The sequence below is a fragment of the Izhakiella australiensis genome (assembly GCF_002006995.1).
Classification (GTDB): Bacteria; Pseudomonadota; Gammaproteobacteria; order Enterobacterales; family Enterobacteriaceae; genus Izhakiella; species Izhakiella australiensis.
On sequence record NZ_MRUL01000002.1, the window covers coordinates 403,701 to 461,371 of the forward strand.

General features: G+C 56.4%; 50 protein-coding genes (1 of these 50 only partly in view). 21 read left to right on the forward strand and 29 right to left on the reverse strand.

Features of this window, described 5'->3' with window-relative positions; translation table 11 throughout:
• Nucleotides 1-523 carry the 5' portion of a proline racemase family protein gene (locus BTJ39_RS05215; protein WP_078001616.1) on the reverse strand. 533 nt of this gene lie to the left of the window's left edge, so only the first 523 of its 1,056 coding nucleotides appear in the window; its start codon is at nt 521-523; its stop codon lies off the left edge, out of view.
• A 74-nt stretch (nt 524-597) separates the two neighbouring features.
• Nucleotides 598-1,518, reverse strand: a complete 921-nt coding sequence (locus BTJ39_RS05220; protein WP_078001617.1) for a transporter substrate-binding domain-containing protein — start codon at nt 1,516-1,518, stop codon at nt 598-600.
• 164 nt (nt 1,519-1,682) lie between these two features.
• Between BTJ39_RS05220 and BTJ39_RS05225 the strand changes: the two genes are divergently transcribed.
• Complete coding sequence (locus BTJ39_RS05225; protein WP_078001752.1) at nt 1,683-2,396, forward strand: GntR family transcriptional regulator; 714 nt, start codon at nt 1,683-1,685, stop codon at nt 2,394-2,396.
• A gap of 1 nt (nt 2,397) precedes the next feature.
• Here BTJ39_RS05225 and BTJ39_RS05230 read toward each other — a convergent pair whose 3' ends face one another.
• Nucleotides 2,398-3,597, reverse strand: a complete 1,200-nt coding sequence (locus BTJ39_RS05230; protein WP_078001618.1) for an enolase C-terminal domain-like protein — start codon at nt 3,595-3,597, stop codon at nt 2,398-2,400.
• Nucleotides 3,598-3,892: 295 nt separating this feature from the next.
• On the opposite strand from BTJ39_RS05230, the gene BTJ39_RS05235 reads away from it, so the two are divergent.
• Complete coding sequence (locus tag BTJ39_RS05235) at nt 3,893-5,263, forward strand: PTS transporter subunit EIIC (RefSeq protein WP_078001619.1); 1,371 nt, start codon at nt 3,893-3,895, stop codon at nt 5,261-5,263.
• A gap of 121 nt (nt 5,264-5,384) precedes the next feature.
• On the opposite strand, the gene BTJ39_RS05240 is transcribed toward BTJ39_RS05235, so the two are convergent.
• Both BTJ39_RS05240 and BTJ39_RS05245 read right to left on the reverse strand, forming a co-directional pair.
• Nucleotides 5,385-6,692, reverse strand: coding sequence for an MFS transporter (locus BTJ39_RS05240; RefSeq protein ID WP_078001753.1), 1,308 nt, complete (start codon nt 6,690-6,692; stop codon nt 5,385-5,387).
• A 136-nt stretch (nt 6,693-6,828) separates the two neighbouring features.
• Nucleotides 6,829-7,980, reverse strand: coding sequence for an L-talarate/galactarate dehydratase (locus BTJ39_RS05245; RefSeq protein ID WP_422386010.1), 1,152 nt, complete (start codon nt 7,978-7,980; stop codon nt 6,829-6,831).
• 106 nt (nt 7,981-8,086) lie between these two features.
• On the opposite strand from BTJ39_RS05245, the gene BTJ39_RS05250 reads away from it, so the two are divergent.
• Nucleotides 8,087-9,019, forward strand: a complete 933-nt coding sequence (locus tag BTJ39_RS05250; RefSeq protein WP_078001621.1) for a LysR family transcriptional regulator — start codon at nt 8,087-8,089, stop codon at nt 9,017-9,019.
• Here BTJ39_RS05250 and BTJ39_RS05255 read toward each other — a convergent pair.
• The gene (locus BTJ39_RS05255; RefSeq protein WP_078001622.1) at nt 9,016-10,098 is read right to left on the reverse strand and encodes an NAD(P)H-dependent flavin oxidoreductase; all 1,083 of its coding nucleotides are present in this window, start codon (nt 10,096-10,098) and stop codon (nt 9,016-9,018) included. The genes BTJ39_RS05250 and BTJ39_RS05255 overlap by 4 nt on opposite strands.
• Nucleotides 10,099-10,190: 92 nt before the next feature.
• On the opposite strand from BTJ39_RS05255, the gene BTJ39_RS05260 reads away from it, so the two are divergent.
• Nucleotides 10,191-11,078: a LysR family transcriptional regulator gene (locus tag BTJ39_RS05260; RefSeq protein WP_078001623.1), complete on the forward strand. Its 888-nt coding sequence runs from the start codon at nt 10,191-10,193 to the stop codon at nt 11,076-11,078.
• A 90-nt stretch (nt 11,079-11,168) separates the two neighbouring features.
• Here the strand turns inward: BTJ39_RS05260 and BTJ39_RS05265 are convergent, their stop codons facing one another.
• The 4 genes from BTJ39_RS05265 to BTJ39_RS05280 all read right to left on the reverse strand — a co-directional run bounded on the left by BTJ39_RS05265 (nt 11,169) and on the right by BTJ39_RS05280 (nt 16,409).
• Nucleotides 11,169-11,969 carry an inositol monophosphatase family protein gene (locus BTJ39_RS05265; RefSeq protein ID WP_078001624.1) on the reverse strand — a complete coding sequence of 267 codons (801 nt, stop codon included), beginning with the start codon at nt 11,967-11,969 and terminating at the stop codon, nt 11,169-11,171.
• Nucleotides 11,970-11,987: 18 nt separating this feature from the next.
• Nucleotides 11,988-13,040 carry an ABC transporter ATP-binding protein gene (locus tag BTJ39_RS05270; protein ID WP_078001625.1) on the reverse strand — a complete coding sequence of 351 codons (1,053 nt, stop codon included), beginning with the start codon at nt 13,038-13,040 and terminating at the stop codon, nt 11,988-11,990.
• Nucleotides 13,037-15,268 (reverse strand): ABC transporter permease, encoded by a 2,232-nt coding sequence (locus tag BTJ39_RS05275; RefSeq protein ID WP_078001626.1) that lies wholly within the window; start codon nt 15,266-15,268, stop codon nt 13,037-13,039. Before BTJ39_RS05275 ends, BTJ39_RS05270 begins: the two co-directional genes overlap by 4 nt.
• Nucleotides 15,269-15,380: 112 nt before the next feature.
• Entirely contained in the window at nt 15,381-16,409 is a 1,029-nt protein-coding gene (locus BTJ39_RS05280) for an ABC transporter substrate-binding protein (protein WP_078001627.1), read from the reverse strand.
• 452 nt (nt 16,410-16,861) lie between these two features.
• On the opposite strand from BTJ39_RS05280, the gene BTJ39_RS05290 reads away from it, so the two are divergent.
• Nucleotides 16,862-17,890: a LacI family DNA-binding transcriptional regulator gene (locus BTJ39_RS05290; protein ID WP_078001629.1), complete on the forward strand. Its 1,029-nt coding sequence runs from the start codon at nt 16,862-16,864 to the stop codon at nt 17,888-17,890.
• Between the two features lie 1,324 nt (nt 17,891-19,214).
• Here BTJ39_RS05290 and BTJ39_RS05300 read toward each other — a convergent pair.
• From BTJ39_RS05300 to BTJ39_RS05310, 3 genes are read right to left on the reverse strand one after another with little or no spacing between them, the layout of a single operon-like run.
• Nucleotides 19,215-20,468: a cytochrome c gene (locus tag BTJ39_RS05300; protein WP_078001631.1), complete on the reverse strand. Its 1,254-nt coding sequence runs from the start codon at nt 20,466-20,468 to the stop codon at nt 19,215-19,217.
• Nucleotides 20,465-21,019, reverse strand: a complete 555-nt coding sequence (locus BTJ39_RS05305; protein ID WP_078001632.1) for a (2Fe-2S)-binding protein — start codon at nt 21,017-21,019, stop codon at nt 20,465-20,467. The genes BTJ39_RS05300 and BTJ39_RS05305 overlap by 4 nt, the downstream gene beginning before the upstream one ends.
• Nucleotides 21,016-23,805, reverse strand: a complete 2,790-nt coding sequence (locus tag BTJ39_RS05310; protein WP_078001633.1) for a xanthine dehydrogenase family protein molybdopterin-binding subunit — start codon at nt 23,803-23,805, stop codon at nt 21,016-21,018. Before BTJ39_RS05310 ends, BTJ39_RS05305 begins: the two co-directional genes overlap by 4 nt.
• Before the next feature lie 502 nt (nt 23,806-24,307).
• Here BTJ39_RS05310 and BTJ39_RS05315 point away from each other — a divergent pair.
• A complete protein-coding gene (locus BTJ39_RS05315; RefSeq protein ID WP_078001634.1) occupies nt 24,308-25,303 on the forward strand; it encodes an XdhC family protein in 996 nt (331 codons plus the stop codon).
• A gap of 504 nt (nt 25,304-25,807) precedes the next feature.
• Here BTJ39_RS05315 and BTJ39_RS05320 read toward each other — a convergent pair.
• Nucleotides 25,808-26,104 carry a hypothetical protein gene (locus BTJ39_RS05320; RefSeq protein WP_078001635.1) on the reverse strand — a complete coding sequence of 99 codons (297 nt, stop codon included), beginning with the start codon at nt 26,102-26,104 and terminating at the stop codon, nt 25,808-25,810.
• Nucleotides 26,105-26,267: 163 nt separating this feature from the next.
• Nucleotides 26,268-26,513: a regulatory protein YcgZ gene (gene ycgZ / locus BTJ39_RS05325; protein ID WP_078001636.1), complete on the reverse strand. Its 246-nt coding sequence runs from the start codon at nt 26,511-26,513 to the stop codon at nt 26,268-26,270.
• Nucleotides 26,514-27,047: 534 nt separating this feature from the next.
• Between ycgZ and BTJ39_RS05330 the strand changes: the two genes are divergently transcribed.
• Together BTJ39_RS05330 and dcuR are read left to right on the forward strand one after the other, a co-directional pair.
• Nucleotides 27,048-28,670 carry a sensor histidine kinase gene (locus BTJ39_RS05330; RefSeq protein ID WP_078001637.1) on the forward strand — a complete coding sequence of 541 codons (1,623 nt, stop codon included), beginning with the start codon at nt 27,048-27,050 and terminating at the stop codon, nt 28,668-28,670.
• The gene (gene dcuR / locus BTJ39_RS05335; RefSeq protein WP_078001638.1) at nt 28,667-29,383 is read left to right on the forward strand and encodes a two-component system response regulator DcuR; all 717 of its coding nucleotides are present in this window, start codon (nt 28,667-28,669) and stop codon (nt 29,381-29,383) included. The genes BTJ39_RS05330 and dcuR overlap by 4 nt, the downstream gene beginning before the upstream one ends.
• Here dcuR and BTJ39_RS05340 read toward each other — a convergent pair.
• Nucleotides 29,380-30,351, reverse strand: coding sequence for an FAD:protein FMN transferase (locus BTJ39_RS05340; protein WP_078001639.1), 972 nt, complete (start codon nt 30,349-30,351; stop codon nt 29,380-29,382). The two genes, dcuR and BTJ39_RS05340, sit on opposite strands and share 4 nt — an antisense overlap.
• Nucleotides 30,352-30,419: 68 nt before the next feature.
• The gene (locus BTJ39_RS05345) at nt 30,420-33,197 is read right to left on the reverse strand and encodes a flavocytochrome c (RefSeq protein ID WP_078001640.1); all 2,778 of its coding nucleotides are present in this window, start codon (nt 33,195-33,197) and stop codon (nt 30,420-30,422) included.
• Between the two features lie 603 nt (nt 33,198-33,800).
• Between BTJ39_RS05345 and BTJ39_RS05350 the strand changes: the two genes are divergently transcribed.
• Together BTJ39_RS05350 and fumA are read left to right on the forward strand one after the other, a co-directional pair.
• Nucleotides 33,801-35,312, forward strand: a complete 1,512-nt coding sequence (locus BTJ39_RS05350) for a DASS family sodium-coupled anion symporter (RefSeq protein ID WP_078001641.1) — start codon at nt 33,801-33,803, stop codon at nt 35,310-35,312.
• 154 nt (nt 35,313-35,466) lie between these two features.
• On the forward strand, nt 35,467-37,110 hold the full coding sequence (gene fumA, locus BTJ39_RS05355; RefSeq protein WP_078001642.1) for a class I fumarate hydratase FumA: 1,644 nt from the start codon (nt 35,467-35,469) through the stop codon (nt 37,108-37,110).
• A gap of 846 nt (nt 37,111-37,956) precedes the next feature.
• On the opposite strand, the gene BTJ39_RS24780 is transcribed toward fumA, so the two are convergent.
• Nucleotides 37,957-38,106 (reverse strand): hypothetical protein, encoded by a 150-nt coding sequence (locus BTJ39_RS24780; RefSeq protein ID WP_176110231.1) that lies wholly within the window; start codon nt 38,104-38,106, stop codon nt 37,957-37,959.
• A gap of 247 nt (nt 38,107-38,353) precedes the next feature.
• Nucleotides 38,354-39,103, reverse strand: coding sequence for an SDR family oxidoreductase (locus tag BTJ39_RS05360; RefSeq protein WP_078001643.1), 750 nt, complete (start codon nt 39,101-39,103; stop codon nt 38,354-38,356).
• Nucleotides 39,104-39,202: 99 nt separating this feature from the next.
• Here BTJ39_RS05360 and BTJ39_RS05365 point away from each other — a divergent pair, with 99 nt between their 5' ends.
• From BTJ39_RS05365 to BTJ39_RS05375, 3 genes are read left to right on the forward strand one after another with little or no spacing between them, the layout of a single operon-like run.
• Entirely contained in the window at nt 39,203-40,108 is a 906-nt protein-coding gene (locus BTJ39_RS05365; protein WP_078001644.1) for an AraC family transcriptional regulator, read from the forward strand.
• Between the two features lie 22 nt (nt 40,109-40,130).
• Nucleotides 40,131-41,072 carry a LysR family transcriptional regulator gene (locus tag BTJ39_RS05370; RefSeq protein WP_078001645.1) on the forward strand — a complete coding sequence of 314 codons (942 nt, stop codon included), beginning with the start codon at nt 40,131-40,133 and terminating at the stop codon, nt 41,070-41,072.
• Between the two features lie 48 nt (nt 41,073-41,120).
• Nucleotides 41,121-41,546 (forward strand): ASCH domain-containing protein, encoded by a 426-nt coding sequence (locus BTJ39_RS05375; RefSeq protein ID WP_078001646.1) that lies wholly within the window; start codon nt 41,121-41,123, stop codon nt 41,544-41,546.
• Nucleotides 41,547-41,614: 68 nt separating this feature from the next.
• Here the strand turns inward: BTJ39_RS05375 and BTJ39_RS05380 are convergent, their stop codons facing one another.
• Nucleotides 41,615-42,082, reverse strand: a complete 468-nt coding sequence (locus tag BTJ39_RS05380; protein ID WP_078001647.1) for a nucleoside deaminase — start codon at nt 42,080-42,082, stop codon at nt 41,615-41,617.
• A 130-nt stretch (nt 42,083-42,212) separates the two neighbouring features.
• Between BTJ39_RS05380 and cynR the strand changes: the two genes are divergently transcribed.
• Nucleotides 42,213-43,115 carry a transcriptional regulator CynR gene (gene cynR / locus BTJ39_RS05385; RefSeq protein ID WP_078001648.1) on the forward strand — a complete coding sequence of 301 codons (903 nt, stop codon included), beginning with the start codon at nt 42,213-42,215 and terminating at the stop codon, nt 43,113-43,115.
• Nucleotides 43,116-43,241: 126 nt separating this feature from the next.
• Nucleotides 43,242-44,927, forward strand: coding sequence for an alpha,alpha-trehalase TreA (gene treA / locus BTJ39_RS05390; protein WP_078001649.1), 1,686 nt, complete (start codon nt 43,242-43,244; stop codon nt 44,925-44,927).
• Nucleotides 44,928-44,968: 41 nt separating this feature from the next.
• On the opposite strand, the gene BTJ39_RS05395 is transcribed toward treA, so the two are convergent.
• The 9 genes from BTJ39_RS05395 to aspS form a co-directional block, all read right to left on the reverse strand.
• Nucleotides 44,969-45,520, reverse strand: a complete 552-nt coding sequence (locus tag BTJ39_RS05395; RefSeq protein ID WP_078001650.1) for a TorD/DmsD family molecular chaperone — start codon at nt 45,518-45,520, stop codon at nt 44,969-44,971.
• Nucleotides 45,521-45,533: 13 nt separating this feature from the next.
• Nucleotides 45,534-46,280 carry a phosphatase gene (locus BTJ39_RS05400; RefSeq protein ID WP_078001651.1) on the reverse strand — a complete coding sequence of 249 codons (747 nt, stop codon included), beginning with the start codon at nt 46,278-46,280 and terminating at the stop codon, nt 45,534-45,536.
• Between the two features lie 55 nt (nt 46,281-46,335).
• Nucleotides 46,336-47,277, reverse strand: coding sequence for a glyoxylate/hydroxypyruvate reductase GhrA (ghrA, locus tag BTJ39_RS05405; RefSeq protein WP_078001652.1), 942 nt, complete (start codon nt 47,275-47,277; stop codon nt 46,336-46,338).
• 215 nt (nt 47,278-47,492) lie between these two features.
• Nucleotides 47,493-48,497 (reverse strand): Holliday junction branch migration DNA helicase RuvB, encoded by a 1,005-nt coding sequence (gene ruvB, locus BTJ39_RS05410; protein ID WP_078001653.1) that lies wholly within the window; start codon nt 48,495-48,497, stop codon nt 47,493-47,495.
• Between the two features lie 7 nt (nt 48,498-48,504).
• Nucleotides 48,505-49,119 carry a Holliday junction branch migration protein RuvA gene (gene ruvA, locus BTJ39_RS05415; RefSeq protein ID WP_078001654.1) on the reverse strand — a complete coding sequence of 205 codons (615 nt, stop codon included), beginning with the start codon at nt 49,117-49,119 and terminating at the stop codon, nt 48,505-48,507.
• 75 nt (nt 49,120-49,194) lie between these two features.
• Nucleotides 49,195-49,719, reverse strand: a complete 525-nt coding sequence (gene ruvC / locus BTJ39_RS05420) for a crossover junction endodeoxyribonuclease RuvC (RefSeq protein ID WP_078001655.1) — start codon at nt 49,717-49,719, stop codon at nt 49,195-49,197.
• 37 nt (nt 49,720-49,756) lie between these two features.
• Nucleotides 49,757-50,500, reverse strand: coding sequence for a YebC/PmpR family DNA-binding transcriptional regulator (locus BTJ39_RS05425; RefSeq protein WP_078001656.1), 744 nt, complete (start codon nt 50,498-50,500; stop codon nt 49,757-49,759).
• Between the two features lie 46 nt (nt 50,501-50,546).
• A complete protein-coding gene (nudB, locus tag BTJ39_RS05430) occupies nt 50,547-50,978 on the reverse strand; it encodes a dihydroneopterin triphosphate diphosphatase (RefSeq protein WP_078001657.1) in 432 nt (143 codons plus the stop codon).
• Nucleotides 50,979-50,981: 3 nt separating this feature from the next.
• The gene (gene aspS, locus BTJ39_RS05435; protein WP_078001658.1) at nt 50,982-52,781 is read right to left on the reverse strand and encodes an aspartate--tRNA ligase; all 1,800 of its coding nucleotides are present in this window, start codon (nt 52,779-52,781) and stop codon (nt 50,982-50,984) included.
• A 294-nt stretch (nt 52,782-53,075) separates the two neighbouring features.
• Between aspS and BTJ39_RS05440 the strand changes: the two genes are divergently transcribed.
• The 6 genes from BTJ39_RS05440 (at nt 53,076) to cmoB (ending at nt 57,667) form a co-directional block, all read left to right on the forward strand.
• Entirely contained in the window at nt 53,076-53,642 is a 567-nt protein-coding gene (locus BTJ39_RS05440; protein WP_078001659.1) for a hydrolase, read from the forward strand.
• 69 nt (nt 53,643-53,711) lie between these two features.
• Nucleotides 53,712-54,059, forward strand: a complete 348-nt coding sequence (locus tag BTJ39_RS24510; protein ID WP_139356315.1) for a hypothetical protein — start codon at nt 53,712-53,714, stop codon at nt 54,057-54,059.
• A 518-nt stretch (nt 54,060-54,577) separates the two neighbouring features.
• Nucleotides 54,578-55,402: a DUF72 domain-containing protein gene (locus tag BTJ39_RS05445; protein WP_078001660.1), complete on the forward strand. Its 825-nt coding sequence runs from the start codon at nt 54,578-54,580 to the stop codon at nt 55,400-55,402.
• 88 nt (nt 55,403-55,490) lie between these two features.
• Nucleotides 55,491-55,886: an MAPEG family protein gene (locus BTJ39_RS05450; RefSeq protein ID WP_078001661.1), complete on the forward strand. Its 396-nt coding sequence runs from the start codon at nt 55,491-55,493 to the stop codon at nt 55,884-55,886.
• A gap of 72 nt (nt 55,887-55,958) precedes the next feature.
• Entirely contained in the window at nt 55,959-56,699 is a 741-nt protein-coding gene (cmoA, locus tag BTJ39_RS05455) for a carboxy-S-adenosyl-L-methionine synthase CmoA (RefSeq protein ID WP_078001662.1), read from the forward strand.
• Nucleotides 56,699-57,667, forward strand: a complete 969-nt coding sequence (gene cmoB, locus BTJ39_RS05460; protein WP_078001663.1) for a tRNA 5-methoxyuridine(34)/uridine 5-oxyacetic acid(34) synthase CmoB — start codon at nt 56,699-56,701, stop codon at nt 57,665-57,667. The genes cmoA and cmoB overlap by 1 nt, the downstream gene beginning before the upstream one ends.
• Nucleotides 57,668-57,671: the final 4 nt, after the last annotated feature.

The window sequence follows — 57,671 nt, forward strand, 5'->3', positions numbered from 1 at the left end:
AAAAATTACCGCCATAAGCGATGTCAACCTCAACGTCGCCGTACTGCGCCAGCTCAATGTGGTGATCTTTAACCGCCAACCATGAAGGAACGTTTTCAAGGGACACGCTCTGCACGCAGCCATCTCTGACTTCAATACAAGCGGTCACCAACCCGGCGGGCGTGTCGAACACAATCGACGTTTGAGGCTCGATAGCCGGGAACATTCCTGACTCCACCAGCGCCGTTGCCGCGCCGATGGTTCCGGCGCCGCACATGGTAAGCCAGCCGCCGCTTTCGATAAACAAAATGCCGACATCAGCACGCGGATCGCAAGGTTCGACGATCAAACTCCCGCTCATCTGGGCGCCACCGCGCGGCTCATACATCAAAAGCTTGCGCACATAATCGAAGTTAGCAGCCAGATACTGCCGTCTCTGATTCATGGTGCTGCCTTTGGCCTGCGGAATTCCACCAATAACCACCCGCGCCTGCGCGCCGGCGGAATGCATATCAATAACCGAGTAATGATGTCGCGAATACATGTTATCTCCCGGAAAAACACCTTAGCGGGTCAGATAAGCCCGCTCAGTTCACCTGACGGCCGTACTGCTGACGCTTACTCTATTTTATATTCTGGCAGGGTATCGCCTTTACGATAGATAGTCGGGTTAGCGATCATCCCGTAATCCGTCCCCCATTTTTTATGGATTTGCGCGTACTTACCGGACTTAATCAAAGAGAGATAGGCTGCCTGAAGCGCCTGCGCTAATTTATCGCTCGACGCATTGCGCGCCACCGCCGTCGCGCAGGGACCACCACCCACGCGCCCACTCGGAACAAAAGGCTGGCCTGAAGCAACCAGCGTCAGCCCGACTTCCCGCCCGGTAAGCACCGCCTCAGCGCGATGGCTGGAAAGTGCCAGCACCGCATCCGACATTTGTGGAAACACGCTGACCTTAGGCAACGGTTTACCCACCTTTGCGCAGTGCTCTTTGGCTTCATTCATTGTTGGCACGCCGGAGGAGCCGGCAAGGATGGCTATCTTATGGCCGCAGGCATCATCAATGGTTTGCGGCATATACTTGCTGTCTTTATTCACCACAAAAGCATCATAATTACTCCATTCGGTGACAAAATCGGCCACCTCGACACGGTCCTTTCTGACAAAGAATTCACCCATGCCGATATCATATTTCTGCGCCTGAAGACCGAGCAGGATGCCAGGAAAGTCCATCCCTTGTATTTCTGCTTTCAGCCCCATCGTTTCGGCAACAGCCGTCACCATTTCCGGGATCATGCCCACGTTCTTGCCGCCGGAGACAAAAGAAAAGGGCTGATATTTGGTCATGGTCGCCACGCGCAGCACGCCGCGCTTTTTAATGGCTTCAGGCACCAGCGCCACCACGTCCGCCACCGGCTCAACCTTTCCATTTTCGCCTGTGGCTGCGCTCTGAACCGGTGCAGCATGGGATGAAACTGCATAAAACATGATTGCCAGACAGCTCAAAACCACACCTTTATCTGTTTTAACGCCCATGTAATTTTCTCCAGCGGTAATGAAATGTAATATATTACACTTTACAGGCTAAATGTAACACCCTACTACCTGCTGTCAATGTCTTTTGCCGGAGGGTGAGATTTCGCGCCTTGTTTAACGCTATGATTGAGTCTGGTTTGAGCAGCCGCAGTTGGAATCAGCAGATGCGAAAGAAAGAATTTGTCATCCAGGACTTACTCAGCAGAATTTATCGCCTTCCTGACGACGGGCCACGCAGACTGCCGCCGGAAAGGCAGCTGGCGCTGGAGTATTGCGTTTCCCGCTTTACCATCCGCCAGGCGCTGGAAAAGTTAGTTAATATCGGCGCGGTGCGCATCGTGCAGGGTTCAGGCATCTGGGTAAATGAGTCGGTGCGTAACAATCCGCTGGTCTATAACTCAATAACCGAAAAGCACTTTAACCGCATGCGCTATCGCCTGATCAGCCTGCATAAAAGACGGCCCGACAGCGATGAACAGCAGATATTTACCATTAATGATGCGGCGTTTATTTGGGAGTTTTGCCGCCTGCGCTACGTTGACGGCACGGCGGTACAGATTGAAATATCCCGGATGCCGGCCGCAGCTTTTGACGATCTCAGCGGTAAAATCATTGAGCAATCGATACAACAGTACGTACTGAGTAAGGGGTATCAGATTTCGCACCTGCTGACCAGCTACCGGGCAACCGTGGTGACGCGCGAGCAGGCGGCGCTGCTCGGCTGTAAAAAAGGCAGCCCGGCTATGCAGATAATCAACCGCGGCTTCCTGCATGATGGCCAGGTTTACGAGATCAGCGATATTATCGATATCGATTATTCCTGCACCTACTTAATTCCCCATAACCGCGATAATTTGCAGTTTCGCCAGCAGCATTAGATCAGGGCGTATGCATCGTTCCGTCCGGTAGCCGGCTTTGCGTCCATTCATGGGGACGGTAAACCAACGGGTGCTTCTCAGCCAAAGACGGGTTAAATGAAACACCAGTCCCGTTGCTTTCAGGCGGATAAATATACCCTTCCCTGACCTCCGGCGCGCCGGGGAATACTGCGCGGGTAGCGGCAGATGGCGGAATAAACTCCTGAATAGCCGCGTTGTGCAGATGAATATTAAGATGGGTATTCACCGCCACGCCAATCGGCGTCATATCGCCTGGCCCGTGCCAGGCAAGCCTGACGCCGAAGGCCTCGCACAGCGCTGCCAGCTTAAGCGCCGGCGTAATGCCGCCAATTTGTGAAACGTGGCAGCGTAAAAAATCGATGCGGCGGTTAATAATCAGCTCATGCCACTCCGCAGGATTGTTAAACAGTTCACCCAGCGCCAGCGGCACCGCTGATTGCTGCCTTAGCCGATCGAGCCAGGCAGTCTGATGCGGCGGCACAACGTCCTCAAGAAAGTAGGGATTGAACGGCTCCAACTGCCTGGCCAGCTGTATCGCCTGCTGCGGAAAAAGCCGCTCATGGACATCATGCAAAATTTCAAAGCGTGAGCCGTATTTCTCCCGCAGGGCACTGAACATTTCGACGGTGTTTTGCATATACTCCTGCTGCGAGTAATAAGCACCCGGCGTGGCATTCTGCGGCATATGAAGATTGCCCGGCGTTCCGCCATAAAAACCAAGCTGGCAGCGTATATGGCGATAGCCCTGATCAAGCAGCTTATCGACGGCATCGAACAATTCCGCCAGCGTTTCGCCGCTGGCGTGGCTGTAGCAGGCGATGGCATCGCGCGCTTTACCGCCCCAGAGCTGATAGAGCGGCATGCCGGCCAGCTGCGCTTTGATATCCCATAGCGCCATATCAATGCCGGAAATGGCATTATTGCTTACCGGGCCGTTGCGCCAGTAAGCGTTGACGTTCATCAGATTCCACAGGTCTTCAATATTATTGGCGTCGCGACCGGTGATTAAAGGGACCAGGTACTCATCCACCAGCGTTTTAACCGCCAGCGGGCGCTGCTGGAAGGTTGCACAGCCATATCCCGTCACGCCTTTATTGGTGGTTACCCGCACGGTGACCAGGTTATGCCGGTCCGGCCGGGTAATGAAACAGCTAATATTTTCAATAATAGTCGGCGTCACAGAATACGCTCCCTTGCTTTGACCTTGACGGAGATTTAAACGCTTAAATAGCTATTGTTAATATTATAATCATTGCAAAAAAGCAGCGGCGCAAATGCTTTTTTAATTAAATTTTATTGGTCAGAAAAACGTAATTAAACCGCAATTAAAACGGACCAATTGACTAAAACAAGTTAATAGACTCGCTTATCAGCAGGCTTTTGTGAAGCAAGTCAACTTTTATTGGTTTGTTTTGCTGCAACGCCTTATTTATCATGAATGCAATTATTGTGATAGAACAGCCTCGGGAGAGGATATGGAAACGCAGCAAGCTATAAAAAAGATCATTGCATTAATTGGCGGTGAGAAAAATATAAATAAAGTTTGGCATTGCATGACCCGACTGCGTTTTGATCTGATTGATGAGAATAAAGTTGACCAAAATGAAATAAAGAAAGTCCCCGGCGTACTTGGCGCGCAGATGCAAAGCGATCAGTTTCAGATAATTATTGGTCCTAAAGTAGACAGCTGGTATCAGTTGCTGCTGCCCGCGCTTGGCAAACAAGATAACCCACAGCCCGTGAATGCTAAAGGGCGTAAAGGCCTGGTCTCGCTGTTTATGGATACCGTTTCCGGCGTGTTCGGCCCGATTGTGCCCGCCATTGCCGGCGCCGGTATGATTAAAGGTTTACTGGCGGGGTTGGTGGCATTGAAACTGATATCCGCTAAAAGCGATACGGTGATGGTTATCGACCTGATCGCCAGCGGCGTCTTCTACTTTCTGCCGTTTTTTCTGGCCGTTTCCGCCGCTAAGATATTTAAAACCAACGAATATCTGGCCGCAGCGGTTGCCGCCTGCCTGATGTACCCCTCGCTGATTGACGCCGCCAAAGCCCTGGCTGCCCATCAGCCTGATGCGGTCAGCGCGTTCTGGATTATGGATATCCTGCCGGTGGCGGTTTTTAACTATTCATCCAGCGTGATACCGGTGATCTTTTCAATTCTGGCGCTGAGCTACATTCACCGCTGGGTGGATAGCATTATGCCGGAGGTGCTGAAAACGGTTTTTACCCCGACCCTGACCCTGTTTCTTGCAGCATTAACCGCATTAGTCGTCATAGGCCCCATTGGCATCTGGCTGGGCAAAGCGCTCGCCTGGTTTATCGAAGGGCTATTCGGCGTTTCAGCCAGCTTCGCCGGACTGGTGGTCGGGGCGATCCGCCCGCTGGCCATACTCACCGGTATGCATCACGCCATGACGCCCGTAGCGCTGCAAAATTTCAGCGATCGCGGCTATGACATGCTGATGCCGATGATGTTTATGGCCAATATGTCGATTGCCGGGGCAACCTTCGCCGTCTGGCACCTGAATCGCCAGCGGGCGGAAAAGTCCGTCACCCTTTCGGCGGCCATTTCGGCGCTATTGGGCATCACCGAACCGGCGCTGTTCGGGGTTCTCACCCGCTATAAAAAAGCCTTTATCGCCGCCACCATTTCCAGCGCGCTGGCTTCCGCCTTTATCGGTTTCTTCGGCGTACGCCTGTACGGGTACATCTTATCCAGCATCTTCAGCCTGCCGGCATATATCGGCCCCTACTTCGTCTGGGCGATATCAGGGGTGATTATCTCGCTGGTGCTGTCGTTTATCCTCACGCGAGTCATGCTGCGTAACGAAGAGGGGCTGTAATCTGCTGCGGCACACTGCGCTAAGACCGGCGGACCTTCGGCGATAGCGCAGCGTTTGATCGATAGCCAACCAGGCATTCTTATTACCACTAACAGCACTCTGGCCTGGCGCTCTACGCGGATTAATGCATTGGTTGTTCGTGCAGACGCTCCAGCGGTCCGACGATAATCAGGTATGAGGCAGCGCCAATCAGCCCCATGGCGCCAACGTAAATAATCGCCAGATCGAATTTCCCGGTTGAAGATAAGATCCAGCCAATGCATAGCGGCGTCACGATGCTGGCGATATTGCCAAAGAAGTTGAACAGACCGCCGGCTATTCCCAGCAGCTGCTTGGGCGAAGTATCGCTGAGCACGCACCAACCAATATTGCCGAAACCTTTGGCAAAGAATGCAACGCTCATTACCAGGACCACTATTACGTCAGACTGCGTCACATTCGCCAGCATAATGACGCTTGAGACAATCATACCGGCCATAATCGGCAGCTTACGCGCCAGCGTCAGGCTGTAACCCTTGCGCAGTAAATAGTCAGAAAATAAACCACCGAGGATGCCGCCGATGAAACCGGCGATGGCGGGAATAGCCGCGACGAGGCCGACTTTAAGGATGGTCATGCCGCGCGCCTGGTAGAGGTAGGTTGGAAACCAGGTCAGGAAAAACCAGGTGATCGAAGTCAGGCAAAACTGACCGATGTAAACGCCGATCATCATTCGATGGCTGAGTAGCGCTTTGATTTGCGGCCATTGCTGGCGTAAAGGTTTTTGCATCGGCGTAAGATCGGGGATACCACCGCCTGCCGCAATATAATCAATTTCCGCCTGATTGACGTGGCGGTGACTGAGTGGATCGCGCAGATACCACAGCCACAGCAAGCCGAGCGCCACGCCTACCGCGCCGATGTAATAAAAAATATAGTGCCAGCTCCAGCCCTGCACAATCCAGGTCATAATCGGCGTAAATAACGCTAACGAAACGTATTGAGCCGTTGAATACACCGAGGTGACAAAGGCGCGCTCGCGCTCAGGAAACCACTGTACCGACAGCCGGCTGTTTGCGGGAAAAGCCGGTGCCTCAACGCCGCCCATCAGAAAGCGAAGAATCAGCAAAGCAAGCAGCGGCGCGGAAAAAAGATAGATATATCCCTGCATCATGGTAATCAGCGACCAGATAAGCAGCGACAGTCCGTAGACCAACCGCGCCCCCGCTTTATCCAGCAGCCATCCACCGGGGATCTGCATAATGACATAGGCCCAGCCAAAGGCAGAAAACGCCCATCCCATCTGGCTGGCGTCAAAGCCCAGCTCTTTACTCATAAAAGGTGCGGCTACCGACAGCGTAGCGCGGTCGACGTAATTAAAAATCGTCGCTAAAAAAATAAAACACAAAATAATGTAACGGGTACGAGTTGCCCGCCCGGCGTTCTGCATTACGGGTTGATGGTTCATCATTTTTATCCTGTAACGTGCCTGACTTTATGTAGGGGGGTAATAATGTTTTGCCCGGATTAACACCCTGCGATCGTAATCGCTCCGGGTTTTCAGCACGATATTTTGCCACCAGGCATCACGTCGGCTGCTGAATCACTTTGCGAGCCTGGGTCCAGCCAGCGACGCGCTCATGCAGGCTTAGTCCTAGTCCTGGCCGGTCGGGTATCCACATTTTACCGTCGTGAATGTTCAGCCGCTCATTGAACACCGGCTCCAGCCATTCGAAATGTTCGACCCAGGTTTCATGGGGGTAGGCAGCGGCCAGATGTAGATGGATTTCCATTACAAAGTGTGGCGCCATCATCATCCCCCGGCTTTCCGCCAGCGCGGCGACCTTGAGGAAAGGCGTAATGCCGCCAATACGTGGCGCATCGTGCATCACCAGGTCAACGGCGCCACGCTCAATATAGCGTTCAACTTCACCAGCACTGGTTAACATCTCTCCGGTGCCAATCGGAGTGATCAATGCCTGCGCCAGCGCGGCGTGACCTTCGATGTCATAGGCGTCCAGCGGTTCCTCTATCCACTGTAAATTGAAGCTTTCAAGGGCAGCGCCCATACGCAGCGCAGTAGTACGATCCCACTGCTGATTAGCATCCACCATCAGCGCGACCCGGTCGCCTAACTGCTGACGAACGGCTGCCACCCGCTGTAGGTCAGCGGATCGGTCAGGATGGCCGACTTTCATTTTAATACCGCCAATGCCCTGCGCCAGTGACTGTGCTGCCGCTTCGGTAATTTCCTCAACTGACGCCTGCAGATAGCCGCCCGAGGTGTTATAGCAGGGCACACCATTGCGATAAGCGCCAAGCAGTTTAGCCAGCGGTAAGCCTGCACGTCGCGATTTCAGGTCCCATAGCGCGGTATCGAAGGCGGCAATCGCCTGGGTTGCCACGCCGCTGCGACCGACCGACGCCGACGCCCAGACCAACTTGCTCCACAGGCGGGCAATATCATTGGGATCTTCACCGATAAGCAGCGGCGCAACTTCCTGCGCCAGCGCCATCTGCGCCGCCGCACCAACGCGCAGCGTATAGGTGAAACCCAGCCCGTAAGCCCCCTGATCCGTATCAATTTCAGCGATCAGTAATGAGACATCCGTCAGCGCTTTTTGCCGCCCGGTAAGTACCTTGGCGTCGCTGACCGCAATGTTCAGCGGCACGTTAATACTGGTAAGCGTCACCTGGCGAATACGGTCCTGGAACGCTGTTTGCTGTTTTGTGTCCACGATCATAAATTCCTTACTGTTTAAAAACTGGGCTGGACTATCTTGCAAACAGCTATGAATACTGTCCATTTTAAACAGTGAATGTATTGTTGCGGGAAAAGTATCAATGCTGGAATTAGGTCAGTTAAACTGCTTTATCGTGGTGGCAGAAGAGTTAAGCTTTCGCCGCGCCGCCGCGCGTTTGCATATGACTCAGCCGCCGCTTAGCCGCCAGATTCAGATGCTGGAGCATCAGGTCGGGGTGAAATTACTTGATCGTTCGACGCGTTCAGTGACCCTGACCGCCGCCGGCAGAGCTTTTTTGGCTGAAGCACGCCAGCTGCTGGAGCTGGCCGCCAACGCGACCAGTAACGCACAGCGTATCGCTGCCGGCGAACTCGGCAACCTGACCTTTAGCTTCGTTTCCTGCGCTATCTATCACTATTTACCAACGCTCATTGACCGCATGCAGCAGCTTCACCCACAGATAGCTATCCACCTGCGTGAAATGCCGTCAATGTTTCAGTTCAACGCCCTGCGCTTACGCCAGGTTGATATGGGAATTGTACGCGTTGCGCCGCTGCCTGAAGGCATTGCCGGCCGGCAACTGCTTAAAGAGCCATTTGTGCTGGCTATCCCGTCCGGGCATCCTCTTGCCCATCAACCGGAGCTGACCCTTTCCTGTCTGCATCATCAGCCATTCATTAACTATGAAGTCACTAGCTGGCGCCCGTTTCATGACATGATCAACCTGACCTTGAGTCGCCACGGCGTTGAACCGAAATATGTACATTCCATTGGCTCAACCGTGGCGATCCTGTCACTGGTTAATGGCGGACTGGGATTAGCGCTGGTGCCTGCGCGCAGTGCCGATATTCGTTTTGATAAGGTGGTTTTTCGCACGCTGCCGGAGCTAAAAGATTTATACAGCGAATTATTGCTGGTCTGGCATCAGGAAAACGATAACCCACTGCTGCAGCCGCTGCTTGATACCCTGTACGATAGCGTGCAACAGGCGATTCATGAGCGGCATCCGCAAATGACCGTGGCAGCAAATTAAGCCACCGGGGTTACGCCGCCTGCCGCCTGCTGCCACTCCGCCACTAACCTGCGCACCAGTTCAGCCGCCGGCATTTCCCGCGCCAGGTGAGCGCCCTGCCCAGCCCACTGAGCATCATAGCCGTACTCGCCCTGGGCTCGCGCGGCGGCGGCCACGGCTTTACCTAGCGAATAGGTTAACGGATAGACAGGAACTTCATGGCGGGCAATCTGCTCGCCGTGCGCGCAGAAGGCGTTCGCGATACACCTGGCGGGCCGGCCGGATATCGCGGAGGTCATCATCGTCCGACTGGCCGCTTCGCTTTTCAGCGCGGCGCGGTAGGCAGCGTTAGCGGCGGATTCCGGGCACAGGACAAACGCGGTGCCCAGCTGCACACCCGCCGCACCCAGCGTTAGCATCGCAGCAATGCCCGCCCCATCCATAACGCCGCCGGCGGCAATAACCGGCAGGTCAATTACCTTGCGGATTGCCTGCAACAGCGTGAAGGTACTCAGCTGCTGGTCGTTCTCCTCCGGATGAAAGATGCCGCGGTGACCACCGGCTTCAATCCCCTGAGCAACGATAAAATCAATGCCGTTGTCGGCAATCTCCTGCGCTTCATAAATACTGGTTGCGGTCGCCAGCGTCACAATACCGCACTGCTTCAGGCGGCCGATGGCTTCTGCCGGAGGGATGCCAAAGTGAAAGCTGACCACCGCCGGTCGCATTTTCTCTAGCACCGCCAGCATCGGCTCATTTTGATGGAAAGTCTGGTAAATTTCCGTCAGGCCTGACGGTAACGCCACCTGATAGCGCTGAAAAAGTGGATTAAAGCGTTCAATCCATGCGCTTTCCAGTGCTTCATTTCTTACCACGGGTTGATGGCAAAAAACGTTAACGTTGAAGGGACCGGCGCTAAGGGCGCGGGTTTCCGCTATCATTTTTTCCGCCTGTGCTGGCGTCGATGCGCCAACGCTGATTGATCCCAGCCCTCCGGCTGCGGTTACCGCTGCCGCCATCTGCGGCGTTGATACCCCGGCCATTGGCGCCTGGACGATGGGATACTGCAGATTAAGAGCATTGCACAAACTTGTCGTCATCATTTTTGCCTGCTAACTGTGGAACGTTACCCGACATAAAATCTCTTTTCATGCATAATAAATCAATCTTATTCCCAAAAAGAGAATAAAGCATGAACCACAGCTCGCTGGAAATTTTCTGCGTGGTGGCGGAAGAGTTGGGCATCGTGAAGGCAGCCCGCAGGCTGGGGCGGGCGCCGTCAAACGTCACTACCCGCATCCAGCATCTGGAAGAAGAGCTGGATGCACAGCTGTTTACTCGCGAAAACAAGCGGCTACAGCTCTCGCCGCAGGGCCGCCAGTTTCTGGTGTATGCAAAAAAGCTGCTGAGCCTCGGCGAGGAAGCGCGCCAGAGTCTGCATCCGCGCCCGCCAGCCGGTGTGCTTACCCTCGGTTCGATGGAGTGTACGGCAGCCAGCCGCCTGCCGCAGCCGCTGGCGCAGTTTGCCCGTGACTGCCCGGACATCAGGCTGATACTGACCACCCAGCCCACCCGCCAGCTGACAGGCCTGGTGGCCAGCGCCGCGCTGGATTGCGCGCTGGTGGCGCTGCCAACGGACAACCACGGCCAGGTTATCTGCCCCCCTGACCTTTGCTGTCAGCCGCTCTACGCCGAAACGCTGCTGCTGGTGCTGCCCGCCAGCATGAGTCCGGTCCGGCATATCAGCGAGATCCGCGGCGCCAGGCTGGTCGCTTTTGCCCAAGGCTGCAGCTATCGCGATATCGCCATAAATATGCTTTCCGCTGGCAGTGGCGTAGAAAAAGGGGTTCAGATCCACGAGGTAAGTTCTTATCACGCCATGCTGGCCTGCGTTGCGTCCGGCGGCTGTCTATGCCTGCTGCCGGAAAGCGTGCTGAATTTGCTACAGCGGCCAACAGGCCTGAGGGTATTGCCGGCTGGCAGCGCCGTTAACCAGCTTATCTGGCGCAAAGCATTGCGCTCGCCGGCGCTGGATAGCCTGCGGCGTATTCTTGGCGAGTCGTCAAATCTCGACCAGTGACCATGCAGCCCGTCAGAGTTAACCCAATCATTTCACGCAGCATAACCGGCCAGACTGGCCGGTTGGTTCACGGGCTGAGTGACGCCGCCGCTACAGCCCGGCAATTTTGCGCAGATCGGCCTCGGCCCCCGGCGCCACCGCCAGCACCTTAGCGCCTTTGGTGATGCGATCGCCTTCGATATTGAACGGGTGATACCAGCCGCCCGCCTCTTTTACCAGACAGTAGCCGGCCAGGCAGTCCCAGGCGTGCATATAGGGCTCGTAATAACCCACCACCCGTCCTGCGGCAACCCAGGCCAGCATCAGGGCGCCGGAGCCGATGCGGATAAAGTTGCCGCCGGCGGCCAGCAACGACGCGACGATCTCCCCGACCGCTTCCGGGCTGACATAGCTGTTGGCGCCAAAGCCGGTAACGTGGTTTTGCAGGGTCCGCGTCGGGTCGACTTGCAGGCGGCGGCCATTGAGCGTTGCCCCCTGACCGAGGGCCGCGACGTAGCTTTCCTGAAAGCAAGGCGCGTTAATCACGCCAATGACCGGCACCGCATCCTGCAGCACCGCCACCGAGACGCACCAGTTGGGCATACCGTTAAGAAACGGGCTGGTGCCGTCGATCGGATCGACCACCCAGGTGAAGCCGGAGCTGCCCCGCTGGAGTCCGTACTCTTCGCCAAGAAAGCCGTCATCCGGAAACCGTTCACGCACGCGTGCGGCGATCATTTGCTCCACCTCACGGTCGGCTTTTGATACCACGTCCTGCAAGTCATGCTTGGTCTCAATCACCAGGCTCTCCCGACGATGGAACCAGCCAAGTGCGGCCTCTCCGCCCGCGCGCGCCAGCTCTTCCGCTAACGCCAGCCGCTGTTGCAAATGATTTTGATTTTTATCACTCATATCCAATCCTTATAAAAATTAGTTGGCAATCAACGCCAGCCCCTGCGGCTTGAAATCCACCGCAACCGAGGCCGATATGGCGAGCTGCTGTTCCATTAATGCGTCAACGATAAATAGCGCACCCAGTTCAGTCTGCACTTCATATTCAATATGGTCGCCAAGCCAGGTGCGGTGAATTATCTCGCCGCGCAGCGCTCCGGCGTCGTTATCCGTCAGGGTGATAAACTGCGGACGTACCGACAGTTGCGCCGCGCCGGTACGCCCCGCATGACCGCGCACGCGATACTGCTGGCGGCCAAGCCTGACCAGCGCGTAGTCATCTTCATGGCGCTCTATTTCGCAGGGGAGGATATTGGCCTCGCCCATAAAGTCGGCAATAAAAACCGATTCCGGCGAATGGTAAAGGGTTTCCGGCGCGCCCTGTTGAGCAATATCGCCTTCTTTCATGACAATGATTTTATCGGAGACCGCTAGCGCCTCCTCCTGATCGTGGGTAACGTATACCGCAGTAAAACCCAGCCGCTGCTGCAGGTCGCGGATGTCAGTACGCACCCGACGGCGCAGGCGCTCGTCAAGGTTGGAAAGCGGTTCATCCAGCAGCAGCACCTGAGGCTCCAGCACCAGCGCGCGCGCCACTGCAATGCGCTGCTGCTGCCCGCCGGAAAGCTCAGAGGGCAGACGGCCGCCCTGATTCTCCAGCCCGACCAGCCGCAGCCCTTCGCGGGCGCGATCCTGTGCTTCACGCTTTGCCACGCCACCCGATTGCAGGCCGTACATGATATTTTCCAGCGCGGTCATATGGGGGAAAAGCGCATAGGACTGAAACACCATGGCGACGTCACGCTCGTTAGCCGGCAGGTGGGTAACATCTTTACCGCCGATCAAAATACGCCCGGAGGTGGGGTGTTCCAGCCCGGCCAGCAGCCTTAACGTCGTGGTTTTACCACAGCCGGACGGCCCAAGCAGCGTAACCAGCGTACCGGCCTCCACCGTCAGGGAGAGATCGGGCAAGGCGGTAAAGCCGGCGAAGCGTTTAGAGACATGTTCGAAGACGACAGAACCCGCGTTCATACGGCGCTCTCCTGAGTTAATGAGGTTGGTGCGGAAGGGGCGGCAAGCACCGCCGGCTTAGCGACGCGGCGCAGCCGACGCTCGCCGACCAGCAGCTGGAACAGGCCGATAATGGTCAACATCACGACGATAAGCACCGAAGAATAGGCAATGGCAACGCCGTACTCACCGTTTTCCACCAGCCCGACGATGTATGAGGTCGCCATGTTGTACTGCGCGCTGACCAGAAATATTACCGCGCTGATCGAGGTTATCGCCCGGACAAAGGCATACACCAGCGCGGCGCTGATTGCCGGCTTCAGCAGCGGTAGCACCACCTTACGCAAAGTGCGGAAACTGTTGGCGCCCAGCGTCAGTGAGGCTTCATCAAGACTCTTATCCAGCTGCGACATAGCAGCGATGCCGCCACGAACGCCAACCGGCATATTGCGAAAAACGAAGCAGGCGATCAGGATCATTGCCGTACCGGTGATCTCCAGCGGCGGCAGGTTGTAGGCCATCACATAGCTGACGCCAATCACCGTACCGGGAATGGCAAAGCTGAGCATCAGCATAAACTCAAAGGTTTGCCGGCCGGCGAACTTCTGGCGCACGATAAGCCAGGCGGTAAGCAAGCCAACCGCAGCGGTCAGCGGCGCCGCGATCAGCGCGATCTCAAGCGTCGTCCAGAATGAGTTCCAGGCCACCCCGCTCCATGCCAGATGCCCATCGCTAAGGCTGACACGGAAGGCGCGGATGTAATGATTCAGCGTTAGCGAGTTGTCCAGTCCCCAGGACTGGACAAAGCCGCCAACCATGATCATGCCATAGATAACCAGGGTAAACAGTCCCCAGGGAATAACCATGCCGTACACCCCGGCGCGCAGCGCTTTTGGCAACTCTCCGTGCCTGCCGCTGTCCCCTTTGCCGGTGACGGTGGCAAAGTTTTTGCCTCCCAGCCACAGCCGCTGAAGAATAAATGCCGCCAGGGTAAAGCACAGCAGGATCATTGCCAGCACTGCCGCCCGGCTGGGATCGTTTTGCGCACCGACCACGGAAAAGAATATCTCGGTGGAGAGCACCCCGTGGCTGCCGCCCAGTACCATCGGGTTGCCAAAATCCGCCATGCTTTCGATAAAGCTAATCAAAAAGGCGTTCGCCAGTCCCGGCGCCATCAGCGGCAGAGAAATACGGCTAAAGGTACGCCAGCGGTTGGCCCGCAGCGTCTGGGAGGCTTCCTCCAGCGACGGACTGACGCCTTCAACGACGCCAATCAGCACCAGAAAAGCAATGGGTGTAAACGACAGTACCTGAGCGATCCAGATGCCGGTCATACCGTACAGCCAACGCCCGGGTTCAATACCAAACAGCGCTGCCAACTGGCCGGTTACCACGCCTGAGCGGCCAAATAGCAGGATCAGCGCCAGGCCGATAACAAACGGCGGCGTAATGATCGGCAAAATAGTCAGCATGCGCAGCGCTTTTTTAAACGGCAGCGCGGTGCGGGTCGCGGCCAGCGCGAATGCCAATCCGAGCAGCGTCGAGCCGCCGGCGGTCATTAACGCCAGAAACAGCGTGCGCCAGGCGGTTCCACAGCTGCCGCCGGCAAAACATGACAGACTCCAGATTGACGGATCGCGCAGGTTAGTCAGCAGGCCATCTGGCTGAAAGCTACCGTCGACATCCTGCACCGATACCGCAAACATACTGAGCACCGGATAAAGTACAAAGGTGCTTACCAGCGCTACCAGCATCAGGATCGACGCCACAACGAAAGCATCCCCTTTCAGCACGCCGCGCTCAGCAAGGGCAAAAGAAAACAGCAGCAGAAAGGTCACCAGCATCAGCAGCGCGCCGGCCCCCATCGCCGGCTGTCCCTGCTCAAGGGCGCCGAACAGATTCTCCAGCCATAGCCAGCTCCAGCCGCTGTAGCCAATCGCATGGCCTTCAAAAACCAGATAAGCAATGGCGATAGCGCTGCACACCAGCAGCAGCCAGCTGCGCATTCTTCCGGGAGCCAGCAGCCCAGCCGCCGCGCACAGCGCGTAAAGAACCACGACCGGCGCCAGCCAGGGATGCTGATAAAATGTCATTTGCCACAGCGCAGGCGCGCTGGCGGCGTCACTCCACAGGGTGGTTAACCACTGCCCGTCAAAGAAACCCGACTCCAGGCTGTACCAGGGCAGTAGCGCCAAGGCGGCGGCGCCGATAATCAGTGCGCCTGTCAGACGGCGATTGTTCGCATTCATGGATCACCCCGACCAGTCGATGCGTGCTGATGCGGAAATCAGGCCTTGGCCCCCGCTCTTCAGCAAGATAAGCGTGCATCCGGCGCTACGCGCCGGACGATTATTGGTGCGTTTACTGCGCGCTGGCGCCGATCTCTTTATCCCAGCGGCTGAGCAGCGCCTTGCGTTTGGCGGAGTCACCGTAGGTTTTAAAGTCGTAATCAATCAGCTTGATATTCTCAAAACGCGGTGCGTATTCAGAAATTTCGGCATCACGATTAGATGGGAGCTGGAAAGATTTGGCTTCTTTCATATGCGACTGCGCCTTGGCGCTCAGCGCCCAGTCGTACCACGCTTTCGCATTGGCCAGATTGCGGGCGCCTTTAACGATCGACATCGAACCGATTTCAAAGCCGGTTCCCTCGCAAGGAGCTACCGATTTCACCGGAAAACCGTCGACCTGCATTGCCACGGCGTCATGCATAAACACGATGCCGACGGTAGTCTCACCGCGCGCAGCGGCTTTGACCGGCGCCGAACCGGATTTGGTGTACTGCGAGACGTTGGCGTTAAGCTTTTTCAGGTAATCGAAGGCCTGGTCTTCGCCCATGATCTGCACCAGCGTCGCCAGGGTGTTATAGGCAGTGCCGGAGGAGTTAGGGTTGGCGATTTGGATCTCACCTTTCAGCGCCGGGTTCAGCAAGTCAGCCCAGCAGGCTGGCGGCTTAATTTTCTTTTCGGCGAGTAGCTTGGTGTTGTAACCCCAGCCCAGCGCGCCGGCATAGATCCCCACCGTACGGTAACCGGAAATCTCTGCCTGCTTTTTAGCCCAGTCCTGCTGCTGGTCAAGCAGCGGCGATTTGTATTCCTGGGTCAGCTTCTCTTCGGCAGCCTGCATATGAGGATCGCCGGTGCCCGCCCACCAGATATCCGTTCTCGGATTGCGCGCTTCGCTACGAAGACGCGCATAGGCTTCACCGGCAGACAGGCGCACCATGCTGACGTGGATGTCAGGGTGCTCTTTGCTGAAGATGCGCGTCATATGCTCGCAGACCACTACATCCGCCGAGCAGATCATATTAAGATTGCCCGCCGCTGAAGCGGCCAGTGGCAGCGAACTACAGCCTAAGACGATAGCAACGGGTAACAGGGTGTGGCGCATGATGTTCTCCTTGGTCCATAGGGATGGTGCTTCACTGGCACCTTTCTTTGCACATGTGTGCAAATTAGTAGAGAACAACAAATAGCCTGTCAATGCACATGTAGAGCATTTGATAATCAATGTCACAAAAATGAAACAATATATTTACAGATTTGCGTTTGCTGACCCGTTCCGCGAGCTTTAACGGCAGACCAAAACCGCTTACAGCCCATCATATCAGGCGAAAATAAGGTATACGAACCGGTAACACCGGCATTTTCGCCTGCGGCCCGTAGCAATCTGAGACGCAGGGTGTAGCTCAATTCAGCATTCCCTGCCCCGCGCTTAAGCGTGCGCTGGCGCCAGTGAACTTAGCAGATTTGTTACTTTCTCGTGACAGAGTGACAAGTTTTTTTGCACAGCTTTGCAAAGTAAGGCAAACTGCGTAATTATTTTTGTCTCCGGGGCTGAGAATGGCCAATGTAAAGACAGCGATAAGCGCGCAGGATGTGGCCAGGCGCGCAGGCGTCTCGCGCTCTGCGGTGTCGCGCACCTTTACGCCGGGCGCCAGTGTTTCGGAAAATACCCGCGCTCGCGTCATGAAGGCGGCGCAAGAACTGGGCTATCACGTTAATCACCTTGCTCGTGGTCTGGTGCGCAACCGCAGCGGCATTGTCTGCCTGATCGTATCGGAAATCGCCACCCCCTATCGCGCCTCGCTGGTACGCTGGCTAAGCCACTATTTACAGCAGGCCGGCAAAGTGGCAATGCTGATCAATACCGACCGCTCCGATAACAGCGTGTCGCTGGCGCTACAGCAGGCGATAAACTTTCGCGCCGATGCTTCGATCATTCTTTCCGGCATGCCGGATAAAGCCATCACCCAACTTTGCTACAAGCACGGTCAGCGGCTGGTGCTGATCAATCGCGACGAAACCCTGCCCGACTCGCTGAATATTAATCTTGATTCTGCCAACGCCGCAGAAACGGCGGTAATGGCCTTTTTACGCGCGGGCTGCCGCCATCTTGCCTTCGCGAACTCGCAGGCCGGAACCCCCAGCCTGACCCGCCGCGAAAGCGACTTTATCGCCGCCGCCGCGCAGGCCGGACTGCAAGCGGTGGTTGAACGGGTTGGCAGCACCTCATATGAAAGTGGTCGCCAGTTGGCGCAGCGCTTGCTGACGCGCCATCAGCGCCCGGACGCGGTGTTTTGCGTCACCGACCTGGTCGCCTGCGGCTTTATGGATGAAGCGCGTCACCGCTTTGCACTGCGGGTACCGGACGACCTCTGCATTGTCGGCTTTGATAACATTCCGCAATCGGGCTGGTCCTCCTACAACCTCACCACCTTCGCCCAGCCCGCCGAGCAATTTGCCTGCGACGCGGTGCAATGGCTGGTCACCGGCGAGCAGGAAGAACCCGCAGCTGGCGCAGAATTACGCAACGACAGCCGCCTCTATCAGCCCGAGCTGGTCTGGCGCGGCTCAGTACGTGGCGGATAAAGTGACAACGTCACAATTAGATAATTTTGCGCTAAGGTGAATCTAAACAGCACCAGCACCTGTCAGTGCACGGCATACCCTCAGTGCTGTAAGCCCGGCACAAGCAAATCCGTGTGGCCTGACTACGCAAACGGCAGACCTTCATCGCTGTAAGCCCGGTATCCAGGTCACAGAAGGCCCGGCTGCTTTCTGCACCGGCGCAAGCACGTCCGTGTGGCCTGGCGCACGGCCATCCCTGGCCGCGAGCCTGCTGAAATCAGCCGGGCCTTCTCCTCCCCCGCAAACTTCTTCATCGCTTTCAGTAAAAAGATAAAAGCAGGTCTGCGCCGGGTTAAACACCAGCAACCTTTCCTTGCTTTTAAGCAGAAGATAATCACTGCCGCACCCAACGCCTTCATTGATTAAAACGGATGCCGCCTTCAGCAAATCTATGCCCACGGTGTTATCGATTAAAAACGAATGCCGTCTCCCACAAACCTGCGTCAACAGGCTTTTCTGCGCCGAGCGAATGAAGCCCGCCAGGGTGAGCCGCAGGGAGGCGGCGAAAGTAAGCGCTGCGTCGGGAACGCATCGCGAACGGCCCGTCAGGCGGGCTGAAGCAGTGAGGGAATGGCGCAGCCACGCAGAAACTGCCGGAAGTCCGGGGTCAAGGGGCCATGACGTTTGATGGCCCCTTGCCGGTCGCCCGCAGCGGCGGGCAACTATGCCACCAGCCTGGCAGGCGAGCGGAACAACCCACCGACAGTGAACGAAGCATCCATCACAGCTGAAAGCAGCCAACCAGGCAAACGGAATACTCCACCGCTGGTGAACAGCAACAAACCAGCCCTAACGCCGTTATCGATTAAAAACGGATGCCGTTTCAGCAAACCTGAACCAACAGGCTTTTCTGCGCCGAGCGAATGAAGCCCGCCAGGGTGAGCCGCAGGGAGGCGGCGAAAGTAAGCGCTGCGTCGGGAACGCATCGCGAACGGCCCGTACGGCGGGCTACATGCGTGAGGGAAGGGCGCAGCCACGCAGAAACTGCCGGAAGTCCGGGGTCAAGGGGCCATGACGTTTGATGGCCCCTTGCCGGTCGCCCGCAGCGGCGGGCAACGATGGCACTGGCCGCGCAGGCGAACGGAACAACCCACCAAAGGTGAAATAAGCGGCCTACCGTGCAAGCGAACGGAACAACCCACCGCAGGTGGAGAAATCAGCCAACGGCCCGGCGAACGGAACAACCCACCGAAGGTGAAACAAATCGGGCAGGCTGGGAGGGATTTACAGATCCGGGTCAAAGGGCCGTGATGCCAGACGGCCCTGAACCTCCCCCCATCCTTATTTAATGACTTTTACGCAGCGCCTTCACCTGCTGCGGCGTAACGTTCGCCGGCAGCCCCCCCCATCTGGCGCGCAGATAGTTCACCAGCGCGGCAACATCATCATCATTCAGGCGGCTGCTAAAACCATGCATGCTTTGCATACTTTCGCCGTGCGGAAACTGCTGGGCGGGCAGGCCATCAAGCACTGAAACAATCAGATTTCTGCTATCGGGCTGGCGCAGCGTGGCGTTGTTTTGCATCGCTACCGCTACGTGCGGTTTCCCCTCGCCTTCGCGGGCGTGGCAGCCGGAGCACTGGTCGAGATAAAGCATGTGACCGCGATCGCCGGACGTCGCAGTTTGCGCTACGCTGCTAACCGGCAATGGGGCTACTGGCTTATCGCCTGTCAGATAGGTCACCAGCGCTTCACGGTCATCGGGTGACAGATAGCGCGTACTTAGATCCACCACCATATGCATATCGCTGAAGGCGGAGCCCTGCGGCGCGAGACCGGTTGCCAGAAAGCTATTTAAATCATTAGCCTGCCAGCCGCGCTGCGCCAGCGCCTGCGGGGTGATAGCTGGCGCGCTAAATCGCTCCGGTACGCCGCCCTGCATCGTTTTATCCAGATCCATCTGACCAAGCTTGCCGCGCGGGGTATGACATTCACCGCAGTGGCCAAGCACGTCGACCAGGTAGCGCCCACGCTGCCAGAGGGCTGAGTTGCCCTGAGAAACTGCCGGTAAAGGATCATGGTTGAAAAACAGCAGATTCCAGCCAATCATCGCCATGCGCTGGTTGAACGGGAATGGCAGGTTGTTTTTCGGCGGCGCGACCTCTACCGCCGGCTGCGTCATCAGCCAGGCGTAGATGTCATCGGAATCCTGACGGGTCATTCCTTTATACGAGGTGTAAGGCATCGCCGGGTAGAGATGACGTCCGCCGGGCGCGATGCCAGCGGTTAGCGCCCGGTAGAAATCGTCACGCGTCCAGCGCCCGATGCCATAATCGGCTGAGGGCGTCAGGTTGCTGCCGTAAATAGTGCCGAACGGCGTTTTTAGCGGATAGCCACCGGCCAGCGGCGCACCGCCTTCCGCCGTATGACAGGCTGCGCAGTCGGCCGCGCGCGTCAGATAGCGCCCGCGCGCCAGCTGCTGCGCACTGGCGGTGACCTTTTGCACCGGTGCATCATTGTGCCGGTTTTCCCGCCACCACAACACGGCAATAATGATAATAATCGCCAGTAGAATCAGTAAAGCGAGACGTTTAATCATTGTGTCGTCTCCTTCACCAGACCCGGCGTTTTCAGCACCAGATCGCGCACCGCTTCGTAATAGCGCACATAGCCCGTACAGCGGCAGATATGATTATTTAGCGCTTCAACGATGGCATCTTCCAGCTTGTCACGCTCAACCGGCTGATGTTTGAGCTTTTCGATAAAAATAGTGGCGGCGTTAACAAAACCTGGAGTGCAATAACCGCACTGAAAGCTGAAATGTTCGAGAAACGCCTGCTGCACCGGTGAGATAGCAATCACTTCGCCCTGCTCGTTCTGCTGGCTATGTCCTTCAACGGTACGTACTTTTTTACCGTTAAAGAAATGGGCGCCGGTGATACAGGTTCGCACCTCCTCGCTGGTACCGTCCGGGTTATCGACGATTGCCACGCAGGCGTGACAGATCCCCTGACCACAGCCGAGTCGGGAGCCTGTCAGCGCCACATACTCGTGCAGGAAATCGATCATCATCAGCCCCTCCGGCACCTCAATCGGGCCGTACGAGCGGCCATTGATGGTCAGAGAACAGGGACGGGTTTTTATGCTCATTGTAATACCTCACGAATATTTTCTGCACGGACGGGCAAATCACGGAAACGATGACCAGTTGCATCGGCGATAGCGTTAATCAACGCGGCGACCACCGGGATCATCACCACCTCGGCGATGCCTTTCGGCGGGTCGGTTTCCGACAGCGCGGGCAGCACGTCGCCGGTCTGCTTCCAGACCGCTACGTCGCTGGCGCGCGGCAGCTGATAACGGTTAAAATTCCAGGTTCCGTTGCCAGGCCCATCCTCATACAGCGGTAAATATTCGTGCAGCGCATGGCCGATCCCCATAGCCAGACCGCCCTGTAGCTGGCCAGAGACCAGTTCAGGCACAATCAGATTGCCGCACTCCATAATGGAATGATGATTAAGAAGTTCTACCTGTCCGCTGGCGCGATCTACCGCCACTTCAACCAGGGTGCCAACGGCGCTGTAGTAGGTTACCGAAGCGTTGTTACGCTGCATCGGCGGATAAAACACCTTGCTGCGCGCCAGAGTGCGATAGTCTTGCTTGCCATGGCGCAGCGCCAGGCCATCGATCGGCAGGCGAGTTTGCGTACCATTTAGCAAAAACTCTGCTTCGCCCCACTGCCAGCGATTGAATACGTGCACCGTCGCGCCGGTGACGCCGCCCATTTGCCAGGCTTTTTTTGCCAGCAGCGCCAACGGTAGAATTTGCATACCATCCGCCGTCAGGCCCCCCTCCACCCAGCGCGCATCCTCTTTGCGAACGATCAGCGGGGCAGCCTGCCCACCGCCAATACCAGACTGCCAGATAGCCAGCGCCGCCGGCCACAGGCCGTAGTCAAACAACAGGCGCGCCGCTTCTCGCGTGCTATGGGAAAAGTAATAGGCGGAGTTACTGGCGCTTGAAGGCGAACAGTAAGAAGGCGTCCAGTTGGGATTGACGCTGGCGCTGTCCATATCCTGCTGTGACATCAGGTAGGGGTCACCGCTGGTTACCATCGGCAGCGAAGACCAGTCGGTAACCGAAAAATGTGCTTCATCCGCCGGCTTACCCAGCCACTGCGCACAAACTACCGACTGCGAGGTCGACATACCGGTACCCATCTCTGCTCCGCTGTGATGCAGCGTTATCCGTCCATCTTCGCTCAGTTCAACCCTGGCAAATGAGGTCTCCGCGCCGGTGCCGAAGTCTTTCTGCACGCAGCCAAAGCCCACACCGTAGCGTTTGCCGGGGTTGTTATGCTCAAAATCAGCCTTGCGCTGTTTGCGCTGCTGCCAGATTTCATGCTGCGCGGCCTTTGCCAACACCTCGTCGGCGCGGATGGCGCCGGCGGGTATCGCGCCCTGAGTGTTCTTCATTCCGGATTTCAGCACATTGCGCTGGCGGAAGACGATGGGGTCCAGCTTCAGTTCCGCTGCCAGTTCATCCACCATCATTTCGGTGGCGGCCATGCTTTGCAAGGTGCCATAGCCCCGCGCGGAACCAGCATCAATAGCACGCGTGGCAAGGCCTACGGCGGAAAGATCGCTTTTCGGGAAATAGTAAATTGACTGCGCGGCGGTGGCGCCAACCATTGATACGGAGGGGGTAAAATTGCTGCGTCCGCCGCCGTTAGCCGTCATCTCACCGAAAAATGACTGCATTTCACCGCTGCGCTTGTCCACGGCAATGGTGTAATTAAGATTGAAAGCGTGGCGCTTCAGCCCGGTTTGAAATTGTTCGTAGCGATCGTTAGCCAGCCGTACCGGATAGCCGTCGCCATACAGCGCCGCAACCGCGCCATAGTAAGGAAAATTGCAGTGGTCTTTTGAACCATACCCCACGGTGTAGCAGGGATGCAGGATCAGCTGCTTCACCGGATGGCGGCTGCTGCCCAGCATCTGCGGCATGCCTTCCGCCAGTTCCTGCGGTGACTGCGTCGGCACCACCATATGCAACACACCGGCAGCCCGATCAAACCAGCCGTTAGCGTTATCCGGCTCCAGCGCGGCAGTGTCGATCGACTGCGTAGTATAGCGACGCGACATTACCAGCCAGTCGGCCGGTGGCTGTTGCAACTCATCAGCTATGGTTGCTGCATAATACATGCCCTGCTGATCCAGCTTGCCGCCCTCCTTCCCTTGCGGCCACACCGGCAGGTGCTTTTTCATCGCCGAGGGAAAGATTGGCGTGTCTTTCAGGCTGGAAAAATGGTCGTCGTCAAAGGGGCTGGCGCCACCCACGCGCACAAAGCGAAACGTTCCCCACGGGTCGCGCGCCAGGGGGCCGGTTTCTGCACCATAGTTGATCACTTCATCTTTAAATTTCAGCCGATCTTTAGCAAAGCGGAAGCGGGCAAAGTCGTGGTAAATCAGGATAGCCACCGCCTGACCGAGGTAGGCGGGCGTTTTACCGGTCGGCAACAGCATGTCGTCGCCGTAAAACGCCGGGAAAGCCAGACCGTCACGCGCCAGATCGTCAGCCGTTACCAGCCGGTCCGGCTGCAGGTCATCAGCTAACAGTTCAAGGTTGATACCGGTAAACAGGCGGTCGGCGCGCGTGGTGCGCACAATAAAAGCATGGGCTTGCTTTTGCGGCCAGTGCGGCATATCCGCCGCCCGGATATCACGCGCGAACACCTTCTTGCCGGTCACCTTGGCGCGACCGTCAATACGCAGGCGGATTCGTTTTTTATCGGCATCCCAGTCCGGTAGCTGAAGAATTTTATCTTCAAACAACGCGGCATAAGCCCGGCTATGGAGTGGAGCCAGATAGACAGCAACCCCGGCAATCACAGCGCCTTTAAGAAAGCGGCGCCGTGATGAATTAATATTGCTCATAAATAACCTGCATATTTTATAGTAATTAGCTGTTTTGTTGCGCAATCGTACTTCATGCGGCTTCCAGGATGATGAGATTAATGTTATCAGCATAATAATTAGGTGATTAACGTATCGTTTTCAGAAAAAACACGATTTAATAACACATCAGGTTTACAAGAGGATAAATTGTATGCGCATGACGCGATTGATTAAGCCGACTGACCGCGAACGGGGTGTGAGCGTCGCCTCAATGCGGATTGCGAAAGATGAAGTCGACAACGTATTTAACCCGCAGCAAAGCTTGTGCAAACCACCAGCGCCGGATGCAACGGGAGGGTTTTTGGGACGGATTTTGCTTCAGACTGGACATCTGCATTATTGCGCAACGCCTTGTGCTCAATGCGTAAACGCGATAATAATGACGCCGGTTTTAGCATGCAATATGCAAACTTAGGATGCGCACTATATGCATACTCACCCGATGATTTTTCCTCTTAGCGCCGGATAATTAGCCAACGACATGCAACATCTTGATATTGCCGTCATCAATCAGGCCATCGACTGGCTGCCTCAGCGTCCGGTCTGGCTGTGTACCGTGTTGAGCACCTATGGCTCGTCGCCGCGCGCGCCCGGTTCGCTGATGGTGGCTGATGGCCGGCAGCGCTATTGCGGCTCGCTGTCAGGAGGTTGTATTGAAGAGGATTTTTTGCAGCGCATCGCCGCCGGCGAATATCAGGCGGCAAGTCAGATTATCCGCTATGGTGAAGGCGCCCTGACGCCGAATATTGCGCTACCCTGCGGCGGCTCGCTGGACGTATTAATTGAGTATTTAACGCCAGATGAAGCCAGCATGAGTTATCTGCGGCAGATTGCCGCCGCGCTAACCGGCCACTATGCGCTGGAGAAAAGCATCACCCTGCCGGCGGCCGGCGAGATCCGTCGGTGTGAAAATTTTACCGGTACGCGCCAGGTCGTGCGCCGCGGCAGTCAGGTCAGATTATTTATCGCCGCCGCGCCGCAGCTGTTAATCGCCGGGCTGTCGAGCGTCGCCCTTTACTGCGCGGAGTTTGCCAACGCGCTGGGATTTCACGTCATCGTGTGTGAGAACCGCGCCGAAGCACTGGAGAATTTTGCCCCGCAGCTGACCTCAGAAATCACGCTGCTGCGCCAGTTTCCGGCGAAGTATATTGAGCAAAACGGCTGCCATGCCAATACCGCGGTGGTTGCCCTGACCCACGATCCGCGCATGGACGATCTGACGTTAATGGAGGCCATTGATACGCCAGCGTTTTATATTGGCGCGATGGGATCGTTGCGCAACAGTCAGCAGCGCCTCAAGCGGCTGCAAACCATTGCTGAGTTTACCGACCAGCAGCTAAGCCGCATCAATGCGCCTATCGGCCTGCCGCTGGGGAGCAAAACGCCCGCTGAAATTGCGCTGGCAGTCATGGCCGATATCGTGCAGCGCAAAAATCAAACCGCCGCCAGCGATGGCGAAGCCGCTGGCGCCAGCTGATCGATAAAGCCCGTCGCCTGGTTTTTTACGGCAATAGCCGCGCCGTCTGAAGAAAGGTGATAGCAAACCGTTCCTGGATAATGCAGCGGTAACTAACGTCTATTTCAGCCAGCCGCCGGGAAAACGCGCCAGCTCAGGCCCCAGCGACGAAACTGCCGGTGCGCCAATCAGCGCCCGACAAGCAGTAAAAAAGGTGTGCAGCCACCGCGTTGAATTGCGATCTCAGATTTAGCGGATCTTAGCGCCCGGCAGAATAATCGGCAGACAGAAAAACGTGGGGTATGCAGCCACCACGGTGAGTTGCGATTGCGGATTTAGCGGATCTTAGCGCCCGGCAGGAATAATCGGCAGACAGAAAAACGTGGGGTATGCAGCTACCACGGTGAGCAACAATTTCGGATTAGGCAGTTATCAGCGCCCGGCAGGAATAGCTGGCAAGCAGAAAAGAGACGGGGACAGCGCGTAGCATTTACCGTGACGCGGCGGCGTTGATCCGCCGTGGCGTCAATGCTTGCGCGAGCCGCTGCCAGCGCTGTGATGATCAAACACTGATCTTGGACCGTTCTGCTGTCCGGCGGCATCCCGAGCTGTCTGGTGCCGGTATGCGTCAATGCTCTGTTTAACTTCTCTGGTGGCACGTAGAATTGACTCACGCCGCATCAGATTTTGCTCTTGCGCGGCCATACGTCTGAGTTCATCGGTTAACGCTCTGCTGTTAACCGGGCCTTCAGACTCCAGTAGCGTCATCACGGCTTCACCGATCAGTTTATCAATGAGTTTATCGTCATCGCTTCTGTTCATTACTGCATCTCTGATTGCCGTTACGTTTGCTGTAAACCTTAATTCTGCTGGCAACGGTTTAGTTTCCAGCAGAATGGGGTCACCAAGGCTGCAACGTCATCTTCGGAACTCCCTGCTTATTTCACACCGCGTTCATCGTCGCGATATCCTTATATAGGTAGTATTAGCGCTGGCGGTCAAACAGCAGTCCGATAAGCTCATGGTAATGGCTTTCTTCTTCTGGCCCACCGGCCAGTTCAAGACGACGTAGCAGTTTGGTACAAATTGATTTGCGATTCAGATTGCGACCGTCGCGCAGAATTTCAACCACGATCTGCCCCAGCGTTTCCTGCTGAGAGGGTAAGCTGGCCTTGCTGAAATAATGGGCAATGGCATCCGCTGTATTAAGGTTATATCCGTTCTGACGCATTATGTACCCCATCCAAATAAAGTGCAGGCGCTCCTGCGTGGCAAAGTTATACAGCTAAAATATTAATGTACAACTAAGGAGAACAGATTTCGGGCAGTAAAGCTTTGGCAAAAAGTGCGATCGTTAGCTGGCAATAAAACATACGGATAATTCTTAATACGCTAAGCGTTATGGGCGGAATTTTTCTACCATTAAAAACGTGAACCGCCCGCCGCCCCTGCCCCCGCTATGCTTAGCCAGTTTCGCCATAAGCTGCTGGCGCGGCTAAAATCCGGTCAGCGCCGGGACGCTCTCCTGCCCGATAGCAGATTTTCTGCCAGGCAACGTAAAGCCGATGCACAACCAATAATAGACAATGCCGGTAAAGATAAACAAGTTTGCGGGCCAAACCTGTACAAGATTATTAACCAGCCCTGCTCACCCGCTTCACCCCGCTCGCGACGCCCTATCGTTTGGAATTATCTCAACCGTTGGTTTACAACACCCAACGCTTAGCGATAATACTTTTCCTTACCAGCTGACCTGAGAGCGCTCATGAGCGGACCAAAAACGATGCCCAGGGTACGCAAGCGCCCGTTGAAATTCAGCACGACCGTCACGCTAATGGTCAGCGCGGTGATTGTTTCCGTTCTATTCAGCGTTCATTTGCTCGATTTCTGGCAGGCCGGCGATATCACCCGCTCGGCGGTGAAAGAGAAAGCGATGGCGGTGGCCCGCACGCTGGCCCTGCAAGCGGAAATCCGCCATGGCCTCCTGCTGGCGCCGCAGCAAAGCGACATTCAGTCTATCGCCCGCGAGGTGCAGGAGCGTAACGACCTGCTATTCGTGGTCATTACCAATATGCAGGGCATTCGCTATTCCCACCCTAATCAGCAGATTATCGGCCAACACTTTATTGGCGACGATCTCAATCCGGCACTTGCGGGGCACGAGAACGTCTCGGTTAATCGCGGCGTACTGGATCGGGCGCTGCGCGTGTTCACACCGGTTTATGACGACCAGCATCGGCAAATTGGCGTGGTCGCGATTGGCACCTCGTTGACGCGCGTGGCGGAGCTTATCAGTCAGAGCCGCTGGCGCATTGCCGGTACGATTTTATTCGGCGCGCTGGTCGGCACCCTCGGCACGCTGTTTCTGGTGCGCTGGCTAAAGCGCATTCTGTTTGGCCTCGAGCCCTATGAGATATCTACCCTGTTCGAACAGCGTCAGGCCATGCTGCAATCGATGAAAGAGGGGGTGGTGGCCGTCGACCAGCTCGGCCAGATTACGCTGATTAATCACGCGGCCCGCCTGCTACTCAACGGCAGCAATCCGGTGGATGCTTCACCGCCGGGCGCCCCCTCGCCGGTCATCGACAGCCTGCACCAGGTATTGGCCAGCGGTGAGCCTTTGCGCGATCGCGAGATGGATTTTAACGGGCGTATTCTGCTGACCAATACCCTGCCAGTGCGCACTCAGGGAGAGCTTATTGGCGCGGTTTGTACCTTCAGGGATAAGACGGAAGTCAGCCAGCTAATGCAGCGGCTGAGCGGCATGGTCAACTATATTGATGCCCTGCGTGAACGCTCCCATGAATTTATGAACAAGCTGCATGTCATTCTCGGCCTGCTACATTTGAAAAACTACGCTCAGCTTGAAGAATACGTGGTTAATACGGCGAATAATTATCAGACGGAGATTGGCTCGCTGCTGGGACGTATCAGGCCGCCGGTGATTGCCGGGTTTATTCTGAGTAAGATCGGCCGGGCGCTGGACCAGGGGCATCGTCTAATCCTCAGCGATGCCAGCTGGCTGCCCGATGTCGGCAATGAGCAGCAAACCAGCACGCTGATTACCGTACTGGGCAACCTGATAGAAAACGCCCTTGAAGCGCTGGACGATCAGCCTGAAGGCGAGATCCATCTGTTATTACACTATCAGAACGGCTGGCTGGCCTGCGAAGTCAGCGATGACGGGCCGGGCATCAGTGCCGAAAATCTGACTCGCATCTTTACCCGCGGCGTCTCCTCAAAAGGCGAGGATCGCGGCGTTGGTCTCTGGTTATTACGCCAGCAAACTGAAAGCCTCGGCGGCACGGTTACCGTTGAATCAGAGCCCGGCGTATTTACTCAATTTTTAGTTCAACTTCCCTGGGATGGAGGCGGTACAACAGCATGATCAATGTATTAGTAGTTGACGATGATGCCATGGTCGCGGAGCTGAATCGCTGCTATATCGCACAGATCCCCGGCTTTACCTGTTGCGGCGTGGCATCGACGCTTCAGCAGGCCAGACAATGGCTGCATGAGGGGAGTAACCTCGATCTGGTGCTGCTGGATATCTATTTGCATCAGGAGAGCGGCCTGGACCTGCTGCCGGAAATTCGCAGCGCCAGAAGCTCGCTGGATGTGATTATCATCTCATCGGCAGCGGACGCGCAGGCCATTAAAACCTCAATGCACTACGGCGTTGCTGACTATCTCATCAAGCCGTTCCAGTTCCCGCGTTTTGAAGAGGCGTTGCTCAACTGGCAGCAGAAAAAGAACCTGATCGACAACCAGCCCTATTATCAGCAGGCAGAAGTAGATCAGCTACTTCACGGCGGAGCCGCCGCTACCAGCGATCCGCGACGGCTGCCCAAAGGGCTGACGGTGCAAACCCTGCGAACGCTCTGCCAGTGGATTGATAGCCACCCGGCGCTGGAGTTTTCAACCGATGAGCTGGCCGCTGAAGTGGGAATCTCGCGCGTTTCCTGCCGTAAATACCTGATCTGGCTGGCGCAAAACAATATTCTGTTTACCAGCATTCATTACGGGGTGACCGGCAGACCCGTCTATCGCTATCGGCTGCAACCCGAGTTCCATATGCTGCTAAAGCAGTATTGCCATTAGCTTTGCGCCAGCCGGTATTGCGGATTGGTCAGGGTAAAATCGAAAAGCCGCTGCGAGCGACAAACCACCCGCCGATCGCGGGTAACGAAAATCGCTTCAATATCAGGGCGGGCTTCCAGCATCTGGCTGCCCTGCTCAATGCCCATGCCGTACAGCAAGGTGGTGAAGATATCGCCGTCGATCGAGCGCCGGGAAACCACGGTCACGCTAAGCAATTCATTATCCAGCGGATAGCCGGTCGCCGGGTCAAGAATATGATGATACTGACGTTCACCGAGCGTAAAAAAGCGCTCATAAACCCCGGAGGTGACCACCGACATCTCCTCGACGTTAATCGTACCGATCAGCTCTTCCCGTGCCGCGAACGGCTTTTGCAAACCTACGTGCCAGCGCTGTTGCCCGCCGTGTGGCGGAAAACCCAGCGTCTGCACGTTACCGCCAAGGTTAATCAGCGCCTGGCTTATCCCCTGAGTACGCAGATAATCCTGCACCCGGTCGGCTATCCAGCCTTTAGCAATGGCGCCAAGATCAATCTCCATACCCGCATGGCGCAGAAATACCGACTGCCCGGCGTCATCCAGCTCGACATCCCGCGGGTTAATTAACGGCAACAGCCTGGCTATCTCATCCGCCGGCGGCACGCTGTGTCCCTGAAAGCCAATTTTCCACCGTTTAACCAGCGGGCCGATGGCAAAATTAAAACAGCCGCCGGGGAGCAGGCTTACCTCATGCGCCAACTTAATCAGCTGATAAACCGCCGGGCTGACGCTGACCGCATGGCGCCCTGCCGCCTGATTAATTGCCATTACTTGTGAAGGGGAACGATTAACCGTCAGCAGATTTTCCAGCTGCTTAATCAGCTGAAAAACCCGTCTCGCCAGGGTTTCATCAGGTTGGAAAAGTTTGAGCAGGATGGGAGAGCCCATCATTACAGCAGAATAGTTATATACACCGGCATCTTCAGACACGCATCGCCTCCGCGCTCAGACAGACCTCAGGCGCCGGCGCCGCCTCATCAGCGACGCCGGCACGCAGGTTAGCTCAACGCATGTACAGCGGCGTTGTGGCCCGCTTTGATACCGAAAATAATGATATCGGCGACGGCGTTGCCGCCGATACGGTTGGCACCGTGAATACCGCCGACCACCTCGCCGGCAGCCCATGCGCCGGGGATAATCTGTTTTTGGCTGTCGAGCACCGAGGTATCAACGTTAATCGTCACGCCGCCCATGGTGTGATGAACCCCAGGCGCAATGCGAATAGCATAATATGGCCCCTGGTTAAGCGGATGACGCAGCGCCGTTTTGCGGCCGAAATCCTCATCGTTTTGCTGTTCGACAAACTGATTAAAGCGTTCCAGGGTGTGTTGCAACGCCGTCGGGTCCATATTGATCTTCGCCGCCAGCTCTTCGGGGGTCGCAGCGCTGATAACAAAACCACGGCCGATATACTCGTCGGCGGCCTTATTGTTAAGTCGGATTTGTTCGTCGAAGATAATCCAGGCGCTTTTTTCTGGCAGAGCGATGATTTGTGCTGACACCTTATCGCGGGTTTCCATTTCGTTAAAGAAACGCTGCCCCGCCTGGCTAACCAGCATCGCCCCACCGCCGCGAATCGATTCTGAAATCAGATAAGAGGTGGTCTGCTCCACCGTCGGGTGGATTTGTATTTCGCCCATATCAACGGTATCGGCACCGATTTTTTGCAGCATGGCAATACCGCTACCGGTCGCGCCTTTGTGGTTAGTGGTAACGAAACCATCCAGCTCCGGACGATATTTAACCACCATTTCACGGTTAGCGCTGAAGCCGCCGGTAGCGACGATCACGCTTTTGGCGTTGAGAATACGCGTGTCATTGTATTCATCCACCACCTTCACGCCGGTAACGGCGCCGTTTTCAAACAGGATGTCGGCCACGGAGGTCTCAAGCAGTACCTCAATGTTGCGGGTATTGATATTTTTAACCAGGCCGCTTATCAGAAAACCGCCGACGGCAGAACGATCCGCCGGACGGTGGGTGCGGTCAATGCTCATGCCGCCGGTAATGGTAATATCATTCAGTTCAATACCGTGTGAGGCCAGCCATTCGATAGCCTCCGGCGCCAGGTTAACGAACTCTCTTAGCAGCTGCGGATTATTTTTAAACTTGCCGCCTTTCAGCGTCTCGTCGTAGAAAAGATCTTTGCTGTCCTTGATCCCTTTCAGCGCCTGGAAGCGGGTTTCCGCCGCGTTCATCCCTACCGACGCCTTGATGGTGTTGCCGCCGATGGTGGGCATTTTTTCGATAATGGCGACCCGGGCGCCTTCATCACACGCCTGAATAGCCGCCGCCAGTCCGGCACCGCCGCTGCCGACCACCACCACGTCGTAAACCACCGGCGCGCTGGGGTTGCCACCCTCGTCAATCACATGTTCTTTGCTGGAGGTCGCTAACGCGCGCGACACGGCTTTTTTCAGCGCCTCACTCTGAGTTGTGGCGCCGGTAATCGCATCAACGTGCGGGCTGTTGGCGACCAGAATGCGTGAACGCAGACTCTCAAAAGTGGCGCTGAAATCAACGTCGAGGGTATCGTCCGGTACCAGCGAGATATCAGTAATACGGTCGGTATCCAGGGTGACGTTAATTTTCAGCTTCAGCGCCTCGGCCTCCACTTTTTCCTGAAAGACGCCAGCTTTATATTTACGGCCGCTGCTGCTCATGTCACGGATCATGGCGTCAACCAGCGAGAAGCGCCACAGCGGTTCAGGAATGGTGAGCGCTTCGCGCCGGGTGCTATCAATAAACAGCTCAAGCTGTTCATCATTCAGAATGCGATCGGCCCAGTCCGGGTAGGCGATGCAGGCCTTACCTATCGCCACCAGATCATAACCGTGCGCCAGCGCCGTTTCGACATCGGCTTTATTGACCACGCCGCCAACGCCGATGACCGGCACCTTCGCCAGCTCAGGCGAACGCATGGCGATGTATTTATCAATCAGCGGCGTCGGGTCCTGCGTATCAACAATTGAAGGGCGTAGCAGCGAGCCTACCGAAAAGTGAACGTAATCCAGGCCGCGCGCCGCCAGTTTTTCCAGCAGATAAAGGGTATCGTCAAAATGGATACCGGGAACCTCAATCTCTTCCGGTGAAAAACGGTAGCCGATAATAAAGGAATCATGGGCGAAACGATCCGCCATCTGATGGGTAATTTCCAGCACCGCCAGCGGGAAACGCGCGCGTTTTTCCCGGCTGCCGCCCCATTTGTCATCACGCTGGTTGGAGTTTGGTGAATAGAATTGCTGAATCAGATACGTGTTGGCGCCGTGGATCTCAACGCCGTCAAAGCCCGCTTTAATCGCGCGGTTAACTGCGTCACCGAACTTCGTGATCATCACATCCACTTCTTCAGCACTCAGCGCCTGCGGCGTGGTTGCGCCTTCGCGCGGAGCGGCAATGGCGCTCGGCGCCACAGGGGTTTTGCCGCCAATCAGCGCTGGCTCAACCATACGGCCGCCGTGATAGATTTGCAGAATGGCTTTCGATCCACGTGACTTTATTGCATCGGCGATTTTCGCCAGCCCGGGAATTTTGTTATCGCTATCAATGGCGATGGCGCCGGGAAAAGCCGGTCCCTTGTTATCGATATAGCAGCATTCAACAATCACCGTACCAATGCTGCCAGCACGCACGCGGTAGTACTCCACCAGCTCGCTGGTGACCGTACCGTCATAAAAACCGGTACAGGTGGTCATCGGCGCCATGACCAGACGATTTTTCAGTACCGCGCCGTCAGGCAGCGTAAGCGGATTCAGAATCGGTGTAATTGTACCCATTGTCAGCAACTCCAAAAAAATATAAAAGTTTAGAATTCGGTATCAGACGAGTTTATTTCTAATTAATTATGTGGTCCGACTTAATAGTGCCAATATAGCAATTTCCTTAATTACATAACCGATAAATTTACTTATTTAACTTTTAAATTAACTCAGGTAATTTATTTATCGCTCAGTTTAATCATGCCAACATAATTGTTATTCAATTGTTATGAAAAAGCAACCCGCGTTCACATTAAACATAAATGGCATTTAAATCAATAAGTTAAACAATAGCATTTGTACAAAAAAGACTAATATTGTACATTCAAACTTACCAGGATGACTCTGACTAAGTGAGCTTTATCCGAATATATTAGAATAATAGAAAAAATAAATTTCACGGTGAAATTTTATTGATCCAGATCAAAGTGCCAGATCTAATTAATCGCATTATGCCGCTATGGGTGGCATTATTATTTCAGTTAAGACCTTTCCCAAGAATAAATAAGATCTATCGATGTCACGGTTATAAAGTTGAAAAAAAGCAATTGAGCAACTAAAAAAGTAGACATGAAATACCGGGGCGTATAACGCATTCTTCCTAACTTGCAGACCAATACTATGAAACCACTATCAACTTCCAGTAAACCTGCAAAAGCCGTATCGGCTTCTCCAGGTAAAAAAAATCGGCTGATAATGCTGTTCCTGCCGGTCGTTGTCTCTGTCCTGCTGTTGCTGGTTCCGGTTCCCGGCGGTTTGGAGCCTTATACCTGGCGTTTCTTCGCTGTCTTTGTCGGGGTGATCGTCGGCCTGATCTTTGAACCCCTGCCGGGGGCGGTAATCGGCCTGACCGGCGTGGTGGTGATCGCGCTATTCAGCCAGTGGCTGCTGTTCAGCCCGGCCGAGTTGGCAACGCCGAAGTTTAATCCGGCATCGCAGGCCTTTAAATGGGCGGTTAGCGGATTCGGTAACTCGACCGTATGGCTGATCTTCGGCGCCTTCATGTTCGCCGCTGGCTATGATAAAACCCAGTTCGGCCGCCGCCTGGCGCTGATCCTGGTGAAATATCTCGGTCGGCGCAGCCTGACGCTCGGTTACGCAATTACCTTTGCTGACCTGCTGCTGGCACCGTTCACGCCGTCAAATACCGCACGCAGTGGTGGCACAATTTATCCTATTATCGCCAACCTGCCGCCGCTGTATGATTCAAAACCAAACGACCCCAGTGCGCGCCGCATCGGTTCGTATCTGATGTGGGTCGCTATCACTGCGGCCTGTATCACCAGCTCAATGTTTCTTTCCGCCCTGGCGCCCAACCTGCTGGCGCTGGCGCTGGTGAAAAGCGTGGTCGGTTTCGACATTTCATGGGGCACCTGGTTTCTTGCCTTCCTGCCTCTTGGCGTACTGCTGATTCTCACCATGCCGCTGCTAGCCTACTGGTTCTATCCGCCGGAAGTGAAGTTCAACGATGAGGTGCCGCGCTGGGCCAGCAAGGAACTGGAGAAACTGGGCAAGCTGTCTCGTAATGAAATCCTGCTGCTGGTGTTTGTCATCTGCGCGCTGATGATGTGGATTTTCGCTACCGCGTGGATTGAACCGGCAATGGCCGCCCTGCTGGTTATCGTGTTAATGCTGTGGACCGGCGTGCTGAACTGGAACGACATTACCAGTAACAAAGCGGCCTGGAATACCTTCGCCTGGTTCGCCACGCTGGTGGCGCTGGCAGACGGTCTGGCAAAAGTGGGCTTTATTGCCTGGTTGGGTAAAGAAGGAGGTCAGCTGCTGCACGGCATTGACCCGCAGGTCTCAGCGGTAATGCTGCTGGTCGCCTTCTATCTGCTGCACTACCTGTTTGCCAGCACCACCGCGCATACCACCGCCCTGCTGCCGGCCATGCTGACTATCGCCGCGTCCATTCCGGGCATCAATATGCCGGTATTCTGTCTGATGATGGTGACCTCGCTGGGCGTAATGGGCATTATCACTCCGTACGGTACTGGCCCCAGCCCTATCTACTACGGCAGCGGCTACCTGCCAACTAAAGATTACTGGCGTCTCGGCACAATTTTCGGCGCTATCTTCCTGGTCGCGCTGATGGCCATCGCCTATCCGTGGATGGTGATGATGTTCTGATAGAGTTAACAAAGAGTTAAAATAGATTCGCAAAGTGTTAGACTACCGCGCCAGTCCCAAAAACGGACTGGCGCAATAACAACAAATAGCAAAGACCAACGCTGCATCCCTGCCTGCCAGATGGCCCGGACTGCCGGCGATTAAGTGAGCTGAAATGTCGAATAAACCCTTTCATTACCAAGATCCTTTCCCGCTGGCAAAAGATGACACCGAATATTATCTGCTAAGCAGTGACTACGTTTCGGTCGCTGATTTTGCCGGTGAGCAAGTGCTGAAAATCGATCCGCAAGCACTGACGCTGCTGGCACAGCAGGCGTTTCATGATGCCTCCTTTATGCTGCGCCCGGCGCATCAGCAACAGGTAGCTGCGATCCTTGACGATCCGCAGGCCAGCGAAAACGATCGCTACGTGGCACTGCAGTTTCTGCGCAACTCTGAAATCGCCGCTAAAGGCGTATTGCCAACCTGCCAGGATACCGGCACCGCAATCATTAGCGGGAAAAAAGGTCAGCGCGTCTGGACCGGCGGTGGCGATGAAGCAGCGCTGTCGCAGGGGGTGTACAACACCTATATCGAAGATAACCTGCGCTATTCGCAAAACGCCGCGCTGGATATGTATCGGGAGGTCAACACCGGCACCAACCTGCCGGCGCAGATCGACCTGTACAGCGTTGACGGCGACGAATATAAGTTTCTCTGCATCGCTAAAGGCGGCGGTTCAGCGAATAAAACCTATCTCTATCAGGAAACGAAAGCGTTACTGACGCCGGCGAAGTTGAAAAATTACCTGGTAGATAAAATGCGTACCCTCGGCACCGCAGCCTGCCCGCCCTATCATATTGCGTTTGTTATCGGCGGCACCTCAGCGGAAAGTACCCTGAAAACGGTCAAGCTGGCATCCACGCACTACTACGACGGATTGCCGCACGAAGGCAATGAGCTCGGTCAGGCATTCCGCGACCTGCAGCTTGAGCAGGAACTGTTGCTGGAAGCCCAGAAGCTTGGCCTCGGCGCCCAGTTTGGCGGTAAATATTTCGCCCATGATATCCGGGTAATCCGCCTACCGCGCCACGGCGCCTCCTGCCCGATCGGCATGGGCGTTTCCTGCTCGGCGGATCGCAATATCAAAGCCAAAATTAACCGTGACGGCATCTGGATTGAAAAGCTGGAAAATAATCCGGGCCGCTATATTCCCGCCGAACTGCGCCAGCAGGGCGAAGGCGAAGTGGTGCAGGTTGACCTTAACCGACCGATGAACGAGATTCTGGCGCAGCTGTCCGCCTACCCGGTCTCGACCCGCCTGTCACTCAACGGCACCATTATCGTGGCCCGTGATATCGCCCATGCCAAGTTGCAAGAGCGCATCGATAGCGGTGAAGGCCTGCCGCAATACATTAAAGATCATCCGGTCTATTATGCCGGGCCGGCGAAAACGCCATCAGGCTATGCTTCCGGCTCACTCGGCCCGACGACCGCCGGGCGGATGGACTCCTACGTCGATTCGCTGCAGTCTCACGGCGGCAGCATGATTATGCTGGCGAAAGGGAACCGCAGTCAGCAAGTGACCGATGCCTGCCACAAACACGGCGGCTTCTACCTTGGCAGCATTGGCGGCCCGGCAGCGGTGCTGGCACAGCAAAGCATCAAGCAGCTGGAATGCGTCGAATATGCCGAGCTGGGAATGGAAGCGATCTGGAAAATTGAGGTAGAAAACTTCCCGGCATTTATTCTGGTTGATGATAAGGGGAATGATTTCTTCCAGCAGATCAACAACCAGTGCGCAGCCTGCCTGAAGTAATTTCGCGTCGTGAGTTAAGGGCCGGTGCGTCGCGGCCCTTTTAATCCCGCAAGAGGGTTTCCCCGCCTGCCAGCCCGACTTATTTCACCTTTGGTGGGTTGTTCCGTTCGCCTTTGCGGTGGGCTGCTTATTTCACCGCTGGTGGACTGTTCCGTTCGCCTGTGCGGCCAGTGCCATAGTTGCCCGCCGCTGCGGGCGACCGGCAAGGGGCCATCAAACGTCATGGCCCCTTGACCCCGGACTTCCGGCAGTTTCTGCGTGGCTGCGTCCTACCCTCACGCATGTAGCCCGCCGTACGGGCCGTTCGCGATGCGTTCCCGACGCTGCGCTTACTTTCGCCGCCTCCCTGCGGCTCACCCTGGCGGGCTTCATTCGCTCGGCGCAGAAAAGCCTGTTGGTACAGGTTTGTGGGAAACGGCATCCGTTTTTAATCGATAACGGCGTTAGGAAGCAGATTTGCTGGTACCTCAACGTTGTTATCGAGCGGGTGGCTGATTTCTTCACCTTAGGTGGGTTGTTCCATTCGCCTTTGCGGTGGCCGCTTATTTCACCTTTGGTGGGCTGTTCCGTTCGCCTGTGCGGCCAGTGCCATAGTTGCCCGCCGCTGCGGGCGACCGGCAAGGGGCCATCAAACGTCATGGCCCCTTGACCCCGGACTTCCGGCAGTTTCTGCGTGGCTGCGCCCTTCCCTCACGCATGTAGCCCGCCGTACGGGCCGTTCGCGATGCGTTCCCGACGCTGCGCTTACTTTCGCCGCCTCCCTGCGGCTCACCCTGGCGGGCTTCATTCGCTCGGCGCAGAAAAGCCTGTTGGTACAGGTTTGTGGGAAACGGCATCCGTTTTTTATTAAAAAGCAAAACCAGGTTGCCGATATTCAATCCGGCACAGACCTGCTTTTATCTTTTTACTTAAAACGATGAAGAAGCTTGCGGGGGAGGAGAAGGCCTGGCTGATTTCAGCAGGCTCGCGGCCAGGGATGGCCGTGCGCCAGGTCACACGGACGTGCTTGTGCCGGTGCGGAAAACAGCCGGGCCTTCTGTGACCTGGGTACCGGGCTTACAGCAATGAGGGATGCCGTTTGCGTAGTTTCGCCACACGGACGTACTTGTGCCGGTGCGGGAAGCAGCCGGGCCTTCTGCGACCGGGGTGCCGGGCTTACAGCAATAAGGGGCTGCCGTTTACCGGGCGTGCGGCCGGGTGATAATAAAGCGATGCCTGCGCAAAAATCCGCTCCAGGCTACGGCTATTTCGCCAGCGAGGCGGCCAGCGCTACCGAGTCCTCTCCCGCCGGGATATGCATTGGCGCCTGGCTGTCGGTCGCGGCACGCCACACGCCTTCGGCCACGTCCTGCGAGGTGGTAACAGGTCCGCCACCGCGCACGCTGTTGAATACCTGCTCACCCAGCGCAGCATAGGGTTCGGAAATGGTTCCCTGCATCCGCGGCATCGCATTTTCACCGAAGCGCGTTTCCGGACTGCGACCGGGCTGCACAATCCGCACCTGCACATTGAAGGCCTCAACCTCCTTCGCCAGCGAGCGGCTGAAGGTTTCTACCGCCGCTTTACTGGCGCTGTAAACCGCCAGCAGCGTAAAGGGCGTCATGGTCACGGCTGACGTCACATTAATAATCGTCCCCGACCGGCGCTCGCGCATCTGCGGCAGCACCGCCTGAGTCATGGCGATGGTGCCAATCGTGTTGGTTTCAAAGATATCGCGCACCGTAGCCAGCGGCGTGGACTCCACAGCGCCAATCAGACCAACCCCGGCGTTATTTACCAGAACATCAATCGGTCCGGCATCGGCGATGAGCTGTTGAATACTGCCTGCATCGGTAACATCCAGCGCCAGCACTTTCAGATTAGCGTTGGCAGGTAAAATATCGGTGTTGGGCGTCCGCATAGTCGCTATCACCTTCCAGCCCTGCTGCAAAAAGTAGCGCGCAATCTCCAGGCCAAACCCTGAAGAGCTGCCGGTAATCAGAATAGTTTTCATTTTAATGCTCCCGTTGACGATCAGAGAAGCTAAGCATAGATCGCACGTGGCGGATGAACTACAATCGAAAGTCCGCAAGACATTTGCAGGAGTCCGGATATGGACCCACTTTCTCAGGTCGTTGCCCTGTTGCAGCCGGGCGCAGCTTACTCCAAGCTGGTCACCGGCTCCGGTCGATGGCAGGTACGTCAGCCCCATGCCGGGCACGCCTTTTTCTGCGCCGTGCTGGAAGGGCACTGCGAGATGACCTTTGACGGTCAGCCCCCAATTGCTCTACGGCAGGGTGATTTCATACTGATGCCCGCGAATCCAGGATTCACGGTTTCGACCCATAGCGACGATCAAGCCCCGCTGCATACCGCACAGGTCACCACCCTCGCCCCCGGCGTGGTGCATTTTGGCGATCGTCAGCAAACGCCCGATTTGCGCATGATGGGCGGCGTGTTCGCCTTTGGCTCGCCAGATGCCAGCCTGTTGCTCAGCCTGCTGCCCACACTGCTTCACCTCCAGGGAGAGCCCCGCCTTGCGCGGCTGGCTGCCTTGCTCAACGAAGAGTCCCGTGCTGATAAGCCAGCCAGGGATGCGGTAATGAATCACCTGCTGGAAGTGATGCTGATCGAGGCATTACGCTCCGAACACAACGGTGCAACAACGCCAGGTCTGGCACGCGGGCTGGCCGATCCGCGCCTGGCCGCCGCGATAAGGATAATGCACGATCGTCCGGCTCATGGCTGGACGGTCGCCGCGCTGGCCAAAGAGTCCGCCCTGTCCCGCACAAGCTTTTTTGAACGTTTCAGCAACGCACTGGGCGTACCGCCAATGGAGTATCTGCTCAGCTGGCGCATGGCGTTGGCCAAGGATTTATTGCGCCGCCAGCAGCAAAACCTCAGTGAGATTGCGCTGTATGTCGGTTACAGTTCGGCCAGCACTTTCAGCACCGCCTTCACGCGCCACGTCGGCCTGCCGCCGTCTCACTATGCGCAGCAGCTCAGAGAGCGACTCTGATCAATACAGCTAAAGAGGCACCATGGATTTTTACGGTCTGGATTTAAACCTGCTGGTTGCCTTCGACGCGCTACTCAGCGAGCGCCACGTATCCCGCGCCGCACAGCGTGCCGGCGTCAGCCAGCCGGCCATGAGCGCCGCCCTCGGCAGACTGCGGCGTCATTTTAACGATCCGCTGTTTATTCGCGCCGGCGGCTCACTTAGCGTCACGCCGCGCGCGCAGGAAATTGGCCGCTATGTTACCCAGGCCCTGAGTCCGCTTTCGGCACTGGTTGCCGCCGACGAGCCATTTCTACCCACCAGGCAACCGCTGAGTTTTAACCTGGCGATGGCCGAATACGCCCAGCAAATCCTGCTGCCGTCGCTCATGCGCCACCTCCAGCAGCAGGCGCCGGAGGTCACTCTGCACGTCCAGCTGTATAACGATCGTGACGAAGCGGTGAGCTGGCTGGACAGCGGCAAAGCCGATGCAGCGATCGGTATTGCGCCCACGCGTGCGGAGAGTCGCATCGCCACCCGCCCGCTGCTGCAGGACAGCTTTGCTACCATTGTCCGCCGCTCAGACCACAACGATGGCGAAACCCTTAGCGAATCACAGTTTTTGCAGCTGGGGCATATTCTGGTATCGCCTGAGGGCAACCGCTACGGCCTGGTGGATGAGCAGTTGCGTCAGCGCAGGCTACAGCGTAACCTGCGCCTGACGCTGCAAAGCATGTTTACCGTACCGGCAATCGTTGCCGGCTCGGATCTGGCCGCCACGCTGTTAAAACGCGTGGTGCTCCACTCCGCCTTCTGCCAGCAGCTGCGGCTGTTTGAGCCGCCGCTGACGCTGCCGGATATCACTTTCTGCTTGATCTGGCACCGCCGCAGCGAGGCCGCACAGGCGCAGCACTGGCTGCGCGAGCTAATAAGCGCCGTTGCGGCGGAAATCAGCGCGGACAGCCAATCAACGCTGGCTGATTAATGATTAAGTCGCCGACGCGCGACCCTTACCGATAGGCAATATTTTGCGATGACACAGACAGTTGAAGAACTCAAGCAGCTATATCCTGGCGCTCAGGCATGGGCATTCGGCGACTCGGCCGAGCTGGCGGATACGCTGGCATCGCTGGTAGTGCGCGGCATAAAAACCGCGTCCTGCTGCTCGCTGGCTTGCTATCAGCAGGACGCGCCTGATGATGTCAAGCTGGGAAGCTACCACATTATTCTCGACGGCCGCGAACAACCGGTATGCGTTATCCGCATGCAGTCGCTGGGTCTTATCCGTTTTAATGATATGTCTGAAGCGCTGGCGGCGATGGAAGGCGAAGGCGATCTGTCGCTGGCGTACTGGCGTAAAGGCCACCAGGACTTTTTCAGCCGGGAAGGCACCTTCAGCGAAAATATGGAGTTAGTTTTCCAGACGTTTCGCGTCGTGCAGGTCGTCAGAGCCAATTAGCGGCACGATTTGCCGTTTAGCGCCACTGGGTGTTACCCGCCAGAATCCGGCGGGTAATATCAGCAGCATCAATCTTGATTCAGTTCATTCCAGCGTTGATACACTTTGATCGCGTCATGATGGGCGTGATGCACCATCGGCATGCGTCTTTCTGCGATCGGCTTTGAATACTCATCGTAAAAAGTCTCAAGTTCAAAATACTGGCGATCGTCACGGTAGTAAGGCGCATAGTCCTCGCGGGTAGTAATATAATTCACCCGTTGCGGACTGCAGTAATACAGTGCGCCAAGGCACATCGGACAAGGGCTGGCGAGGATATAAATTTCACAATCGTTAAGATTTTCTCTGCCCAGTTTTTTACAGGCGTCGCGCACCGCCAGAATTTCCGCATGGGCCGTCGGATCATTAGTTTGCGCGACCTTATTAGGACTTTCCGCGACAATTTCCCCTGCACGCACAATAACGGTGGCAAACGGACGGCCCCCCTCTTCTACGTTTTTCATCGCCAGATCGATAGTCCGCTTAATAAAATCCATTACTCACCTCACTGTTGGCATCAGGCATCTGCGCCTGAAAATAAACCTTTTTGCAGTATGGCGGCGTTTTACTATAAGTTAAAATACTGAATATCAATCATGGCTATAAGTAAACCTTATAGGTATTAACATGTCCCTGCGTCATCTCCACTATTTTATTGCCGTCGCCGACCACGGTAACTTCACCCGCGCCGCCGAAGCGCTGTACGTTTCGCAGCCGGCGTTATCTCAGCAGATCAAACAGCTGGAAGAAAACCTCGGCAGTCCGCTGTTTGACCGCAGCGGACGCACCACCAGGCTAACGGATGCCGGCGCGGTTTATTTGCAGTATGCGCGCCAGGCCCTGCAACAGCTTGAATCAGGGCGGCGAGCAATTCATGATGTGCAGGATTTAAGTCGCGGCCAGCTGCGCCTGGCGGTAACGCCAACCTTTAGTGCCTGGCTGATGGGACCGCTGCTGGCCGAGTTTTCCTGCCGCTATCCGGGCATTCACGTCAGGCTGAATGAATTATCGCAGGAGCGTATTGAACCGGCGCTGCTGTCCGATGACGCAGACTGCGGACTGGCCTATGATGCGCCGCGCTCTGCCGGTCTCAACTGCACAGCGCTGTTTGATGAAACTCTCGCGGTGGTGGTCAGCCGTCAGCATCCACTTGCAGCCGTCCCCGATTTGTCATTAACACAGCTTGGCGATCAGCGGCTAATTTTGCTCACGCGAGACTTTGCTACGCGCGGGCAGATTGATGATTTCTTTTTGCACCATAATATTGCGCCCACGGTAATGATGGAGGCCAGCTCCCCCGGCGCAGTATGCGAAATTGTGCGTCACAGCCAGCTGGCTACCCTGTTGCCAGCCGCAATCGCGCATCCGGCTTCGGGTTTGACCGCGCTGGCGCTGCGCAACGCCGTCTTACGCCGTACGGCTATTTTGCTCCAGCGCGCTCAGGGCTGGCAGACCAGCGCCGCACAGGCTTTTTGTCAGCTGTGCGCTGAGCGCGCCGCGGCCATCGCCGGGGTGGCAAAAATCCTTTAACGACCACTGGTACGATTACCACCTTCACAGTCTGCAGGCAAAAAACGGGAAAAATTGCCAGCTTCGTCTAAAGTCGTTTGAGGCTCAGTTAGTTACAGCTGGGTCAGACATGACAAGGAGAGACCAATGCAAAAATCTGCCGGTTACTGCCGCAGCATATCCGCAAATGTACTGCCCCTGGTGCTATCGGGCTTACTGATTGGCGTTAACCTTCCTGCGCAGGCAGACAGCCCGCAGCGTATGCTCAACGAAAGTGCTCAACCCCCTGATATACGTTTCGGACCGCTTTATACCGCAGTGCAATCGGCCAAACTCTTTCCGGACCAGAAAACCTTTGCAGACGCTATCCCCAGATCCGATCCAAATACCATTCTTGCTGACTGGCAGATGCAAAAACATCAGCGTAACTTCGATCTGAAGCATTTTATTGAACTTAACTTTACCCTGCCCGGCAGCGGTGCTAAGTACGTTCCGCCCGCCGGACAGAGCCTGCGAGCTCACATTGACGGACTGTGGCCGGTTCTGACGCGCAATTCCGAAAAGGTGGCACGCTGGGACTCTCTGCTGTCGCTGCCAAAACCTTACGTCGTGCCGGGCGGACGCTTTCGCGAGGTCTACTACTGGGACAGCTATTTTACCATGCTCGGCCTGGCCGAAAGCGGACGCTGGGATAGTGTGCAAAACATGGTTGATAACTTCGCCTCGCTGCTGGACCGCTACGGCCATATTCCGAACGGCAATCGTAGCTACTACCTCAGCCGCTCGCAGCCGCCGTTTTTCAGCATGATGGTCGACCTGCTGGCAAGCCATAACGGCGACGGCGTCTATCGCAAATATCTGCCGCAGTTGCAGAAGGAATACAGCTACTGGATGGCCGGTGCCGATAAGCTTAAAGCGGGCGATGCCGCTTTGCGGGTAGTTAAGCTCAGTGATGGCAGCATCCTTAACCGCTACTGGGATGACCGGGATGCGCCACGCACCGAATCCTGGCTGGACGATGTGCAAACTGCGCAAAAAGCGCCGTCGCGATCTAAGCAGCAGGTATGGCGCGACCTGCGCTCCGGCGCAGCCTCCGGCTGGGATTTCAGCTCGCGCTGGTTTGACAATCCCAACGATCTGGCATCGATCCGCACCACCTCACTGCTGCCGGTGGATTTAAACTCACTGCTTTATCATCTTGAGCTGACGCTGGCGAAAGCCAGTAAGCTGAATAAGGACGCCGCCGCCAGTAACCGCTTTGACAAGCTGGCTAAAACCCGCCAGCAGGCAATTAACCACGTCCTGTGGGATGAAAAACAGGGCTGGTACGGCGATTATGACTGGCAGAAAAAAGCCCTCCATGGGCAGCTGACTGCGGCCACGCTGTTCCCACTCTATTTGCACATCGCCAGCCAGCAGCAGGCCGACCGTACGGCCACGGCAGTACAAAGCCAGCTGCTAAAACCCGGCGGTCTGGTCACCACCACCATAAATAATGGCCAGCAGTGGGATGCGCCGAACGGCTGGGCGCCGCTACAGTGGGTGGCAGTGGAAGGGCTGAATCATTACGGTAAGCAAGCGCTGGCACGCGATATCGGCATGCGCTTTCTCAATAACGTGCAGAAAATCTATGATAAGGAACATAAGCTGGTTGAGAAGTACGTCGTGGAAGGCAAGAACATGGGCGGCGGCGGCGGCGGTGAATATCCGCTGCAGGACGGCTTCGGCTGGACAAACGGCGTTACGCTAAAGCTGATGGACAGCTGGTGCCCGACGGGCGTTACCTGCAATAACGTAACGGATATTCCCGCCGCAGCCGAAGGAAAAAAATAAACGACCTGGCGCCATCGCTCAAGACGGTGGCGCAATTCCGCTTACTCTTCGTCCTCTTCTTCTAACTCTTCACGCATCGCCTGAATCGCGTCGCGGGTTAATGCCGCCAGCGTGCGATAAAAAGCCGTGGTTGCGTGCGCTTCCATCTTGCCAAGAAACGGTCCGCACCAGGGCATCAGATAATCATCAAACAGCGTTATCTGAGCGCCGATGGCGGCAGATTCCTGATCTTCCAGCCAGGATGATGCCAGCAAAATCTGCCCGATATGATCGGCTGGCGCATCGCTCAACGGCATACCCAATCCCTGTAGAAACTGACGGACTTCTGCCTCCTGCGGACCGTTTTCCCAGCGTGAACCGTAGGGCGGAACGCGGCAATCTTCACCGACAAACAGCGCGTTATAGTCAGTCGCCAGCGCCTGCGGATCGCTGCTCTGTTGCAGCCGGTTTAGCAGATCATCCTGCTCCAGCGGCCAGCTCTGCTGCAGCTTCCCTTCCTGCAACAGGGTAAACAGCGGCACCAGCAGCGGGTCCTGCGGCTGGCGGTTAAACAGCGAGCCAAGAACGCGGCAGATGATGGAAAATTCATTCATTGATCGGTTTCCGTTACGATATTAATTCAGCAAACTCAGGAATCGTTTTGCCGGTGCGCTGCGCGAGAAACGACAGCAGACGCGCCGGCGAAGCATTTAACACGCGTTCCTGCGGGAAATCCACTTCATTCATAATGCGAATGCAGTGTTCAAAATTACCGAGGGTGAACGCAGTGTGCGAATCAGAACCGAGCGCCAGACGGCCGCCGGCCTGCTTCACTGCCGCGACGATCGCCCGGCAGTTTGGCTCGCTTCCCACGCGCGAGGTGGTAAATGAGGAGTTATTGAGCTCCAGCGCAACCTCATACTGCGCCGCCGCCTCGGCTATTGCCGGAATATCTACCGGATACTTCGGGTTGCCCGGATGGCTGATGATATGTACTTTGCCGCTCGCCATCGCCGCGATCATCGCTGCGGTATTGCTCGCTTTATCCTGCGGCGGCAGCACCGGCTCATGGAAACCAGCGATAATAATATCCACCGCATCCATCATCGGCCCGCTGCAGTCAATTTCACCGCTGATATTTTTAATGTTGGCTTCGATGCCGCGCAGTATGCCTACGCCATCCACCAGCCGTGGCCAGACGCGCATATTGACAAAGTGCCAGTAGTGCGGCGCATCGGCCATGTCAGGGCCGTGGTCGGTGATCGCCAGCAGCTTGATACCAACCTGCCGGGCCTGTAAAACGTAGTCCCGCAGCGTACTGTAGGCATGGGTGCTGGCAACGGTGTGCATATGAAGGTCGACCGGATACTGCATATAAATTCTCCTCAATGTCAAAGCAAGGATAGCATGCATCCCGCCAGAGTCAGGACTAATAGCCGAGATTACGATCCACTTTGCCGGCAGGCGCTTCACCGGCCTCAAGCTTGAGAATGGCCGCGGCGATGTAGTCCATCGCTTCATCCGGCAGCGTAACCGCTGCGTTATGGGGTGTGATCGCCACCGCCGGATGCGCCCAGAAAGGATGGTCGCTGCTCAGCGGCTCGCTGGCAAAGACATCAAGCGCAGCACCGGCTATCTCTCCGTCGTCCAGCGCCGCCAGCAAATCTGTTTCGACCAGGTGCGCACCGCGAGCAAGATTCAGAATAAACGCCCCGCGCGGCAGCTGACGCATCAGCGTGCGGTTGATGATGCCGGCGGTCTGCGGCGTATTGGGCAGCAGGTTTATCAGCACCTGGCTGGCGCTAAGAAACTCCGCCAGCTGTTCGCCGCCATGATAGCTGGTCACGCCGTCTATCTGCTTCGCCGATCGGCTCCAGCAGCGCAGCGGAAAACCAAACGGCCGCAGGCACGCCGCTACACTTTTACCCAGCACGCCGGCGCCCATAATCCCGATAGCAAACTCGCTGCGGCGGCGATTTTTAAGATGATGCCAGTAATGCTGCTGCTTTTGCTGCTGGTATTCCGGGAAGCGGCGGAACCAGCTCAGTACGTGATACAAGGCATATTCCTGCATCTGCACCGCCATGCCGGTATCTTCAAGGCGGAACAGGGGGATCTGCGGCGTCAGCATCGAAGGATGCTGTTTCAGCTGTTCAAGAATATCGTCCACCCCGGCGCCAAGGGCAAACAGCGCCTTAAGATCGGTGCGCCCCTGCAGCATTTCTACCGGCGGCTGACGCGCCAGCGCGTAGTCGGCCGGCGCATCATCGCCGGGCTGCCATAGCCGCACATTTGCCATCGGCAGGCGCCGCTTCATACCATTGAGCCAGGTTTCCGGGTTAAACGAAGGGTGATAGTAAATAATATCCATGTCATGACTCCTGTTTTTCTCTTAGGCTCGGAGAAAATGACCTGGCTGGCAAGTAAAACCTGATCGGCTGGTTAAGGATTATTCCTCAGCCTCAGGATTCAAACTGCCGGCAACGGGAATGAGGGTTTGCTTATGAAAATCCGCAGGTGCGGCAGGCGACAGTGAAATCGTCACCGCCGCCTGCCAGCGGGGATGCAGGCGGCGACCAGTGGCTACTACTCTTCGCGGGTAATACCGAAATGACGGTAGGCGTGCTGTGTCGCCATGCGCCCGCGCGGGGTACGCTGGATAAAACCCTGTTGAATAAGATAAGGCTCCAGTACGTCTTCGATCGTTTCACGCTCCTCGCCGATAGCCGCCGCCAGGTTATCCAGCCCGACAGGGCCGCCGGTAAACTTATCGATAATCGCCAACAGCAGCTTACGGTCCATGTAGTCAAAGCCTTCGGTGTCAACGTTCAGCATATCCAGCGCCTTTGCCGCCACCTCGCCGCTCAGCTCACCGTCAGCGCGCACCTCGGCGAAGTCGCGAACCCGGCGCAGCAGGCGATTGGCGATGCGCGGGGTGCCGCGCGCGCGGCGCGCCACTTCCAGCGCCCCTTCAGGGGAGAGATCGAGTCCGAGACAGCGCGCACTGCGAGACACAATATGCTGCAGGTCGGGTACCTGATAAAACTCAAGGCGCTGCACAATGCCGAAGCGATCGCGCAGCGGCGAGGTCAGCGAGCCGGCGCGCGTGGTGGCGCCGACCAGGGTAAAGGGCGGTAGATCCAGCTTAATCGATCGCGCGGCCGGACCTTCGCCGATCATAATATCCAGCTGGTAATCTTCCATCGCCGGGTAGAGTACTTCTTCAACGACCGGCGACAGGCGATGAATTTCGTCAATAAACAGCACGTCGTGGGGTTCAAGATTGGTCAGCATCGCCGCCAGGTCGCCGGCTTTCTCCAGCACCGGTCCGGAAGTGGTACGCAGATTGACGCCCATTTCGTTAGCGACGATGTTCGCCAGGGTGGTTTTGCCAAGGCCTGGCGGCCCAAAAATCAGCAAATGATCCAGCGCGTCGCCGCGCATTTTGGCCGCTTTGATGAAGATTTCCATCTGCTCGCGCACCACAGGCTGGCCGACATACTCCTCCAGCAGTTTGGGGCGGATAGCTCTGTCGGCTATCTCCTCGTCACTCACGGTGCCCGGTGAAACCAGGCGATCGGCTTCAATCATGCTTACCTCAGATGGCCGCGCGCAGCGCTTCGCGGATCAGCGTTTCACAATCGGCATCCGGCCGCCCTACTTTACTCACCATCCGACTGGCTTCCTGCGGTTTATACCCCAACGCCACCAGCGCCGCAACGGCTTCAGACTCCGCATCATTACCGGCCGCCGCAGGCGATTCGCTGGTCAGGGCGAACGCCGTATCCGGTGCAAACAGGTCGGCATGCATCCCTTTGAAGCGATCTTTCATTTCCACCACCAGACGCTCGGCGGTTTTTTTGCCGACGCCCGGGATCTTAACCAGTGACGCCACCTCTTCGCGCTCCACGGCGGTGACAAACTGCTGGGCAGACATGCCGGAGAGGATCGCCAGCGCCAGCTTCGGCCCTACGCCGTTAACTTTAATCAGCTCGCGGAACAGCGCGCGTTCCTGCTTGCTGTTAAAGCCAAACAGTAGCTGGGCGTCCTCACGCACCACGAAATGGGTAAAGATAATGGCTTCATGTTCCAGCGCCGGCAGCTCGTAAAAACAGGTCATCGGCATATGCACTTCATAGCCCACACCGTTGGCTTCAAGCAGAACCTGCGGGGGCTGTTTTTCCAGAATAATGCCTCTAAGACGACCGATCACCGTGTTTACCTTATGCTAATGAGGAAGTGGATTGGTTATAACATAAAAAAGGCTGGATGGATATCCAGCCTGTACTCAGGAACGCAGTCGCCCGCGCGCCAGATTCAGCCGCGTTTCACTCAGGCGGTTAGCGTTCTGGCTGACGTGGCAGTGGGTGATGGCAATCGCCAACGCGTCGGCGGCGTCGGCCTGAGGATTCGCAGGCAGTTTTAGCAGCGTGCGCACCATATGCTGCACCTGACTTTTTTCCGCGCTGCCGATGCCCACCACCGTCTGCTTAACCTGGCGCGCAGCGTATTCAAATACCGGCAGTTCGGCATTCACCGCCGCGACAATCGCCGCTCCGCGCGCCTGGCCCAGCTTCAGCGCCGAGTCGGCATTTTTCGCCATAAATACCTGCTCGATAGCGAAAAAATCCGGGCTGAACTGGGTAATGATTTCACTTATCCCGCCATAGATTAGCTTCAGCCGGCTCGGCAAATCATCGACCTGCGTGCGAATACAGCCGCTGCCGAGGTAAGTCAATTGCCTGCCCAACTGGCGGATTACGCCGTAGCCGGTGACGCGGGAGCCAGGGTCGATGCCCAGAATAATCGCCATTACGCGTCTCCTGCCGCCGCCGGCTTAGCTATCATCCTCAAAGGGTTTCAGCTATTTCATCGGAGATTTCACCATTGTGGTAAACCTCCTGCACATCGTCGCAATCTTCCAGCATATCAATCAGACGCAGCAGCTTCGGTGCGGTCTCGGCGTCCATTTCTGCTTTGGTCGAAGGGATCATGGAAACTTCTGCACTGTCCGCTTTCAGTCCGGCGGCGTCGAGGGCGTCTTTTATCTGACCGAACTCTTCCCAGGCGGTAAAGACGTCGATCGCGCCGTCGTCGTAGCTCACCACATCTTCAGCGCCGGCTTCCAGCGCCGCATCCATTACCGCATCCTCTTCCAGTCCTGGCGCAAAGGAAATCACCCCTTTTTTGCTGAACAGGTAGGCAACGGAGCCATCGGTACCGAGGTTGCCGCCGGTTTTAGTGAATGCATGACGCACTTCGCCGACGGTACGATTACGGTTATCGCTCAGGCATTCCACCATAATGGCCGAGCCGCCCGGACCGTATCCCTCATAGATGATGGTTTCCATATTGCTGTTATCATCGCCACCCACGCCGCGTGCGATCGCGCGATCCATGGTGTCGCGGGTCATATTGTTAGCCAGGGCTTTATCCATCGCCGCGCGCAAGCGCGGGTTCGAGCCCGGATCGCCACCGCCCAGCTTTGCGGCCGTCACCAGCTCGCGAATAACTTTGGTGAAGATTTTACCGCGCTTAGCATCCTGCGCTGCTTTACGGTGTTTGGTGTTCGCCCATTTACTATGTCCGGCCATCGGGATATCTCTCTATATAATACGGGGGCTAGATTACGCCACTATTTTAAACATATTCTTCAATAGCCTGGCGATTACTCCAGGATTTTGTCAGCGCGGCGGCGGCGGCTTTATCCAGCCAGCGCGCCGCAAGGTGTTCGCTCAGGGTAACCTGCCGCTCATGGGGCAGAACCAGGCGAAACCAGTGCTCACGATTATGGGTGACCTGCGGCGCGTAGCGGTGACGAAACTGAGCAAAGATTTCAAACTCAATGCTGTGCTGCAAATCGTCAAGCCGCAATCCTTCACGCCGGATATCAATCGCCAGTTCTTCAAGCACTTCACGAACGGCAGCCTGCTGCGCCCGCTCGTTCACCTCCAGACTGCCGGTGACCGACTGCCAGAAGCTGTCATCATCACGCCGTTGCAGCATCAGCACCCGTCCGGTATCCGCCGCACAGATGACGACCAGCACCGAAACCGGCTGCTTAAAAGCCACTAATTACGCCTTTCCTGAGCCAGACTGACGGTTTTCCGCTTTGTACTTTTCCATCACCTGAATCCCTAAATCTGCCAGCGCGTCCTGGTTTGCAAAGCTTGGCGCTTCCGTCATCAGGCAGGCTGCCGCAGTGGTTTTCGGGAAGGCGATAACGTCACGAATGTTATCCGTGCCGGTTAACAGCATGACCAGTCGGTCAAGACCGAACGCCAGGCCGGCATGGGGCGGCGTACCGTACTTCAGCGCATCAAGCAGGAAGCCAAACTTCTCCTGCTGCTCTTTTTCTTCAATGCCCAGAATACTGAAGACCGTTTGCTGCATTTTACCATTGTGAATACGAACCGAACCGCCACCGACTTCATAGCCGTTGATCACCATATCGTAAGCATTTGCCACCGCCGATTCCGGGTCCTGGCGCAAATCTTCTGGCGACATATCGCGCGGCGCGGTAAATGGATGGTGCATTGCGGCCAGTCCGCCTTCGTCGTCGCCTTCAAACATCGGGAAATCAATCACCCACAGCGGCGCCCAGGCAGCAAGGTTGGTAAGTTGCAGATCGCGCCCCAGCTTAAGACGCAGGGCACCGAGAGCATCAGCCACCACGTTGGCTTTATCTGCGCCGAAGAATATCAGGTCGCCGTCCGCTGCTGCGCTGCGCGTCAGAATAGCGTCAACTATTTCTGCGCTGAGGAACTTCGCGACCGGGCTGGTAATCCCGTCAAGGCCCTTAGCACGCTCATTGACCTTAATCCAGGCCAGACCTTTAGCACCATAGGTTTCAATAAACTTGCCGTAATCATCAATCTGTTTACGGCTCAGCTGCGCGCCGCCCGGCACCCGCAGCGCCGCCACGCGCCCTTTGACATCGTTGGCCGGCGCGGAGAAGACTTTGAATTCAACGTCTTTAACCAGGTCAGCAACGTCCACCAGCTCCATCGGGTTGCGCAGATCAGGCTTGTCAGAGCCATAGCGACGGATGGCTTCGGCAAAAGTCATGACCGGGAAGTCGCCGAGATCAACCTCTTTGACCGTCAGCCATAGTTCGCGAATCAGCTTTTCCATCATGACGCGCACCTGGTCGGCGGTCATAAACGAGGTTTCTACGTCGATTTGCGTAAATTCCGGCTGACGATCGGCGCGCAGATCCTCATCGCGGAAGCACTTAACGATTTGATAATAGCGATCAAAACCGGACATCATCAGCAGCTGTTTAAACAGCTGGGGCGACTGCGGCAATGCATAAAATTTGCCTTTGTGAACCCGGCTTGGCACCAGATAGTCGCGCGCCCCTTCCGGCGTGGCCTTGGTCAGCATCGGCGTTTCGATATCAAGAAAACCGTTGGCGTCCATAAAGCGGCGCACAAAGCTGGTGATGCGCGCGCGCATTTTCAAACGCTGCGCCATTTCCGGTCGACGCAGATCGAGATAGCGAAACTTCAGCCGCGCTTCTTCACTGTTATTCTGATTCGCATCGAGCGGCAGCGGTTCCGCACGGTTAATAATCGTCAGTTCGGTGGCAAAAACTTCTACCTCGCCGGTCGCCATATCAGAATTGCGGTTCTTTTCTTCGCGCGCACGCACGGTGCCGGTGAGCTGAATGCAAAACTCGTTGCGCAGCTCGGACGCCAAATCAAATGCCTCTTTGCGGTCAGGGTCAAAAAACACCTGAACAATTCCCTCACGGTCACGCATATCAATAAAGATCAGGCTACCAAGATCGCGCCGACGATTAACCCAGCCACACAGGGTTACCTGCTGACCAACGTGAGACAGGTTGAGCTGTCCGCAATAAAGAGTACGCATTAGGATATCCTTTTGACTTACTGCTGTGGCATGAACCCATGCCAGATTCTGTCGCCCTTCGTTTGAAGAGACGCTGCCGCGAAAAAGGCAGCCAGTATAATAGAAAAACCGTGGCAGGATAAGAGTCTGACAGCGCCCGATGCCAGCGTTTCTTCGCGTTGCTAACGCTTTGCGTTCTTATAATAACAATCGTTAACACATTTATGCTTTCTTCAGCGCAGCGCTTAGCGTTTGATAGATGCCCTCTGCCGCATTAACCCCCCCTTTCTTGTCATTTTCACTTATGGAGTCGCTATGTTGAAATTAGATGCTAAATCGACCGCACTGGTCCTGATCGATCTACAGGAAGGGATCCTGCCTTTCGCCGGCGGTCCGCACAGCGCCGGGCAGGTGGTCAGCCGGGCCGCCAGGCTGGCGGAAACGTTCCGCGCCCATAATGCCCCGGTAATCCTGGTGCGCGTAGGCTGGACGGCTGATTTTTCCGAGGCCCTGAAACAGCCGGTCGACGCACCGAATCCGGGGCACGCGCTGCCAGAAAACTGGTGGAACTATCCGCCGGCGCTGGGCAAACAACCGGGCGATCTGGAAGTCACTAAGCGTCAGTGGGGAGCATTCTACGGCACCGACCTTGAGCTGAAGCTGCGCCGCCGCGCTATCGATACCATCGTGCTGGCGGGCATCTCGACCAATATCGGCGTGGAATCTACCGCACGCAACGCCTGGGAGCTGGGCTTTAATCTGGTGATTGCCGAAGACGCCTGCGCCGCCTCCAGCGCTGAGCAGCACAATGGCAGCCTGCAGTGGATATTTCCGCGCATCGCGCGCGTTCGTCAGAGCGATGAGATTATCGCCGCACTTTGAGTTGCAGGGCCGTTTCGTTACGGCCCTTTGAGCCCGGAGCGGGTATTTTCATCTGCGGTGGGGCTGCGTATGCATGCGTTATTTCACCTGCGGTGGAGTGTTTCGTTTGCCTGTCTGGCTGATTTGTTCGCCAGCCGTGGGTTGTTTAGTTCGCCAACGGTGGAATATTCCGTTCGCCTGGGCGGCCAGTGCCATCGCTGCCCGCCGCTGCGGACGACCGGCGAGGGGCTATCAGACGTCATAGCCCTTGACCCCGGACTTTCTGGCAGTTTCTGCGTGGCTATGCCATTCCCTCACTCATTCAGCCCGCCTGACGGGCCGTTCGCGATGCGTTCCCGACGCGGCGCTTACTTTCGCCGCATCCCTGCGGCTCACCCTGGCGGGCTTCATTCACTCGGCGCAGAAAAGCCAGGCTAAACAGGTTGTTAGCAGCGTGGAAACGGGCCTGGCTTAAAGGCAAAGGCTATGTTGCCGGTACTCTGTCCGGCACCGGCCAGGTTTTATCTTTTACTCACAGTGATGAAGACGTTTACGGGGGAGGAGAAGGCCCGGCTGATTTCAGCAGACTCGCGGCCAGGGATGGCCGCGCGTCAGGCCACACGGACGTGCTTGTGCCGGTGCAGAAAGCAGCCGGGCCTTCTGCGACCTGGACTCAGGACTTACAGCGACGAAGGCCTGCCATTTGCCTGCTCTAACCACACGGATGTGCTCGTGCCGGTGCGGAAAGCAGTCGGGCCTTCTGTGACCTGGGCTCAGGACTTATAGCGATGACGGTCCGCCGTTTGCCCGGCATAACCAAACGAACTCGCTTACGCCGGCGCGAAAAACAACCAGGCCTTCTGTGACCTGGGTGCCGGGCTGGCAGCGATGCTGATTTGGCTGTGTGAAACGGCCAGGCTACACTGGCATTGCCTGTATCTGATTAAGGAAAGAATATGGTCCGCCCGTGGATTGGCCTGCCGCAGTGGCAGCACCTTCAGTGGAAAAGGCTGGGGATGGAAACCCTGGCGGATTACGCGCGCTATTTTAACTGCGTTGAGGGCAATACCACGCTCTATGCTCTGCCACGCCCGGAAATCGTCCGCCGCTGGCACGATATGACCGACGATCAATTTCGCTTTTGTTTTAAATTTCCCGCCACCATCAGCCATCAGGCAGCGCTGCGTAACTGTCAGGATCTGCTGACTGAATTTTTTTCCCTGATGGCACCGTTGAAGGGACGCATCGGCCAGTACTGGCTGCAAATGCCCGCAGCCTTCTCCCCTGCCGATCTGCCCGCGCTGTGGGACTTTTTGCAGCTGCTGCCCGCCGATTTTCACTACGGGGTTGAAGTTCGTCATCCTGAATTTTTCGCCAAGGGCGATGCCGAGCGCTTACTGAATCAGGGTCTGCGCCAGCGGGGCGTTAATCGCGTCATACTGGATACCCGCGGCGTACACAGCGCAGTTCCCAATAGCCCGGCGGTCATTGAGGCCCAGCGCAAGAAGCCGCGGCTGCCGGTACATGCGCTAATGACCGCCGACCAGCCAATGATTCGCTTTATCGGCGGCGACGATCCGGCGGCGAACCTTAACTGGTTTGGCGCCTGGCTGGAAAAGCTGCCGCACTGGCTGCAGCAGGGTCAGCCATGGTTATTTATTCATACGCCGGATATTGCTTTCGCCCCGGCGCTGGTTCAGCACCTCTGGCCGCATTTGCAGCAGGCGCTGCCCGCTCTCGGTCCGATGCCGGACTGGCCGCGCCAGGATAGCCTGTTTTAATAAGATAGCGCGTTTAAACGCCTCTCTTTCGCTACCCGCACTTCGCCGCTATTATAGCCGCCAGACAATAACCAATCCGGAGCCTCCGATGGTCAGTGCACTTTACGCTGTAATCGGCACACTGTTTATTCTGAAGTTTTCATTTGATGTTATTCGCCTGCGGCGCCAGTATCGCGTGCCAACCGGCGATGGCGGCTTTTCCGAACTGCGCCTGGCCATTCGCGTACAGGGTAACTCGATAGAATATATTCCCATCACCCTGATTTTATTGCTGCTGGCTGAGATGAACGGCGCGGAGATCTGGATACTGCACGCGCTGGCGGTGCTTTTCTTTATCGGACGCGCGCTACACGCCCGGGGGCTGCGCCACAGCATCCTGTTCTGGCGGCGCAACGGTATGATGATGACGCTGGCGGCGATTATCGCCATGCTGGTCGTTAATCTGGTCTATCTTCCCTGGGAGCTGGTGCTGTCGGTCCACTGACAGAACGGATGCAGCCCGGCGCGCTTTCTGCCAGAATAGCGCCTTCCCTGAAACCACCCCGGTAGAGAAACAATGTCTGACCGCGATACTCTGTTTTCAGCGCCAATCGCCCAGCTTGGCGACTGGACATTTGATGAACGCGTCGCCGAAGTATTCCCGGATATGATCCAACGCTCGGTGCCGGGCTATTCTAATATCATATCCATGATAGGCATGCTGGCCGGGCGCTTTGTTAGCGCCGGTTCGCAGGTTTATGATCTCGGCTGCTCGCTCGGCGCAGCTACCCTGTCGGTACGTCGCAATATCCAGGCTGAAGGCTGCCGCATCATCGCCGTCGATAACTCACCGGCGATGGTTGAACGCTGCCGTCGCCACATTGACGCTTTCCGGGCGCAAACGCCGGTTGAGGTGCGCGAAGCCGATATTCGCGAAGTGACTATTGAAAACGCCTCGCTGGTAGTGCTGAATTTCACACTGCAATTTTTGCAACCGGACGATCGGCTGGCGCTGCTGAAAAAAGTGTACGCCGGACTCAATCCCGGCGGCGCGCTGGTGCTTTCGGAAAAATTTAGCTTTGCCGATCAAACGGTGGGCGAGCTGCTGTTTGATATGCACCACGACTTCAAGCGCGCCAACGGCTATAGCGAGCTGGAGATCAGCCAGAAACGCAGCATGCTGGAAAACGTGATGCTGACCGACAGTGTGGACGATCATAAAGCCCGGCTGGCTTCTGCTGGCTTTCATCACGCCGGCGTCTGGTTTCAGTGCTTTAACTTCGGTTCGCTGGTGGCAGTTAAGGAAAACGCTAAGTAATGATAGATTTCGGCCCTTTTTATCAGCAAATTGCTACCGGCCCCCTCGCGCTGTGGCTGGAAACCCTGCCGGCGCAGCTCGGCACCTGGCAGCGCGAGGCGCAGCACGGCCATTTTCCCCGCTGGGAGCGCTCAGTTGAACACCTGCCGCAGCCAGAGCCGAAAGTCCTCGACTTGCTGCACAGCGTCAGCGCCGACACGCCTGATCTCAGCGATCGTCAGCGTCAGGGAATTGAAACGCTGTTGCGTAACCTGATGCCATGGCGCAAAGGCCCCTACTCGCTGTACGGCGTCGATATTAATACCGAATGGCGTTCCGACTGGAAATGGCAGCGGGTGCTGCCGCATATCTCGCCGCTAAGCGGCAAGACGGTGCTCGACGTCGGCTGCGGCAGCGGCTATCACATGTGGCGCATGGTCGGCGCCGGCGCACAGCTGGTGGTGGGCATTGACCCGATGCAGCTTTTTCTCTGTCAGTTCGAGGCGGTACGTAAGCTGCTCGGCAACGATCGCCGCGCCCATCTGCTGCCGCTTGGCATTGAACAACTGCCGACGCTACAGGCTTTTGATACGGTATTTTCGATGGGCGTGCTTTATCACCGCCGCTCCCCGCTCGATCACCTGGTTCAGCTAAAAAATCAGCTGCTAAGCGGCGGCGAGCTGGTACTGGAAACGCTGGTTATTGAAGGTAACGATCGTGAAGTGCTGGTGCCGGGCGAGCGCTATGCGCAGATGCGCAACGTTTACTTTATCCCCTCAACCGGGGCGCTGAAAAACTGGCTGGAAAAATGCGGTTTTGTTGACGTGCGCATTGTTGACTGCGCGCTGACTTCCGTCGACGAACAGCGGCGCACCGACTGGATGACCAGCGAGTCGCTGGCTGAATTCCTCGACCCGAATGACAGCAGCAAAACCGTTGAGGGCTATCCGGCGCCACTGCGCGCGGTGCTGATTGCCAGCAAGCCCTGAGCAT

Coding starts and splice junctions, on each gene's coding strand:
- BTJ39_RS05220 (WP_078001617.1), bottom strand. CDS start 1,518: ATGGGCGTTAAAACAGATAAAGGTGTGGTTTTGAGCTGTCTGGCAATC.
- ycgZ (WP_078001636.1), bottom strand. CDS start 26,513: ATGCGTCAGAACGGATATAACCTTAATACAGCGGATGCCATTGCCCAT.
- BTJ39_RS05290 (WP_078001629.1), top strand. CDS start 16,862: ATGGCCAATGTAAAGACAGCGATAAGCGCGCAGGATGTGGCCAGGCGC.
- BTJ39_RS05425 (WP_078001656.1), bottom strand. CDS start 50,500: ATGGCCGGACATAGTAAATGGGCGAACACCAAACACCGTAAAGCAGCG.
- BTJ39_RS05240 (WP_078001753.1), bottom strand. CDS start 6,692: ATGCAGAACGCCGGGCGGGCAACTCGTACCCGTTACATTATTTTGTGT.
- BTJ39_RS05380 (WP_078001647.1), bottom strand. CDS start 42,082: ATGGATTTTATTAAGCGGACTATCGATCTGGCGATGAAAAACGTAGAA.
- BTJ39_RS05370 (WP_078001645.1), top strand. CDS start 40,131: ATGGATTTTTACGGTCTGGATTTAAACCTGCTGGTTGCCTTCGACGCG.
- BTJ39_RS05280 (WP_078001627.1), bottom strand. CDS start 16,409: ATGCGCCACACCCTGTTACCCGTTGCTATCGTCTTAGGCTGTAGTTCG.
- ruvB (WP_078001653.1), bottom strand. CDS start 48,497: ATGATTGAAGCCGATCGCCTGGTTTCACCGGGCACCGTGAGTGACGAG.
- BTJ39_RS05315 (WP_078001634.1), top strand. CDS start 24,308: ATGCAACATCTTGATATTGCCGTCATCAATCAGGCCATCGACTGGCTG.
- BTJ39_RS05445 (WP_078001660.1), top strand. CDS start 54,578: ATGGTCCGCCCGTGGATTGGCCTGCCGCAGTGGCAGCACCTTCAGTGG.
- cmoA (WP_078001662.1), top strand. CDS start 55,959: ATGTCTGACCGCGATACTCTGTTTTCAGCGCCAATCGCCCAGCTTGGC.
- BTJ39_RS05400 (WP_078001651.1), bottom strand. CDS start 46,280: ATGCAGTATCCGGTCGACCTTCATATGCACACCGTTGCCAGCACCCAT.
- BTJ39_RS05265 (WP_078001624.1), bottom strand. CDS start 11,969: ATGAGTGATAAAAATCAAAATCATTTGCAACAGCGGCTGGCGTTAGCG.
- BTJ39_RS05330 (WP_078001637.1), top strand. CDS start 27,048: ATGAGCGGACCAAAAACGATGCCCAGGGTACGCAAGCGCCCGTTGAAA.
- BTJ39_RS05275 (WP_078001626.1), bottom strand. CDS start 15,268: ATGAATGCGAACAATCGCCGTCTGACAGGCGCACTGATTATCGGCGCC.
- BTJ39_RS05255 (WP_078001622.1), bottom strand. CDS start 10,098: ATGACGACAAGTTTGTGCAATGCTCTTAATCTGCAGTATCCCATCGTC.
- fumA (WP_078001642.1), top strand. CDS start 35,467: ATGTCGAATAAACCCTTTCATTACCAAGATCCTTTCCCGCTGGCAAAA.
- BTJ39_RS05305 (WP_078001632.1), bottom strand. CDS start 21,019: ATGAGCATAAAAACCCGTCCCTGTTCTCTGACCATCAATGGCCGCTCG.
- BTJ39_RS05450 (WP_078001661.1), top strand. CDS start 55,491: ATGGTCAGTGCACTTTACGCTGTAATCGGCACACTGTTTATTCTGAAG.
- cmoB (WP_078001663.1), top strand. CDS start 56,699: ATGATAGATTTCGGCCCTTTTTATCAGCAAATTGCTACCGGCCCCCTC.
- BTJ39_RS05320 (WP_078001635.1), bottom strand. CDS start 26,104: ATGAACAGAAGCGATGACGATAAACTCATTGATAAACTGATCGGTGAA.
- BTJ39_RS05310 (WP_078001633.1), bottom strand. CDS start 23,805: ATGAGCAATATTAATTCATCACGGCGCCGCTTTCTTAAAGGCGCTGTG.
- BTJ39_RS05440 (WP_078001659.1), top strand. CDS start 53,076: ATGTTGAAATTAGATGCTAAATCGACCGCACTGGTCCTGATCGATCTA.
- cynR (WP_078001648.1), top strand. CDS start 42,213: ATGTCCCTGCGTCATCTCCACTATTTTATTGCCGTCGCCGACCACGGT.
- BTJ39_RS05365 (WP_078001644.1), top strand. CDS start 39,203: ATGGACCCACTTTCTCAGGTCGTTGCCCTGTTGCAGCCGGGCGCAGCT.
- ghrA (WP_078001652.1), bottom strand. CDS start 47,277: ATGGATATTATTTACTATCACCCTTCGTTTAACCCGGAAACCTGGCTC.
- BTJ39_RS05375 (WP_078001646.1), top strand. CDS start 41,121: ATGACACAGACAGTTGAAGAACTCAAGCAGCTATATCCTGGCGCTCAG.
- aspS (WP_078001658.1), bottom strand. CDS start 52,781: ATGCGTACTCTTTATTGCGGACAGCTCAACCTGTCTCACGTTGGTCAG.
- BTJ39_RS05350 (WP_078001641.1), top strand. CDS start 33,801: ATGAAACCACTATCAACTTCCAGTAAACCTGCAAAAGCCGTATCGGCT.
- BTJ39_RS05225 (WP_078001752.1), top strand. CDS start 1,683: ATGCGAAAGAAAGAATTTGTCATCCAGGACTTACTCAGCAGAATTTAT.
- BTJ39_RS05270 (WP_078001625.1), bottom strand. CDS start 13,040: ATGAACGCGGGTTCTGTCGTCTTCGAACATGTCTCTAAACGCTTCGCC.
- treA (WP_078001649.1), top strand. CDS start 43,242: ATGCAAAAATCTGCCGGTTACTGCCGCAGCATATCCGCAAATGTACTG.
- BTJ39_RS24510 (WP_139356315.1), top strand. CDS start 53,712: ATGCATGCGTTATTTCACCTGCGGTGGAGTGTTTCGTTTGCCTGTCTG.
- dcuR (WP_078001638.1), top strand. CDS start 28,667: ATGATCAATGTATTAGTAGTTGACGATGATGCCATGGTCGCGGAGCTG.
- BTJ39_RS05395 (WP_078001650.1), bottom strand. CDS start 45,520: ATGAATGAATTTTCCATCATCTGCCGCGTTCTTGGCTCGCTGTTTAAC.
- BTJ39_RS05260 (WP_078001623.1), top strand. CDS start 10,191: ATGAACCACAGCTCGCTGGAAATTTTCTGCGTGGTGGCGGAAGAGTTG.
- BTJ39_RS05250 (WP_078001621.1), top strand. CDS start 8,087: ATGCTGGAATTAGGTCAGTTAAACTGCTTTATCGTGGTGGCAGAAGAG.
- ruvC (WP_078001655.1), bottom strand. CDS start 49,719: ATGGCGATTATTCTGGGCATCGACCCTGGCTCCCGCGTCACCGGCTAC.
- BTJ39_RS05300 (WP_078001631.1), bottom strand. CDS start 20,468: ATGATTAAACGTCTCGCTTTACTGATTCTACTGGCGATTATTATCATT.
- BTJ39_RS05360 (WP_078001643.1), bottom strand. CDS start 39,103: ATGAAAACTATTCTGATTACCGGCAGCTCTTCAGGGTTTGGCCTGGAG.
- BTJ39_RS05235 (WP_078001619.1), top strand. CDS start 3,893: ATGGAAACGCAGCAAGCTATAAAAAAGATCATTGCATTAATTGGCGGT.
- BTJ39_RS05345 (WP_078001640.1), bottom strand. CDS start 33,197: ATGGGTACAATTACACCGATTCTGAATCCGCTTACGCTGCCTGACGGC.